This window comes from Actinoplanes sp. ATCC 53533, assembly GCF_003947245.1.
This window is the reverse complement of the sequence record NZ_QHHV01000139.1, coordinates 1-57,671: the sequence shown is the minus strand read 5'-3', so window position 1 is coordinate 57,671 and position 57,671 is coordinate 1. Positions and strand designations below refer to the sequence as shown.

Sequence of the window (57,671 nt, the reverse complement as noted above, 5' to 3'; positions counted from 1 at the left end):
CCTCGACGGTGCCGTTGAGCGGTGCGCCGACGGCCGTGCGGCCCACGGCACCGGCCACGTCCTCGGCCGCCATGGGCTGGATACGGGCATCCGACAGCCGTACGGTGTTGCCGTCGGTGGCCGCGTGGGCGATGCTCCCGACGAACTCGAAGAACTGGGTCGCGTGCACGATCGAGTACGGCCGGCCCGAGTCCTTGATGAGCCGCTCCTGCGCGATCTTCGCGCGGAAGTACCCGCTCGCGGCGAGCCGCTCGGTGCCGACCACCGACAACGCCACGTGGTGACCCACGCCTGCCTTCTCCTCGGCGCCGAGGAGGTTCTCGGTGGAGGTGCGGAAGAAGTTCAGCACGGCGTCGTCCGCGAACGACGGTGAGTTCGACACGTCGACCACGACCTGAGCGCCCTCCAGCACCTCGGCCAGGCCCTCGCCGGTCAGCGTGTCGACCCCCGAATCGGGTGACGCGGCAACCGCTTCGTGGCCGTGTTCGCGCAGTTTGCCGACGAGTTTCGAGCCGATCAGACCGGTACCGCCGATGACGACGATCTTCATGATGGTGCCCTCCGTCTGTGTCCCGGCCGCTCCGGGAACGTCCGTCGACAGCTAGGACAGGACAGCCCCTCGGTTTGTGACGGACCCGGTCCTGGCACGTGGGTTCGGCGGCGGGTGGGACCAGCCACGCTCTGCTTGACGCGTACCTCTGCAAGGTCGTCTGAAACCCGGTGTTCCCGCTCTTATCTCGCGACTCGGCCGGACCTGGCGGACGTGCCGGACCGCCACCAGCAAGGACCGGATCACGACCGCGGTTGTGACCGGGCACCGTGCGATCGGTGTCACGAGCCGGTGCGACGCCTGGTCCTTGCTGCCGAGTGAGCACAGTGCGCACCTGACCGTGCACCTGACCGGGAGGCCATCATGGGTGACAGACAAGGTCGGTCGAAATGAGCACCACGGTGGTGCGCGGAGCGCCGCCGCGGCGGGACGAGCACGGGGCACCTGGCCGGCCCGGGGAACGGCGTTTCGGCCTGCCGACCGCCACCGCGCTGGTGGTCGGGTCGGTCATCGGCACCGGCGTGTTCGCGCTGCCATCGGCGCTGGCCGGCTTCGGTCCGATCTCGCTGGTCGCGTTCGTCCTGGTGACGGTCGGAGCGATCGCGCTGGCCCTGACCTTCGGCGCGCTGAACCGGCGGATCCCGGGGTCCGGCGGCCCCTACGTGTTCGCCCGGGAGGCATTCGGCGACTTCGCCGGCTTCGTCAACGCGTGGAGCTACTGGATCACCGCGTGGGCCGGCAACGCCGCCATCGTGGTGGCCTGGGTCGGCTACGTCGAGGTCTTCTGGAACACCTCGCACGCCGAGGGCTGGTCGATTCTGATCGCGCTCGTCGGGTTGTGGCTGCCGGCTCTGGTCAACCTGGCCGGCCTGCGCAGCCTGTCGGTGGTGCAGGTGGTCAGCACAGTGCTGAAGTTCGGGCCGCTGCTGTTCATGGCGACGGTCGGGTTGCTGTTCATCAGGTCCGCCAACTTCGGCGAGTTCAACGCCAGCGGTGGCTCCGCGCTCGGCGCGATCAGCGCCGCCGCGGCGATCGCCCTGTTCGCGTACATCGGCATCGAGACCGCCTCGGTCGCCGCCGGCCGGGTCGTGGACGCGCGGCGCAACGTCGGCCGCGCGACCGTTCTCGGCACCCTCGCCTGCGCCGCGGTGTACATCCTCGGCACAGTCGCCGTGTTCGGCACCGTCAGCCATGACGCCCTGGTCGCCTCGACGGCGCCGTTCGCCGACTCGGCCAACGCCATCTTCGGCGGCGAGTGGGCCGGCGACGCGGTCGCGGTCACGGCAATCGTCTCCGGGTTCGGCGCGCTGGTCGGCTGGACCCTCATCGTCGGGGAGATGCCGCAGGCCGCCGCCCGGCACGGGCTGTTCCCGGGCCCGTTCGCGCGCGACAGCCGGCGCGGCGTGCCGGCGTACGGCATCGTCGCCGGGACCGCCCTGGCCTCGGCGCTGACCGTGGTGAGCTACACCAGCTTCGCCGAGGTGTTCACCACCGTGGTGCTGCTGTCGGTGCTGACCGCCGTCATCCCGTACCTGTTCTCGGCCGCCGCCCAGGTGTACTGGCTGCTGACCGACGGCCGCCGGGTCCGCTCCGGCCACCTGCTCCGCGATCTCGTCGTCGCGGTCACCGCGCTGCTGTTCGGCTTCTGGGCCCTGGCCGGCAGCGGATACCAGGCCGCCTACTACGGGCTGTTCTGCCTGCTGCTCGGCGTGCCCGTCTACATCTGGCTCAAGGCCGAGGGAGGATCGCGATGACTGTCATCGGTACCGACACCACGCTGGGCGTGGACTCCGAGATCGGCGCGCTGTGCGAGGTGATCGTGCACCGCCCCGGCCTCGAACTGGACCGGCTCACCCCCGGCAACATCGCCGGTCTGCTCTTCGACGACGTGCTGTGGGCCAGCCGCGCCCGCGGCGAGCATGACGCGTTCGTCGAGGCGCTGCGCGAACACGACGTGACCGTCCACCTCTTCGGCGACCTGCTCACCGAGGCACTGTCCACCCCGGACGGCCGGGCGTTCGCCCTCGACCGCACGCTCACCCCTGAGCGCCTCGGCGCCGGCCTCGCCCGCGAGACCCGCGCCCTGTTCGACGACGCCGACCCGGCCACGCTCGCCGAATATCTCATCGGCGGGGTCACCAAGGCCGACCTGTCCCCGCTGACCCGGCCCGGCCTGACCTGGCAGGCCCTCGACGTCGACGACTTCGTGCTCGCCCCGTTGCCCAACACCCTCTTCCAGCGCGACAACGTCGCCTGGATCGGCGCCGGCGTCACCATCAACCCGATGGCCAGGGCAGCCCGCCGCCGCGAGTCCGTCAACACCCGCACCGTGTACCGCTACCACCCGCTCTTCCGCGACGCCGGCTTCCCCGTCTACTACGGCGACGACGACGCCGACCACACGCCGGCGACCCTGGAGGGCGGCGACATCCACGTCATCGCCCCGGGCGTCGTCCTCATCGGCATGGGTGAACGCAGCACTCCGATGGGCGTCGAGACGCTCGCCCGCCGGCTGTTCACCACCGGGCAGGCCCACCTCGTGCTGGTGGTGGAGCTGCCCAAGGCACGCTCCGCGATGCACCTGGACACCCTGCTCACGATGGTCGACTTCGGCACCTTCGTCGCGTACCCGTACCTGGACTGGCACCAGGTCCGGTGCTGGCGCCTGACCCCTGGCGCCGGCCCGGCCGACCTCGACGTGCGGGAGAGCCGAGGCGTGCCGGACGCGCTCGCGCAAGCCCTCGACGCCGGCCCGGTCAAGGTGCTGACCGCCGAGGCGGACCGCAGCAGCGCGCAGCGGGAGCAATGGGACGACGCGGACAACTATCTGGCCGTCGCGCCCGGCGTGGTCATGGGCTACGACCGCAACGTCGTCACCAACACCATGCTGCGCCGGCACGGCATCGACGTCATCACGCTCGCCGGCAGCGAACTCGGCCGCGGCCGCGGCGGCGCCCGCTGCATGAGCTGTCCGGTACGCCGCCACCCCCTCTGAGCGAAGGAGACCCCCATGACCGGCTCGCTGCTGCGCGACCTGGACCTCGACAAGCGGCAGATCCTCGACCTGCTGGCCCTGGCCGCCCAGCTCAAACGCGACAAGCTGCACGGCGACGAGATCCCCCGGCTGCGCGGGAAGAACATCGTGCTGGTGTTCGAGAAGAACTCCACCCGTACCCGCTGCTCGTTCGAGGTCGCCGCCCACGACCAGGACGGAAGGGTCAGCTACCTCGGGCCCGAGGGCTCACACCTCGGCCGCGAGGAATCCGTCGCCGACACCGCCCGGGTGCTGGGCCGCATGTTCGACGGCATCGCGTTTCGCGGCTATGCCCAGGACGCCGTCGAACAGTTCGCCGCGCACGCCGGCATTCCGGTCTGGAACGCCCTCACCGACGCCTGGCACCCGACCCAGAGCCTCGCCGACATCCTGACCATGACCGAGCATCACGGGGGCGGCGTCGAGGACATCGCCTTCTGCTTCACCGGCGACGGCCGCAGCAACATCGCCCGATCGTTGCTCGTCACCGGCGCCCTGCTCGGCATGGACGTCCGCATCGCGGCGCCCGCGGGCCTGCGGCCGCCGCCGGACGTCGTCGCCGCGGCCGGCGACGCGGCCCGGGCCAGCGGTGCGCGCCTGCTGGTCACCGACGATCTCCCCACGGCGGTACGCGGCGCCGACTTCGTCTACACCGACGTGTGGGTCAGCATGGGCGAGCCCGACGACGCGTGGGCGGCCAGGGTGCCGTCGCTGCTGCCGTACCGGGTCACCGACGACGTGCTGGACGCCAGCAACCGGTCCGGGGTGCGGTTCATGCACTGCCTGCCGGCGATCCACAACCGCGGCACCACCATCGGCGCCCGCCTCTACCGGCAGTTCGGCCTCGACGGCGCCGAGGTGACCGAGGAAGTGTTCGAGTCCAAGCGGTCGATCGTGTTCGACCAGGCCGAGAACCGGATGCACACCATCAAGGCCCTGCTCGTCCGGGCGCTGGCGGGCTGAGCCGTGCGCATCGTCATCGCCCTCGGCGGCAACGCCCTGCTGGAACGCGGCGAGAAGCCCGACGCGGCCATCCAGCGCCGGCACGTGGGCCGCGCCGCGCGGTCCCTCGCGCTGCTGGCGACCGACCACCAACTGATCGTCTGCCACGGCAACGGACCACAGGTCGGCCTGCTCGCCCACCAGAGCGAGACCGACCCGCAGCTGAGCCTGCCCTATCCGCTGGACGTGCTCGGTGCCCAGACCCAGGGCATGATCGGCTACTGGCTGGTCCAGGAACTGGCCAACGCCGGCGTCCCGAGACCGGTGGTGGCACTGGTGAACCAGACGGTCGTCGACGCCGACGATCCGGCCTTCGCCGCGCCCACCAAGTTCATCGGCGCGGGCTACTCCCAGGAGCAGGCCGAGGAGGCCGCCACCCGGTACGGCTGGACCATGGCCGTCGACGGTGACCGCTGGCGGCAGGTCGTGCCGTCACCCGAACCGCTTCGGGTGGTCGAGGAGGAGACGATCCGCACCCTGGTCGACCGCGACGTGGTCGTCGTGTGCGGCGGCGGAGGCGGGGCACCGGTGACGGAGGACCGGATAGGCCGGCTGACCGGGGTGGCGGCCGTGGTGGACAAGGACATGACCGCCGCGCAGCTCGCCCTGGCGCTGGGGGCGGACCGGCTGCTCGTGCTGACCGACGTTCCGGCGATCATGCGCGGCTACGGCACGCCACGGGCCGAGCCGATCCGGGCCATCGACGCCGGCCGCCTCGCGGAGATGCCGTTCCCGGACGGGTCGATGGGGCCGAAGGTCGACGCCTGCGTGTGGTTCGCCCAGACGTCCGGGCATCCGGCGGCCGTCGGTGCGCTCGCCGACGCCGTCGAGGTGCTCGCCGGCCACGCCGGTACGACCATCACGCCCGGCCTCCCCACGCTCGTAACCCATCGACAACGGCAGGAGTGACCATGCACGACACAACCAGCTCGCGAGTGATCGTCGGCATCGACGGGTCCGAACAGGCCCTCGTCGCGGTTCGCGCCGCCGCGAGGGAGGCGCACCACCGCGCCAAGCCGCTCCACATCGTCCATGCCTTCATCTGGCCGTCCCTGCACGTCAACGTCGGGCCCGTGGCCGGCGACCTGCCCGAGACCGGCCTGCGACACCATGCCGAAGACCTCCTCGAGGAGGCAGCGGCCGAAGCCCGGAAGGCAGCGCCACAGGTGCCGGTCACCACCGCTTTGATCGACGGCGCCGCGACGCCCGTGCTGCTGGCGGAATCCCACCTGGCCGCGCTGCTGGTGCTCGGCGATCGGGGCCTGGGCGGCGTCAGCGGCCTGATCATCGGCTCGGTCGCCGTGCACGCGGCCGCCCACGCCGGCTGTCCCGTCCTGGTCATCCGCGGCACCGAGCCGAGCGCCGGACCGGTCGTGGTGGGTGTCGACGGCTCCGAGGCATCCGAGCTCGCCGTCGGCTTCGCGTTCGAGGAGTGCGCCAACCGTGGCGCCGAACTGGTCGCTGTGCTCGCCTGGCACGATGCGGGATCCCCGACCGCCACCGCCGAGCAGGCGGCCCGGCGGGTGCTCAGCGAATCCCTTGCGGGCTGGCGGGAGCGCTACCCCGACGTCGTGGTCCGACCCGCACCGGTACGCGGGCACCCGCGGCACATCCTCGTCGAACATTCGAAGACGGCACAGCTGGTGGTGCTGGGCGCCCGTGGCCGGGACACCTTCAAAGGCCTGCTGCTCGGCTCCGTCAGCCAGGCACTCCTGCACCACTCCGCCTGCCCGGTCGCGGTCGTCCGCGCGACCTTGTCTCCGCGTCATCCGAGCGAAGCTGACCCTGGGATCCCGACGATTTCCACCGGCCGGCCTTTGGACAACGTCGATCGGTTCATCGCCCGTCCGGTAGACGCCGTATCGGGTCTGGTTCCCAGCCGGCAGCTCCTGGACGAAGTGCTCGATGCCCTGCGCGCGGCGGGCACCGACGTCTCCGACGTCGTGGTGCTGCACGGCCCCGAGGGTGTGCGGATCCTGGATACGGACGGGACCAGGCACGGTGGGCGTGCGAGGTTCGTCCGATTCTTCCAGAACTGGGGCTACGACGACGCCGTCCTGAACCTGTATGACGAGGGTCTGCGCAAAGGCGAGTCAGCGGTGATGATCCCCGCCACGCTGGAGAACAAGGTCGCGATCGCCCGCCTCCTGCAGCACCATCGGGGACACGCGATCCACTACTTCGGGGTGCGCAGCGCGGAGTCACTCAGCGGGCCGTGAGCGACCCGTGGTGGCGCTGTGCCGGGCGCGGATGAGCGCGATCACGGTGTCGGTGGTGCGGTCGAGGTGACTGCGGCCGTCGGGTAGCCGGGCGTCCGGGCTGATATAGCTGCGCGGGCCGATGTGGGTGGCCGGGTCGAGCGGGTGCACGGTGATCTTTCCGGCCCGGTCGGCCCGGTTCCATCCGCTTCGGCGGAGGAGCCGCCACCGCTGCGGGAAGATCCAGGTGCCGACCCGCTCGATCCAGTCGCCGGCACTGGTGAGCCGGTAGAGGTGCTGGGCGTGGGTGATGTCGTTGGCGCCGTTGTGGAATCCGCCGAGAGTGATCAGCCAGAGCGGGGAGCGCAGCCGGGACCACAGTTCGTCCACCGCGCCGGTGGCGACCTGGGCGCCGCCGCTGTAGCTGAGCAACACCACCGGGATGCCGCTGTCCGGCCGGTAGCCGGCGAGCCGGAGTTGAGCGGCGATCTGCGTGCCGACCGCGCGGTTGTACAGGGGGCGGTACCGGTGGTCGGCGGCGATGAAGATCTGCATGACGTTGTGCAGGAACAGCAGCAGCCCGAGGTGGCGGCGCAGCCAGGTCCACAGCGGCCGATCGGCCAGCGGGTCGGCCAGCGGGGAGTACGGCAGCACCTGGCCCAGCACCCGGAGTTCCGGCGCACCGGCGATCAGCGCCTTGACCAGTTGGCCGCCGTCGCGGGTGTCGCGGAAGCGGCGTTTCCCGATGCCGTCCAGATAGACCAGGTAGGCGTCCGGAGGGCGGTCCGGGTCCGCGCCCCGGGCGTAGGGCACGTCCGCGGGCAGTGTGCTGGCGGGAGTCCGCCAGCCCGCGGCGTAGGCCAGCACCTCGTAGCGGGCGAGCAGAGCCTCGGCCAGCAGGACCGGTCCGAGCCCGCCGAGCAGCAGCAGGAACGCCAACTCGATCATGTCAGTGGCTCCGGTGCTCTTGTCGTGTGGAGTCCGGCGACCAACCGGCGGACGGCCTCGACGGCGACCGCGAGGCCGATCCCCGCGCCGGCTACGCAGCCGGCGGCGACCCACCACCCGAGCCCGGTCACCGTGGCGAGCGCCGTGGCGAGGCCGGTGCCCACGCCGACCAGGAGCAGCAGGTGCAGCAGCGGTCCGAGCAGCGGGAACGCGAGGACCGCGGCGAGCAGCAGCGGGGCGACCAGGGCCGGCGTCCAAACCAGCACGGTCTCGCCGGACGGTGCGGCGGGCAGCAGGAGTTCGGCGAGGGTCCACGCGGACAGCGGCCAGAGCGCGAACACCGCGCCTTCGACCACGGCGCCGGCCAGCATCAAGCTGACCGCCCTGGTACGCGACACCCCGGACCGGCGTGCCACCACGGGCAGGACGCGCCCGGCGGCCTCGGACAGCCCGGCGAGCAGCAGCAGGATGACGACGACAGCGGACATCGGTCAGCCCTGCGGTGGCAGGTCGGCAGCGACCGGCCGGATGACCGGACCGGTGTCCCGCAGGTAGCGCTCGAGCTCGTCGGCGGCGCGCCGATAGCCGCCGGCCCGCCGCTGGGCGACCCGCAGGGTGTCCGCGGCGGCCCGGAACCGGGGCTCGTCGAGCAGGCGCCGGGCGAGGGCGCGAACGGCCGCCACGCTGACGTCCGCGGTGCGGATCGAGAGGCCGGCACCGAGCTCGACGACGCGGGCTGCCACCAGCGGCTGGTCGGCGCCCTGCGGGACGACCAGCATCGGGACACCCGCGTACAGGGCCTCGTTGGCGCTGTTCATCCCGCCGTGGGTGATGAACAGCGCCGCGCGTGCCAGCACCTCCGGCTGCGGTACGGAGCGCCGGGCCAGCACGTTGGCCGGCAGCGGACCGAGCGCGGCGGGATCGGTCTGTCCGGTCGCGACGATCACGGTGCCGCCCAGCGGGGCGAGCGCGGTGGCGAAGCCGCGCAGCAACCGGGGATCGGCGTTGAACACCGTACCCAGCGAGGCGTACAGCACCGGGTCCCGCAGCCGGTCGGCCGGGAACGACGGGTCGACCGGGCGGGCGCCGACGCTGGGACCGACGAACCGGTAGGACTCGTCGAAGCCCTCGGCGCCGAGCTGGAAGGCCCGCGAGGTGTAGACCAGGTTGAGCGGCTGGCGGATGTTTCCCAGGTCGACCAGCGGCAGCCCACGTGTGGTGAAGCGGCGGCGCAGCTCCCGGCGCGACCGCAGGTAGCCCCGGAGGGTGCCGGGCCGGGCCGTCGCCGCGGCCAGCAGGTCCCACGAGCCGCGGGTGGGACTGGGCACCTGCCGATTGAACGCGAAGGTGGTGAACGACGACGCCGCCGGCACCCCGAGTTCCCGGGCTGCGACCGCACCCCACAGGCAGGCGGCGTCGTGGACTATCAGGTCGGGCCGGACCCCGCGCAGGTCGGTGAGCACCGTGGGCAGCACGCTGACGGTGGTGCTCGCGAGCCCCGCCAGCAGCGTGACCGGAATCGGCGGATCGGGCAGCGGCTGGTCGCCCCCGGGATACAGGTGCACGGCCGCGCCGGTGGCCGCGATCTCCGCGCGGAACGCGGGCGAGGTGTGGTAGCTCACGGAGTGCCCGCGACGAACAAGCTCAGCCACGACGGGCAGCGTCGGGTTGACGCGTCCGTGCATCGCGATGTTAAGGAACGCGACGGTGCTCATCGCCCGGCCCTCGATACGGCGGGGGCCGGTTGGTCCTCGGCCCGGTACAGGCCGGCCCTCGATACGGCGGGGGCCGGTTGGTCCTCGGCCCGGTACAGGCCGGTCCCCGATACGGCGGAGGCCGGTTGGTCGTCGGCCCGGTACAGGCCGGGGCCCGCTATGCGCAGCCGGTCGAGAAAGCGCCCCGCCGTGACGGAAGCGGTGCTGATCAGCCGCTGCGAATGGCCGAAGTCCCACGGGGTCGGCCACGCCTGAATGCCGGTCGGCACCACGACGGTCGGGATGTGCTGGGATACCTCGTGCAGGTCGCGCTCGATCTGGTGGTGGAACAGCAGCGTCCCGGCCCGGGCAGCGATCGCACCGGCCCGCCGCCGGGGAAGGATGGGACGCAACGGCCAGCTTTCCGGTCCGATCGACAGCACCACCACGCTGGCCGCCCCGGCCTGCTGGGCGGCCCGCACGGGGACGTAGGCGATGACGCCTCCGTCCACGAGCGTTCGGCCGTCCCGAGCCACCGGGGGCAGGATCCCGGGAATGGCCGCGCTGGCCAGCAGTGCGGACTCGAGGTCTCCGTGGTCGAGCAGCACCTGAGCGCCGGTGACCAGGTCCATGGCCACCGCGGTGAAGGGGATCGCCAGCTGTTCGATCCGCGCCGGCAGCGCGGCCCTCGCGATCAGCCGGCGCAGGCCGCGATCGGCGAAAATGCTGGCCGGCGACGACAGGCTGCCGAGCGGAAACACCTCATGGCGACGCAACCGGCTCCACACGTGGTCCAGCCACGGCGCGGCGCTGCCGGGGTGGGCGGCCGCGATCGCCCCGGTCAGGGCGCCCACCGAGGTGCCGACGATCAGATCCGGGACGAATCCGCGCTGCTCCAGCGCGTATCCGACGCCGACGTGGGCCGCTCCGAGCACGCCCCCGCCGCTCACCACCACGGCCACCGGGCGGGGAAGAGCACCCAAGCCCGCCGAGTCGCCCCCGCCGACGGCGAAGGGTGCCCCTGCGGCTGGTCTTCCGCGACGAGTCTCGCTCATGATCCACCTCTCCCGAATCGGATCGCTTTCCACTGGGACCGGACAGCGATCCGATCCGTGACATCCGATACCTCACCGAGCCACCGGCCCGAGCCGATCGTCAAATCGCCGGCTCACCGGGACGATCGGAATGTGGCACGGTGCCCGCGCTGCCGCGTACCCTTCGGCCCACGTCGGCGCGGAGCCGGACGAAGTCCGGGTGCTCGCGGGTCGCGATCTGGTCGCCGCGCACCGGCAGCCGCACCGGCAGGTCGGCCAGCACGCCGGCCGGCGACCCGCCGAGGACGATCACCCGGTCGCCGAGGTAGACGCTCTCGTCGATGTCGTGCGTGACGAACAGGATGGTCATGCCGCTGCCGCGCACGGCCAGCAGCAGATCCTCCAGGTCCTCGCGGGTCTGCGCGTCCACCGAGCCGAACGGCTCATCCATGAGCGGCAGCGTGGCCGGTAGGCGAGCACGATGTGCACCGCTACGGCGTCCACCAGGGGCAGCGCGGCCACCGGGATGGTGTCCTTCTCCAGCGCGCCGCCGCCGGCGGGTTTCTCGTCGCCGCAGCCGGCCAACAGCCCGGCGGACAACAGAACGGCGGACAGCGGAACGGCGAATGCGCGGCGGACGGCGACCACGTCCCACCCCCTGTTCGCATCGCGAACACGAGTCTTCCCTAGCACATGAGCGCAGGAAGTCTATAGTCGGCGGTCAATGGATCGCGCCGGGAAGGCATTCCGCGTCTCCGGCACCTTGCCGGCGCGGCGGGCGGCGCGCAGCACCTTCGCGACCATGGCCGGCCGCAGCAGCGCGGACCCCGGCTCGAGCAGGTGCTGCACCCGGACCATGGTGGTGACGACCTCGGGCGAGACATGGCAGGCCCGGAAGACCTGCCGCTGGTACCAGTGGGTCAGGGCCAGGCCGCGCGGCCTGGGGCCCTCCGTGCCGGGGTAGGCGAAATCGGTCGAGGCGGCCATCTGCCAGACCACGGAGATCAGCTTCCCGGTACGGCGGTAGAAGTCACGCGCCATCGGTACGGCGGTGCTGTGGTGCCGATCGAGACACTCCGCCAAGGTGAGCGCCTCCTGGGCGGCGACCGTCATCCCGTGCCCGTACACGGGATTGAAGCTGCACAGCGCGTCGCCCATGGCCACGTACCCCGCCGGTATCCGGCGTAGCCGTTCGAAGTGGCGGCGCCGGCTGGTCGGATAGGTGTAGGCGACGGGATCGGTCAACGGCTCGGCGTGGCGCAACAGCTCCGCGATCGGGGTGTCCGGCAGGCTGTCGGCGAATTCCTGATAGCCCGCCGGGTCGGTCGGTGCCTGCGCGCCGTGGAAGCCGCCGAGGGTCACCAGCCACCGGTCGCCCTCGACCGAGAAGGCGGCACCGTACCGCCGGTGCTCCGGCGGGCTCTCGGCGACGATGATCATGCCAGGCCCCGGCAGACACTCCGGCCGGCCGCGCACCAGCCGCGTCGTGTAGTGCACCCGCACGGTGATCACGGATTCCGGCGGGCTGGGAAACTCCAGGTCACGCAGCCAGCGGTCGGAGCGGCTGCCGCGCCCGCTGGCATCGACGACCAGGTCCGCCGCGAGCGTGCGGCCATCCGCCAGGTCCACCCCGGACACCCGCTCGCCGGGCCGGCCGGCCAGTCCCGCCACCGCGGTCTCGTCGAGGATGGTCACCTGCGGCAGACTCCGCAGCCGCCGGCGCACGCAGCTCTCCAGCAGCGGCCGGGTCATGAAGAGCAGGGTGACGCCGCTGTCGACCCGGGTCCGATAGCCGTCGAGCTGCCAGACGACCGCGTCACGGACCACGTCGGCCCACACCGCCCCGCGCTCGACCAGGTCGTCGGTCAGCCCGGGAAAGAGCTTCTCCAGCGCCTCCCGCCCCACGGCGAGCAGGGCGTGCGGGTGGGCGCTCTGCGGCACGCCACGGCGGCTCTCCGGCCCGGACGGCAGGCGGTCGCGATCGACGACCGTCACCCTGGCGAACCGGTCGGCCAGCACCCGTGCGGCGGCCAGGCCCGCGATTCCAGCGCCGATGACAACAGCTGCGGCTTCCTTCTGCACCACTCGATCGTGTCATCACCGGGCTCCCGCGCGTGTCCGAGATCTGTCACATGACGGTCGAAGCCCGCGGAGGTCCTGAATGCCCGGGACTTTGGTCCTGACCTGTCCCGCGGATGGCCGGCAGAGCTCAACCGGCCCGTAGAAAGGACGACGTACAGCAGGACAGGCGCCGCATCGGATCGGCGCCGGGCGAAGGGGAGCGGGCACGATGAAGGTCATTCTGGGACGTTGTGCCGCACCGGCCGTCGGGGTCGCCGCAGCCTTGCTGGCCGCGCCCTCCCCCGCGTCGGCGCATGAGAAATGGTTCGTCGACGAGCCGGGCTCATACCCCACCGACTGGGCCTTCGCACTGCGGCCGGTCACCCTCGGCCTGATCATCGTCGTCGTCCTGGTCGCGGTGCTCTGGCGGCAGGTCGCGGTGCGCTATCTGCCGGCTCCGGAGCTGCGGTGGCTGGGCTTCGTCGGCCGGATCATCCCGTACGTGCCCAGGCTGCTCGCCATTCACCTCGGCGTCTCGCTGCTGGCCGCCGCGGTGACCGGCCACTTCCTCACCCACGATCTCGAGGTCGAGCACCTCACCGGCGGCGCGGCGCTGCTGCTCGCCGAGGGCGCGCTGGGCATCTGGTTCCTCACCGGCATCCGGCTGCGCCCGGCGGCGCTGGCCCTCGCCGTGATCGGGCCGCTGGCCCTGCTGCTCACCGGGCCGGTCGGGCTGCTCTCGGCCATGGACCTGCTCGGCGTCGCGGTGTTCCTGGCCTTCGTGCCGCCCTCGGACGCCACCTTCGGCCGGGTGGAACCGGACGCCGCCACCCTGCGCCGGGCCCTGTTCGGCCTCCGGCTGGGAGCCGGCGGCGCCCTCATCACGCTCGCATTCGCGGAGAAGCTCGCCAACCCGGCCCTGGCGCGCGAGACCGTGCACCTCTACCCGCAGCTCGACGTCTTCGCCCTGGTCGGCATCCACCTGCCGGTGGACACCTTCGTCGCCGTCGCCGGCGCCACCGAGTTGCTGTTCGGCCTGTTGGTGATCTCCGGCGCGCTGCCCCAGGTCGCGGTGCTGGTCGCGGGCATCCCGTTCAACGCGACCCTGCTGCTGTTCGGCGGCACCGAGTTGCTCGGGCACCTTCCCGTCTACGGCGTCTTCCTCGCGCTGCTGGCCTACGGGTCCCACCCGGCGACCGCGGCGCTGGTGCGCTGGCTGCCGCCGGTGCGGACCCGTCCGCTGCGCCGCCCCGCACTCACGAACTGAACCGCGGGACCCCGGTGTGCTCTCGGTCATGTCCGGCCCGGGACCGGAATCCGCCACGGCTGGGAGGAGTTCGCGATGACATGACGACAATCGGACTCATCGGCAGCGGAAACATCGGCAGCACCGTGGCTCGGCTGGCGGTCGCCGCCGGTCACAGTGTCGTGCTGAGCAACTCCCGCGGTCCGGAGACGCTGCGCAGCCTGGTCACCGAGCTCGGCCCCAACGCCCGGGCGGGCACCCCCGCCGAGGCCGCCGCGGCCGGAGACATCGTGATCGTCACCGTGCCGCTGAAGGCCTACCGCGACGTCCCCGCCGCGCCCCTGGCCGGCAAGGTGGTCATCGACACCAACAACTACTACCCGGACCGCGACGGCCGCTTCCCGGAGCTGGAAGACGGCTCCACCACCACCGGGGAGCTCCTGCAGCAGCACCTCGCCACCGCCCAGGTGGTCAAGGCCTTCAACAACATCTGGTTCGAGCACCTGGCCTCGCTGGCCCGGCCGGCGGGCGCGCCGGACCGCACCGCCCTGCCGATCGCGGGCGACGACCCGGCCGTGAAGCGGACCGTCACCGAGTTCCTCGACAGCATCGGCTACGACGCCGTCGACGTCGGAGCCCTCGCCGAGAACTGGCGCACCCAGCGCGACGCCCCCGTCTACGTCACCCCGTACGGCGCCTTCGGCGACCCCACGGGCACGCCGGCCGACGCACGGACCGTACGGGAAGCGGTCGCCGCGGCCCGCCAGGCCGCCGCGGCCTGACCCACACCGCGGCCCAGCCCACGCCGCGGCCCAGCCCACACCGGCGGGTCTCCTCCCCCGGCCCGCCGGTGCGGGCACCACCTCGCCGCCGAAAAGGGCGCCCACCTGAACCACAGGGCGAGGGCGCAGGCCGCTATCGTGATCACGATGTCCTCCTCCGCAGCAGACGCCGCCCCTCTCTCCTCGATCAGCCGGGAGGATTGGGGCACGACGCCCGAGGGTCCCGTCGACCGATACCTGCTCAGCAACGGCTGCGGCATGCGCGTCGCGCTCCTCACGCACGGCGGCATCGTGCAGAGCCTCGAGGTCCCCGACCGGCACGGCGACCCGGCGAACGTCGTTCTCGGCTTCGACCGGCTGCGGGGCTACCTCGACAATCCCGGCCCCTACTTCGGTGCGCTCATCGGCCGGTACGGCAACCGCATCGCCGGGGGCCGGTTCGCCCTCGACCAGGCCACCCACCGGCTGCCGGTCAACAACGGCCCGAACAGCCTGCACGGCGGCACCGCCGGCTTCGACAAGCGCCGCTGGTCGGCCACCCCGCTGGATCAGGACGGCACGGTGGGCCTCGACCTGCGATACCTCAGCCCCGACGGCGATCAGGGCTACCCCGGCGCCCTCACCGTCGACGTGCGCTACACCCTCACCCCGGATCACGAACTCCGCATCGACTACCGGGCCACCACCGACGCGCCCACCGTGGTCAACCTGACCAACCACAGCTACTTCAACCTCGCCGGCGAGGGCAGCGGCGACATCTACGGCCACGAGCTGCGGATCAACGCGTCCCACTACACCCCGGTCGACGCGGGGCTCATCCCCACCGGCCGGATCGCCCCGGTGTCCGGCACCCCGCTCGATTTCCGGCAGCCCACCCCCGTCGGGTCACGCCTGCGCACCGACGACACCCAGCTGCGGCACGCCGGCGGCTATGACCACAACTGGGTGCTCGACCGGCAGGGCGACGGCCTGGCAGAGGCCGCGCAGCTCACCGAGCCCGTCTCGGGGCGGACGCTGAGCGTGCGCACCACCGAGCCGGGCCTGCAGTTCTACTCCGGCAACTTCCTCGACGGCACCATCGCCGGCACCAGCGGCCGCCTGTACCGGCAGGGGGACGGCCTGGCCCTGGAGACCCAGCACTTCCCCGACTCCCCCAACCAGCCGGACTTCCCCTCCACCGTGCTCCGCCCCGGGCAGACCTACCGGTCCACCACCGTCCTGCGATTCGGCGTCGAAACGCGATAACGGAACGGGGCCGTCAAGAGCCCCGGGCCTTCCTCGCCAACGGCACGAACCTCTCCGGCACCGTGCCGGCGGAGAACGAGTCCGCGAGCCCGACGTCATCGATCCGGAGCAGGCTCGCAAGTGGATCCGGGCGCCGGATCGGCGGGCGATATTGAGCGGCGGCCGATGGTGCCGACTCTCTAGGCTGCCGGAAATGCCGACCCCTGTGCACTACCGCTCCGCCGACGAGGACAGCGCCCGATGGCTCGACTTCGCGTTCCGGCCGGGCGACATCGTCATCAGCACCCGTTCCAAGAACGGCACCACCTGGATGCAGATGATCTGCGCGCTGCTGGTCCTCCGGACCGCCGACCTGCCGGCGCCGCTGTCGCAGCTGTCGCCCTGGCTGGACTGGCTGGTCGTCCCGCGCCAGGAGGTCTACGACAGCCTCGCGGCCCAGCGGCATCGACGCTTCATCAAGACCCACACCCCGCTCGACGGCGTGCCGCTCGACGCCTCGGTGGCCTACATCGTGGTGGCCCGCCATCCGCTGGACATGGCCGTGTCGCTGTACCACCACATCGACAACATCGACCGTGACCGCCTGCACCAGCTCACCGGCGCACCGCCGCCCAGCGAGCCCGCACCGCCGCCCAGCGAGCCCGCACCCCCACGCAGCAAGCCCGCACCCCCACCCACTGAGCCGGCACCCCCGCGGCGGCCACTGCATCCGTGGCTGCGGGAGTGGATCGCGGGCGACCCCGATCCACGAGAGGCGCTCGACTCGTTGCCCGGCGTGATGTGGCACCTGCGGGACGCCTGGCAACGCCGTCACGAGCCGAATGTGCTCCTGGTGCACTATGACGACCTGCGCAGCGGCCTGGACGCCGAGATGCGGCGCATCGCGACCTGGCTGGGCATCGAGGTGCCCGCCGACCGCTGGCCGGAGCTGGTGCGGGCCGCCACCTTCGACCGGATGCGGCAGCGGGCCGGCGATCTGGCACCGGACGGCGGTGGCGTACTGAAGGACAGCCGCGCCTTCTTCCGCGCGGGCCGCTCAGGTGCCGGCCGCGAGGCGCTCAGCGCCGAGGAGCTCGACAGCTACCACGAGCGCACCGCGCAGTTGGCCCCGCCTGACCTCCTGGCCTGGCTGCACCGACAGGCCTGATCCTCCAGCAGCTGGACCAGCTGCGCGGCGGGACGGACGCGAAGGTCGGCGACCCCGGTGCGGCAAGAGAAATCCGCAGGCCCGATCCCTCAGCGATCGAGCAGCTGGGCCAGGTGCACGGCGGGGCGGTCACGAAGGTCGGCGACCTGGGTGCGGCAGGAGAATCCGTCGGCCAGCACGACGGCGCCGGGGGCGGCGTCGAGGGCGGGCAGCAGGTTCTGCCCGGCGACGGCCACGGAGACCTCGTAGTGGCCGATCTCGACGCCGAAGTTTCCGGCCAGCCCGCAGCACCCGGCCAGCCGCCGCACCCGGGCCCCGGTGGACGCGAGCAGGTCCGCGTCGGCCTTCCAACCCAGGACGGCGTGGTGGTGGCAGTGCGGCTGGGCGATGACGTCGACGCCGGACAGGTCGGGCGGGGTCCAGCCCGGGGTCTGCGCGAGCAGCTCGGCGAGGGTTCGCACCGAGCCGGCCACCGCCTTGGCGTCGGCGTCACCGGGGAGCAACTCGTGGACGTCGGAGCGCAGCACAGCCGTGCAGGAGGGCTCGATGCCGACGATCGGGATGCCGTCGTGGGCGTCGGCGGCGAGCGCTGCGACCGTACGAGAAAGGATCTTCTTCGCCGCGTCGAGCTGACCGGTGGTGATCCAGGTCAGGCCGCAGCACACCGACCCGGAGGGCAGTCGCGGCTCGTACCCGGCGGCGCGCAGCACCCGTACCGTTGCCTCGGCGACCTCGGGTGAGAAGGCGTCGGAGAAGGAGTCGGCGAAGAGCACGACGGGTTTGCGGCCCTCGGCCGCGTTTTTCACGAAGGTGCGCCGGAACGGGCGCCGGGCGAAGGCCGGCACCGAACGCCGCTTGTCCACACCCGCCAGCCACAGGAAGAACCCGCCGAGCACGGGCAGCCGGACGGCGAGGTTCGCCAGCCGCGGCGTCCAGCCGGCCAGGCGGGCCCAGAGCGGCAGCTTGCCCAGCGTGTAGTGCGAGCGGGGCCGCAGCTTGCGGCGGTAGGTCTGGTGCAGCACCTCGGACTTGTAGGTGGCCATGTCGATGCCGGTCGGGCAGTCGGAGGCACAGCCCTTGCAGGACAGGCACAGGTCCATCGCGTCGTGCACCGACGGGTCCGACCACGCGAGCTCGCCACGCACGACTTCCTGCAGCACCCGGGCGCGCCCGCGGGTGGAATCCTTCTCCTCGCGGGTGGCCAGGTAGGAGGGGCACATGACGCCGCCGGCGGCGGAGTTGTCGGCGCGGCACTTGCCGACGCCGGTGCAGCGGTGCACGGCCTGCCCGAGCTCGCCGTCGTCGTGCGGGTATGCCATGGCCAGCTGCTTCAGCGGGAAGTGTCCCGCGGGCCGGACGTCGGCGTCGATCGGATCCGGATCGACCAGCACGCCGGGGTTGAGCAGGTTGCCCGGGTCGAAGGCGTGTTTGATCCCGGCGAACAGGGCGATCGCGTCCGGGGAATACATGTGCGGCAGCAGCTCCGATCGGGCGCGGCCGTCGCCGTGCTCGCCCGACAGCGAACCGCCGAACTCACCCACGAGCCGGGCCGCGTCGGTGAGGAACTCCCGCATGATCTTCGTCCCGCCGGGCTGGTCCAGCGGAAGGTCGAGCCGGACGTGCATGCACCCGTCGCCGAAGTGGCCGAACGGGGCGGACGTCATGTCGTACGAGGCGACGAGCTCGTCGAAACGGGCGAGGTAGGCGCCGAGGCGCTGCGGCGGGACGGCGGCGTCCTCCCAGCCGGGCCAGGCGGGCTTGCCGGACGGTGCCCGCCCGGCCAGGCCCGCGCCGTCCTCCCGGATGCGCCACAGCCGGGCCTGGGTGGCGGGATCGATCACCACCAGGGCGTCGCCGGCGATGCCGTCGGCCGCGAGCCGACGCGCCCGCGCCGCCACCTCGCCGGCCTCGTCGCCGGCCAGCTCGACGAAGAGCCAGGCACCGCCGCGCGGCAGCGGCGGGACGGCGTCCGGGCCGCGCCGGGCCCGCAGCACGTCGAGCAGCCGCGAATCGAGCCCTTCGCAGGACGTCGGGCCGTGCGCCACCACGGCCGGAGCCGCCTCCCCGGCCGCGACGATGTCCGGGAAGCCGAGCACGACCACCACCCGCACCGGGGCGTCCACGACCAGCTTGACGGTCGCCCGGGTGATGACCGTGAGCGTCCCCTCCGAGCCGACGAGCGCCCGGGTCAGGTCGAAGCGCTCGGGCAGCAGGTGCTGCACGGCATAGCCGGAAACCTGCCGGCCGAATCGATCGAATTCGGTCCGGGCCGTGGCCAGCCGGGCGCCGACAACTTCCCGTACGGCGGAGATCGTCGATTCGGCGCCGAGGACGCCCGCCGGTCCGGTGGTGAACTTCTCGCCCGCGGCGGTCAGCAGCTCCAGCCCCGCCACGTTGTCCGAGGTGCGGCCGTAGGCCAGCGACCGCGAGCCGCAGGCGTTGTTACCGATCATCCCGCCGATCGTGCAGCGCGGATGGGTCGACGGGTCCGGCCCGAAGCGGACACCGTGCGGCATCACAGCCTTCTGCAGGACGGCGTGCACGGTGCCGGGCTCCACCACCGCCGTCCGGGCCTCCGGGTCGACCTCGAGCACGCGGTTCAGGTGCCGGGAGAAGTCCAGCACGATGCCGCGCCCGACGGCGTTGCCCGCCACCGAGGTGCCCGCGCCCCGGGACGTCAGCGGCACCCCGGTCTCCCGGGCGACGGCCAGCGCCGCGGCCACCTCGTCGACGTGCCGGGGCCGCACCACGGCCAGCGGGGGAATCCGGTACAGCGAGGCGTCGGAGGCGTACATGCCGCGGGTGCCGGCGTCGGACCGCACCTCGAGGCCGGCCTGCCGGAGGGCCGCCGCCACGCTGCTGCTGGACTGGTCGCTCATGGGTAACATGTTACTCATGCCTGAGCTTGCCCTCCCGCCCGAGGCGACCTCCCTCGCCGGCGCCGTCGCCCAATCGGTGCGCGACGGGGTCGCCGCCGGCGAGCTCGTGCCCGAGCAGACCTACTCCGTCTACCAGCTGGCGGGCCTGCTCGGGGTGTCCCGCAGCCCGGTCCGCGAGGGGCTGCTCCGGCTCGCGGAGGCGGGGCTGGTCGAGATCATCCGCAATCGCGGCTTCCGGGTGCTGCCGCCACGGGCGCACGACGTCGAGGAGATCATCGGCATCCGCCTCGCCCTCGAACCGCCCGCCGCCCGCCTGGCGGCCGAGCAGGCCACCGACGAGCAGCACGCCACCATCCGCTCCGCCCTGGCCACCATGGCGGCCGCGGCCGGCCGGGGCGACGACGCCGCCTTCTGGCCAGCCGACCGGGCCCTGCACGACCTGCTGCTCCGAGCCTCGGGAAAGCCGCGCACCGCGGCCATCGTCGAGCAGCTGCGCACCACGACCGCCCTGCTCGGCCCGCCGACCACGGCCAGCGGACGCAGCCTGGCCGAGATCCACGCCGAGCACGAGCCGGTGGTCACCGCCGTCCTGGCCCGCGACGGCGCCGCCGCGGAGGACGCCATGCGCGCCCACCTCGAGGCCACCCGCGAGCTGCTGATGGCGAACGCGCGCTAGCCGGGCGTGGAGCTCGCGGCGGCGCGGATCGTGGCCTCGATCCGGGGCCACGGCAGGCCGGGCGGCAGCCCGACCATGGTGACGTCGACCGCCGCGTCCCACCGCTCAAGTTGCTCCCGGACCATCGCCTCGGTGCCGTAGGCGGTGAACTCGTCGAGCAGGATCTGCGCCTCGCCCGGGATCGTCCTGGTGGACCGGACGAGCTCGACCTCGGCCGCGAGACCCTGACCCGCGAGCACGCGGGGATAGATGTCGCCCATCGCCGCCAGGTACGCCGTGGTGCTCGCCGCCGCGACCGCCCGCGCCGCCGTGAGGTCCGGGTCGACGACCGTGAACGGCCCGGCCGCGACGGTGATCGGGCGCGCCGCCGCGCGCCGCGCGTTCATGCTGGCGCCGAGCTCGCGCACCCGGTCGCGGCGCAGATACAGCGGATACCAGCCGTCGGCCAGGTCGGCGGCGACCCCGAGGGTCCGCTCACCGGTCGCGGCGAGCCAGATCGGCAGCTCGGGCACGGGCGGCTGGCCCAGCCGCAGCGCCCTGGCCGCCGGCACGGCCGACGGCGCCAGCCGCTCACCGTCCAGGAGCGCGCGAACCCGACCGGTGACGGCTCGCAGGCGGGCCGCCGGGCGGTCGTACCCGATGTCGTGCCAGCCCTCCACGAGCTGGCGGGTGCTCGCGCCCAGCCCGAGCACGAACCGGCCACCGGAGAGCCGGTGCAGGGTCGCGGCGGTCATCGCGATCGTCGCGGGCGAGCGGCTCCAGACCGACAGAACGCCGGCCGCGAGCGTGATCCGCCGGGTCGCGGCGGCGAGCTCGGCCAGCAGGATGGTCGAATCCAGACCCCAGCCCTCGGCGACGGAGAAGAACTCGTAGCCAAGCTCGTCAGCGAGCACGGCCGCGCGCACGATGACATCGCGGCGGATCTCCAACGGGGTGACCGCGACGCCCCGCCTCATGACCGCGTCCCGGGCTCCGCGACCGTGATCCAGGTCTGCCGCGAGAAGCCCTGCAGAACCCCGTCCCGGGAGTAGAGAGCCGACCCCGCCGTCAGCTTGCGGCCGGAAACGCCCGCCAGCCAGCCGACCACGATGTGCGCGCTCTGCGCCGCGATCGGCTCCAGCAGCCGCGCCGCCATCCGGCCGAGCACGGCGGGCCGGTCGACCCGCCCGAAGCGAACCGCCGCCCAGCCACCCGGGCAGTCCAGCGCCGCCCACGCGAACTCCGGCCGGATCAGGCCGCCGGCGGTGGCGTCACGGCCCGGATACCAGACCGCGGCGACGAGATCCCGCCCGCCGAGCGGGCCCGGAAAGAGCCGGAGCGCCACGGCGTCCGTGCGGCCGGTGCCACACCCCAAACACCGAGGGTACGGGTGGGAGCGCAGCCCCGCGAAGGACGCGGTGGCCGCCAGCGCCTCGGCGAAAGCAGGCGGTTCCGGCGCACCGTCCGCCAACCGCGTCGACGAACCCTCGGCGACTACTGCCGGCCCGTCGTGCAACGCCAGACCGCCGTCGTAAGGCGCGAGCTTCAGCGCGGTCCCGAGCGGCACCGGCGCGCGCAACGTGATCTCGGCGTCGGCCGACAGATACGGCGCGAGCGTCCCGCAGGTGTAGCCACCGTGCGCGGACCCGGCCGGCCCCTCGAAGGCCGGGTCGATAACGATCTCTCCGTTCGACATGACCCGACGCTATCGGCGCGGGCCGGGCGGCCGAATCGGTTGCCTTACGGAGCTGATGGGCGGCTTTCCGCGCGGAGATCCCGCGAAAATACCTACTACGGCAGCAGCCTTTGTGATCATGCCTGGGGTTCCGGCGGCGATCACCGGGATAAGTTGTCGGGGTGAGTGACTGGAATACGACGATCATCGAGCAGTTCCGCGCCCGAGGCGGCAAGGGGGTCGCCCAGTTCGGGGACGCGCTGCTGCTGTTGCACCACACCGGCGCCCGGACCGGCACCGTCCGGGTCAACCCGCTGGCCTACTACGACGACGGCGACCGTCTGGTCATCGCGGCCTCCAAGGCCGGCGCCCCGCAGCATCCGGACTGGTTCTTCAACCTGCGGGCCAACCCCGACACGACGATCGAGCTCGGCTCGGAGACCCTCAAGGTCCGCGCGGCCGAGATCACCGGCGACGACTACGAGCAGACCTGGGCCCGGGTGATCGCGGCAATGCCCGGCTTCGCCGGCTACCAGGCCAAGACGACCCGCCGGATCCCGCTGATCGCGCTGGACCGCAAGGACGGGTAAGGGCAGCGCACAAAGCAGGTAGTGCGGCAGCGCAGATGCCGATAGGGCGGTGACCGGTGCAGGAGCCGACGGTGATCACATCCGCGCGAGACGGCGATCTGCTTGTGTTGGGCCGGGTGCTCGACGAGGATCCGGCAGCGGTGAACGCCCGGGGGTGGATGGGCGAGACACCGCTGCACGCGGCCGCCGCCGCGGGATCGGCCGGCGCGGTCCGGATGCTGCTCGAGGCGGGAGCTGATGCCCGAGTCCGGCGCGACAACGGGGACACGCCGCTGCACCGCGCGGCGACCGGAGAGATCGCCGAGTTGTTGTTCCGGGCCGGTCGCGACGTCACTGCCGATCAGCACAACGAGTTCCGGCAAACGCCGCTGCACTGCGCCCAGGACCGCGAGGTAACCGCAGTCCTACTGCGATGCGGTGCCTCGCTCAGCGCGCGGGATCATCGAGGGGGTACGCCGCTGCACCATGCCGGCGCAGCCAAGGCGCGAGTGCTGCTGGACGCCGGCGCGGACATCGAGGCCCGAGACGACCAGGGCCAGACGCCGCTGCATCGTGCGGTCTGGGACGGCGACACCGAGTTGGTCGCGCTCCTGCTGGCAGAGAGCGCTGACCCGGTCGTGCGCGATCACGGTGGCAGCAGCCCGATCCACCTCGCTCGCAGCCGCGGACCGCAGGAGATACGCACCCTCCTGGCGGCAGCGGGCGGATCGCTCGCCGAGCCCACCAGTCCCACGATCATCGCCGGCAGCGCACAAAGCGCATTACACATGGGCAGAGACGGACGCGTCGCCTACAGCGTCGCCGGACACGCGACCCTGGTCCGCTGGCGGCTCGACCGGCCGTCACGGCCCGAGGTGATCGTCCCGACCGAGCACGCCGCGATCCACGACCTCGCCGTCCATCCGCGACGCCGGCTGATCGCGGTCGCACCCGTCGACGCCCTCGCCGAACTTCGCGACGACGACCTCACCGACCCGGAGCCGCTCCGTGGGCTTGAGGACGTCACCGCCCTGGCTTTCTCCCCGGACGGCCGGTGGCTGGCCGCGGCCGGCCACCCCGAACGGGTCGTGCTCTTCGACCCGGACACCCGGCAGATCACCGCCGACGCCGAGGCCGGCGAGCGGACCAACTGCGTGAACTTCTCTCCCGACGGCTCGCTTCTCGCGACGACCTGCTCGTTCCAGGGCGGCGCCCACGTACGCATCGACCGCGTCACGGCCCACGGAGGGCTCGAGCTTGTCACCGAGATCGAGCGGCCGGCCCGCGACACGATCCCGGCCGCCGTGTTCACCCCGGACAGCCGCTACCTGGTGATCTGGGAAACCTCGGCCATCGACAACGAGCGACGTGCTCCCGGCTGGCGCGGCGACGTGCTGCTGACCGACACCGACGGCAACGTGATCTGGCAGCGTGCGATCGACGCCGAGACGACTGGCATGCGCGCGCCGCTGGCGGCGGTCGGAGCGCCGATGGGCTGGTTCACGAAGCCGTGCATCACCCCGGACGGCGAGATGATCGCACTCGGCTTCGACGGCACGGTCGTGCTGCTCAGCACCAACGACGGCAATCCTCTCGCCGTGCTGCCGGTCGACGGCACGGCGAACGCGGCGGCCGCCGACCCCGTCACCGGCGCCCTGGTCGTCGCCACCGACCAGGGCTTACGAGAGATCGAGGTGAAGACGAATCTCAGCCGACGGCCCTGAGGTCCGGCCCGGCTGCGGCTGCGGCCGTTCTCGAAGGGAAGCCTCGCAGTGCACCATCGCGTAGTCATACCGTCTCATGTCGACCAGCACGGACGGTTTTGTCGGGAGGCACAGCGTTGCCCGCCGTGCGTTCGATGCGCTCAGTGGTCGCAGGATCGTGCGCCGGTTGCCGATCCTTCGGCAGCCGGCGCACGGGCATGGAGTCCGTTGGCGCGCGACGATCAGCCGGTGCAGGTGGGAGCCGCCGGAGCGCTGCCGACGCAGTTGTCCGGCGTGTTGGCGCTGATCGGTGAGCCGGTGGTGGTCATGGTGCCGTTCCGGCGGTAGACGCCGCCGGCGTTCTGGCCCGCGCTGTTGGACGTCACAGCGGTTTGGGTGAGTGTGGTCGCGGTGGAGTCGACCGCGGCGACGCCGCCGCCGGTGAGGGCAGCGCTGTTGTCGTTGATGAACAACGGGCGAGGCCGGCCGGCGGCGACCCGTCAGTCAGCAGACGGATCTCCTTGCCCCCACCTCGCGGCCAGGACCTCGTCCCGGGCCCGCCACACCACCCCCATGCCACCGTGACCGAGCCGTTCGATCAACCGGTATCGAGCAGCGATCACCTGGCTGGCTCCTTCGGTCATGCCAGAAATGTGCGGGTCCACGAACGACATCGTGATCGTCTCCGTCGGGGACGATCAAGCGGCGTCTCACCCACCGCCGGTGTCGTCGACGAGGTCGGCAACATCGACGACGTCACGATCAACCTGATCGATACGGTGCGCGCTGCACTCGCCGTCATACTTCAGAGATTGCGGCACCTCGGCCAGGGATGGGAACGCCCACCACGTCAGTTGGGGCGTTGTCAGCAGATCTGCGCCTCCGTTCGTTGGTGGGCGCTCGGCTGCGAACGCGGATCGGCGGATGTCAGTCAGAAGACGCCTGTCGCAGCCATTGCTCAAGGTCTTGGCCCGCGACGAATCCCAGGTAATCGCTGGCCGGCGCCACTCCAGCCAGGCGCCGAAGGTCGGGAGTCAGACCCCGTAGCTGGTCGATGCCGGTGGCCAGGATGTGGTTGTCGGCGGGACGGAGCCAGGGCAGGACGTGCTCGCAGATCAGGGCTCGGCGTGTGGTCTCGGCGCTGTTGTGCCCGGCAGCGTGCCACAGGCGGCCGCTGTAGACCAGCGCACTGCCGGCGGGCATGATCGCCGGAACAAGCTCCTGCGGCTGCGGACGGCGTCCGGCGGTCCAGAGGTGGCTGCCCGGAGCGATCAAGGTGGCACCGTTGCTGGGGGTGAAGTCATCGAGTGCCCAGATGACGTTGATCTCTGCTTCCACCTCCCGGGGAAGCGGGTAGACCCCCGCGTCGAAATGCGGCTGCTGGGCACCCTGGCCCGGATCCACGGCAGACAGGAACAGCATGCCGAACTGGTAGACCTCACCCAGGCCCGCTGTGACGAGGTGATGCACTTCGGGGTGGAGCAGCAGCGGTTCGAGGGAACCGGCGCGGCTCAGCAGGGAGTAGACACGCCTGGTGCGCCGGCCGTCGAAATCGTTGTCGCTCCAGCCGGCCCCGCTCAGAAGGTCATCCGCGTGATCGCGGGCTGCGGCGAGCTCGGCATCGGACAGCAACGCGCGCAGCACAACGAAGCCGTTGTCTTGCAGCGCGGCAAGAGCGAAACTCCGGTCGACGCCATCGATCTCAGCCACAGCAGGCGATCCTAACCGGGCGCTGTCACAGCCGGGCCGGCCCGAGCCATAGTCGCGAACCCGCCGGACAAGGTCCACTGGCAGAGCCTCCGGTCGCACGTCCTTCAGTTCCGGGCCCACCTCGCAGGCGCTCGCGGCACCCGGGGACGAGTCGCGATCAGGAAAGCGGCGCTGGCCGTTCTGCTGGTGGCGCTGGGGCGACAGTCGCCCTTGGCAGCCCGCCAGCCGTTGTGCACCGACCGCCCTTCGGCTAACGGCCGGCCCGTCGAGGTGGGTGGGCGGCTTCTCGAGGTGCCAGAACCAGCGCGTCAGCGCCGCGTACACACCCCGCCGGTCATGATAAGAGCCAGGCCCGTCCAGCCCGTACGCTCGCGACCCGACCACCCCACCGCCAGGATCGTGTGCTCCTGCACCAACTCGATCATGAGCGGCAACGCTACCGAACCCGCACCGGCCACACCCGACGATTTCCCGCCACCGCCCACCGGCGAGAACGAGCAGGCCAGCCCAACCGAAGAGAGCCACGCTCCGCAGCGAGCACATCGCGGCAGAAGAGGATGGACGACCGGGTCGTCCGGGTCGGCTTGCGGTGATCGGCAAAGATCATTCGCATGGGTAATCTTGTCCCTGCCCCCTCCTGGACCGTCACGCTTATCTGTGGCGCGTCTGGCATCGGTAAGTCGCACATCGCGATCGCGTTGGCCCGCCGGTATAGCGTGCCGCTCGCTGAAGTCGACGACATGGTGACCGCTGTCAAGGCGCTGACCACGCCCGAGCAGTCGCCGACGCTGCATCTGTGGGACACGAACATCGCAGCGCGGCAGTGGACGCCGGCGCGGATCGTCGAGCACACGATCGCTGTGGCGGAGGCGATGCGGTCTGGGATCGAAGCCGTCATCACCGATCACATCGAGTCCGCGGCGCCGGTTGTCATGGAGGGCGACTACCTGCTGCCAGACTTCGCGGCCGGCTTCGATGACAGGGTCAGGACGGTGGTGATCTCTGAGCCGGACGAGGATCAGATCGTCGCGAACTACCTGGCCCGCGAGTCAGGTGCAGCAGAGCAACGGCTCCGCGCCGTCGTGAGCGCGCGTTTCGATGCTGAGCTGTCAGTCCGGGCCACACGGATCGGTGTCCCCGTCGTTCCCGCGCGGCCCTGGTCGGACAACGTCGACCGAGTTGATGCGGCCCTGCGACGCTGACCCACCAGCGGTGCGGACAACACAGCCCGAGTCCACAACCCTGCCTCGCCAATCGCTGCAACATCCAAGCCATCACATCCGCAATTCGGCACGACGGCATTGCCTCATTCCAGTCATCCTCAAATTTCGAAATCCGGGAAACGAGCCATCGATATACTGAAGAAATGCTGCTTCCTGGACGCGTGGAGGCTTACCGGTCTGCTCGATATGGTCTCGGTTCGCCGCTGTCGTTTCCTGCGGTCGGCGTAATAGGTAGGGCACGCCCAAGGCAAGAACCGCAGCGACGGCTCCAAGACGACTTGCGATCTTGTCCGCACGGTCCAAGCCGGCCTCGGTCAGGTAGATCATGAGCCCGACCGTCAGCGCGAAGAAGGCAATCCGACCGCCCCAAATCCAGCGTGGGCCTCGACGAGGCATGGCGCGCCCCTTCGCAGATGAGCTCAGAACCTACTACCGTCAAGCTTACGAAGGCCGGCCAAATTTGCACGATCAACAAGTCGGCGCTTTAGCGGTGTTTCAAAAGGGATCAGCGGTACATACACCATCAGCGCTCGGGTCGTTACGACTCCCGCGAGAGTGAATCTACATGATTTCCTGGATTGGTGGCATTCCAAATAACTGCGACGTTAAGGCAGGGTGCCCACCCCTCGGCATGATCAGGTGCGCTCATCTCGGCTATGAGTACGTTTCTTGGTTGTCCGGTTGCCTCAACGGCGTGATCAGTCACGTTGCCTTGATCATCAGGTCCGGAGCGACGGGGATGTGCGGGCGCAGATTGTGGTTCCAGCGACGTTCCCGCGTCAGCGCGTCGACCGCGGGCCGGTTCAGGCGCGGGCTTCGGACACCAGGTCTAACACCCGACCAACTTGGCACAGACGTACGGCAGGACGAAGGCGCCCTGTGGATAACCCCATGCCCGACACAAGACTGCATCGCCGACGACACCCCGGCCGGGCACGACGTAACCGCCGCATACCGGGCAAAGGCGGGATGCCGCAGCAGGCAGCGAAAGGCCAGACCAGTCCCAGCCGGCACCAAAAGGCCAGCGCCCAACCCCGAACCCGATCTCGAACGGCCGCTGCCGTGCCGGAAGCTGAACCTACCGGGAAGGAGTCAGCCGGGCCCAGACCGCGATCTGGGTGCGGGCCCGGACGCCGAGCTTGGTGCGGACGTGGTCGACGTGTGTGTCCACCGTCCGGACCGACACGAAGAGGGCCCGGGCGATCTCGGCGTTCGTGAAGCCGTCGGCGATCAGGTCGGTGACCTGGAGCTCCCGGGCGGTCAGCGGGGCGCCGCCGACCCTCGGGCCTCTCGTGCCGCCCTGATCTCGCAGGAACGACAGCAGGGTCGACGCCGCGGCGTCGGCGCCCTCGGCGTAGATCGGCTGCATCCGGCCTTCCAGCGCGACCAGTTGCGCGCCCGGGATCAGCGCGGCCAACTCCCGGCCGAGTTCGAAGCGGACCGCCCGGCTGCCCCTCCGGTGGGCCACGAGTGTCGGCACCCGGACCTTCGGCAGCAGGTCGGCGACGTCGAACCGGTAGAACATGTCCAGCAGTTCGGCGGCCATGTCGGCGGTCGCCGCGGCCCGTTGCACCTCGGCGAACGTCGCGGTCTGCTCGGCGGGGGCGCCCGGGAGCCAGATGTCGGCGAGCACCCGTGAGCCCAGTCCCCAGTGCGCCCGGACCAGGGACAACACCGACCGCCTGACCTCGTCCTGGGCCAGGTCGGCGCCGCGGGCGCAGCTGCCGTACATGATCAGCGCCGACAGGAGCTCCGGGTGCCGCACCGCGTACGCCGCCGCGACCTGCCCGCCTTCGCAGGAGCCGAACAGCGCGAACCGCTTGAGTCCCAGGTGCTCGACCAGCGCTTCCAGCGTCGCCAGTTCGGACTCCATAGTGAATTCGGTCCGGGACCGGTCGGACAGGCCACAGCCGATCTTGTCGTACCGGATGACGGTGTGCTCCCGGGCGAGCGCCTCGACGAACCGCCGGTGCTCCGGGTCCTCCCCCATCGCGCCGAGGTGCGACACCCAGCCGAGCGCGTATATGAGCGGCGGCCCGCTTCCCGTCATCGAGTATGCGACGCCGCCCGCGGGTGTGGCGGCGAACCGCACCGGCTGCTTCATTCGCGTCAGCATGCCATCGCCCGGACCGGCTGTCATCGCTGTTGTCGGGATCGGTGCAGCGGGGCGGCCGGGCTGCCCGGGAGCGAATGCGATCTAGGACCGGCCGGTGTAGACCGAGAGAGCCTGTCGTCAAGGAGGTCGATGTGACACCGATCCTGCCGGCCATGCCCCTGCTGCTGGTGGCCACGCTCGGACTCACGCCCGCCGCCCCGGCGAGCGGCACCGCCCTAGCGAGCGGCGCCACCCCAGCGAACGGCGCCACCCCGGCGAGCGGCACCGCCCCGGGCGCTCCCGGCGTTGATCAGCAGTATCTGCCCGCCGGCAAGTCGGGGCTGCTCACCTCGCGGACGCGGGAGAGCCGGGTCTGGGCGACCGTGCAGCGCGAGGGCGGGCTGGGCGAGATCTTCTATCCGACGATCGGCGGCCCGAGCGCCCGGTCCCTCACCTTCGTCGTGACCTTCCGGGGCGGCGTCGCCAAGGCCGACGTCCGCACCGAGCAACTCGACGGCCTGCGCTTCCGGCAGACCTTCGCCGGGGCCCGGTGGCGGCTCACCGCCGACTACACCACCGACCCGGCCCGGTCGACGGTCCTGGTCGACCTCTCCTTCGCGGCGCCCGGGGGCTACGACCTGTTCGCGATCTACGATCCGACCCTGGGCAACTCCCGGGGTGGCGACTCGGGGCGCACCTCCGGCGGGGCTCTCGTAGCCACGGACGGCGCGGTGTCCAGCGCGCTGGCCGGCTCCTTCTCCGCTACGTCCAGCGGGTTCGCCGGGGTCAGCGACGGGCTCACCGACCTGCGTGACGGGCGGATGGACTGGCGCTACTCCTCGGCCGCGGCCGGCAATCTGGTGCAGACGGCGGCGTTGCGCGGGCGGCACACCACCCTGGCGCTGGGATTCGCCGGCTCCGCCGCCGACGCGCTGACCACCGCCCGCCGGTCGCTCCGGGAGGGCTTCCGGAGCGTCGCCCGCTCCTACGCGTACGGCTGGAAGCGCTATCTGGCCGGCCTGAGCGATCCACCGCGGGTGTTGCGCGGCGCCGCGCAGCGGCAGCTCTACCGCACCTCGGCGCTGATCCTCGCGGCCTCGGAAGACAAGATCAACCCCGGGGCGTACGTCGCGGCGCCGGCCTCGCCGTGGGCGTTCGGCACCGATGATCCGTCCGGGCCCTACCACCTGGTGTGGTCCCGGGATCTCTACCAGGTCGCCACCGGTCTGATCGCCGCCGGTGACCGGGCCGGCGCCGGTCGCGCCCTCGACTTCCTGTTCGGCGTGCAGCAGCGGCCGGACGGCTCGTTCCCCCAGAATTCCCAGGTCGATGGCACACCCGTGTGGGGCGGCCTGCAACTCGACGAGGTGGCGCTGCCCATCGTGCTGGCCTACCAGCTGGGTCGCGCGGACACCTGGCCTGGGGTCCGGCGGGCGGCCGACTTCCTGGCCGGCTATCCCGGTGCGCCTTTCACGCCGCAGGAGCGCTGGGAGAACCAGTCGGGCTACTCCCCCAACACCATCGCCACGGCGATCGCCGGCCTGGTGTGCGCCGCCTCGATCGCGCGCTCCCACGGCGAGCTGCCCTCGGCCCGGCGGTATCTCGCGACGGCCGACTCGTGGCGGGCCCGCCTCAAGTCCTGGACGGTGACGGCCAACGGCCCGTACTCGGCCAGGCCCTACTTCCTGCGCCTGACCAAGGACGGCAACCCGAACGCCGGCACGACCTACGCCATCGGCGACAGCGGCCCGGTCGACGTGGACCAGCGCCGAGTGGTCGATCCCAGCTTCCTCGATCTGGTACGCCTCGGCGTCCTGCCGCCCTCCGACGCCGACGTGGTCAACACCCTGGCCGTGGTCGACGCGCAGCTCGGCGTGGTCACCCAGCGCGGCTTCTTCTGGCACCGGGCCTCGTTCGACGGCTTCGGCGAGCAACTCGACGGCAGCCAGTGGGAATTCAACGAGCCCGACGGCTCGCTCGTCTCCCGCGGCCGGGCGTGGCCGCTACTCAGCGGCGAACGCGGCGAGTACGAGATCGCCGCCGGTGACCTGGGCGCGGCCTCCTCACGGCTGGCCGCGATGGCCCGCGCCACCGGCCCGGGCGGCATGCTCCCCGAGCAGGTCTGGGACCGTACGTCCCCGGCCGGGCGGCCAGGCTTCGAGCCCGGCACACCCACCTTCTCCGCGACGCCGCTGGCCTGGACGCACGCGCAGTATCTGCGGCTGGCCCGCGACCTGGCGGAGGGCCGGATCACCGAACAGCCCGCCGCGGTCGCCGACCGCTACCTCGGCCGCGCCCGCGAATGAGCCAACCCGCCGAGTGGGCCCTTCACCAGAGCACGGCGACCTGGGCCACCCCGGCGACCGCGAGCAGCCCGCCGGAGACCATGGCGAATGCCCGCGCGAAGCGGTACAGGCCCGCCGCCTCGCGGTCGGCGTCCGCGAGCAGGGTCGCCAGATCCTGGGTCGAGCTGCCGCCGCCGCGCAGGGCGGTCAGCCGCCAGCCGGGCCCGTGCCGGACCGGGGCGCCGAGCACGGTGACCCTCCGGTATTCGTCGACCCGCATCTCATGGAACGTGAAGCTCGCCGGCGGGTCGTCGGCGTAGTCGCAGATGCCCAGCTCGCTCAGGCGGGCGAGCAGTTTCCGGCGACCGCCGCGTTCGCCCTTCACGATGTCGTGCGTCGCCAGCTGGAACCCGGTCGGGTTGTCGATGTCGTACACCGCGAGGAACCGGTCGAACACCTGGCCGTCGAGCAGAACCGAGCCGGTGTCGTCGGACAGTTCCACAATGGCCTGGGCGCGGTGGGTCACCGCGCTGGTGGTGTATGTGCGGAGTTCCTGCTCGTAGGTGTGCGTCTCGTCCACCCGCCACCACAGGCACGGTCTTTGGGTGACGGGCGCGGTCAGCTGCCCGGTCGGGCCGGGCTGGACCCGTCCGGTCACGACGACCAGCTTCGGTGCCTGGTCCGCGGCCGCCAGCTCCCGGCAGGTCATGGGTACGGCCCGCCGCAACCGCCGGCCCAGCCCTCGCCGATGCGCGGCGGTCGCGCCGAAGATGCCCGCGATGGCACCGGGCGCCGCGGCGATGGCGAGCATGGTTACGACGGCGTCTTCCATGGCCGCCCTTCGGTCCCTGGGCGGCCGTGGTGGCCGCATCGTGGCGCCGATCGTAGCGAGTGTCCGCTGTAGAGCGGGTCAGCCCGCGACGTTCCGGCGCTCGGGGCCCGCGGCGAGCGGATCGGCGCCGTCGACCGCGGGGGCGAGCGCCCGGTGCACCTCGGTGAGCAGCCGGTCCGCGGTGAAGGGCTTCTCGATGAAGGTGACTTCCTCGCCGCCCGGGTGCGCCGTGCCGAGTTGCCCGTCCGGGTAGCCCGACATGAACAGCACGGGCAGGTCGGGCTCCCGCTGGTGCAGGAGGTCGGCGAGCCGCCGGCCGGACGTGTCGGGCATGACGATGTCGGTGAGGAGCAGGTCGCAACCGTGCTCGGCGTGCAGGTCCAGCGCCACGGCGGCCCCGTCGGCGGACAGGACCCGGTAGCCGTTGCCTTCGAGCATGCGGGCGACGCCGTACCCGAGCACGGGTTCGTCCTCCACGACCAGGATGGTCTGACCCCGCCCCGGTGGCACCCGGGCCGGGCCCGGCGGGACGCCGGGTGTCAACGGCTCCGGCGCGTCGACGAGGGGGACGTACACGACGAAGGTCGTACCGACGCCGGGCTCGGACGAGACCTGGATGCTGCCGCCGGCCTCGGTGACGATGCCGTAGACGGTGGCGAGGCCGAGCCCGGTGCCCTGCCCGCGCGGTTTGGTGGTGTAGAACGGCTCGAAGATGCGGTCGGCGACCTCCGTGCTCATCCCCGTACCCGTGTCACTGACGAGCAGCCGGACGTGCCGCCCGCCGGTCGGTGCGGGCCGCAGCGGCGGCTGCCGCTCGCCGGGATCGGCGGCCGCGGCCTCGATCACGAGGGTGCCGCCCTCGGGCATCGCGTCGCGGGCGTTCACCGCCAGGTTGACCAGGATCTGCTGAACCCGTCCGGCGTCGGCGTAGATCATCAGCGGCACCGGGGACGGGACCGCGATGAGTTCGATGTGCGCGCCGATGGTGCGTGCCAGCAGGTCTCTGGCCTCGGTGATCGCCGCGTTGACGTCGAGGACCTCCGGCCGGACGGTGTCCTCGCGGGTGAACGTGAGCAGCTGGCGGGTGAGCCCCACGGCTCGTTCGGCGGCGACCCGCACCCGGCCCAGGTCGGAACCGATCGCGTCGTCGGCGATGTCGTCGGCCCGGTCGGCCGCGAACGCGGTGTAGTTGAGAATGATCCCCAGCAGGTTGTTGAAGTCGTGCGCCACCCCGGCGGCGAGCTGACCCAGGCTGGCCATGCGCTGCGCCTGCTGGGAACGTTCCTCGGCGGCCCGCTGCGCCTGCTCGGCCTGCTTCGTCGCGCTGATGTCGCGGCAGATCGAGGAGATCCCGACGACGGCCGCGTCGTCGTCCAGGATCGGGGACACCGTCATCGACACGTCCATGACCCGGCCGTCCCGGTGCCGCCGCCGGGTGTCGTAGCGGATGTGCCGCTCGCCGGCGAGGATCCGCGCCCAGATGTCGCGCGCGTCCGACGCGTCCACGCCCTCGGGCCGAACCCGGCTCTGGAAGGCTTGGCTGGAGGCTCCGATCATCTCGGCGGCGCTGTATCCGTAGATCTGCTCCGCGCCGGAATTCCACCCGGTGATCGTTCCGTCGAGATCGACGGCGATGATCGCGTCCTCGGAGTGCTCGACGATCGCCGCGAACGCCCGCCGGTGCCCCTGCGCGCGGCTCTCCGCCCGTTGCAGGCTCCGGACCCGATCCGCCACGACGATGCTCACCACGGTGACTGCGGTTGTCGCCGCCAGGTACAGCAGGTGGTGCTGCGTTCCCCAGATCCGGTTGGGCCACCAGGCGAGCAGGCTGATCAGCACCAGCACGTACGCCCCGGTCGCCGCGACGATGCGCGGCCGTCCCGACACCGCGGCGAGGCACGGGCCGACCGCCAGCAGCCCGGCGAGCACCATCCGGTCCCCCGTCGCGGCGTCCACGACCGCCAGCCCGCTCGTCGTCGCCACGGCGACCGCGACCTCCGGCGGACCGGTCCCGCGGCGCACCCGGCCGACCAGCCTGCGCCGGGCCCCGGCAAGCACAGAATGACGCACGTCGACCCGCTTTCCCGGCGGACCGGTCGGCCGAACAACGAGGGCCCTCAGGCTATCTCGCGCCTTCCGCCGATGCCGGCGGTTCGCGGACTGTCAGCGGGAGAACGGCTCGCGACCGGTGAGCGCCCGCGCCGTCGTGGAGCTAGATATGGAGCTATACGGACGAGCCACTAAGGTGGCTCCATGACACGGGAATCCGGCGAGCGGCGACAGACCCGCGGCGAGATCGAGGAGCTGCCGAGCGGATCGCTGCGGGTGCGGGTGTACGCCGGCATCGATCCGGCCACCCGGAAGCGGCGCTATCTCCAGGAGACGGTTCCGGCCGGCCCGGACGCCGCGCGAGACGCCGAGGCCGTCCGCATCCGCCTGCTCGCGGACGTCCGGGCCACCCGCGAACTGCGGGCCCGGACCGGCTCGGCTCGGGGACGGCGCCCGGCCCAGGACGCCGCAGACGCCGGCCCTCGCCGCGGACCGGCAACGGGAGCCCTCGCGAGCCCGGGGCAGCAGCGCGGGCTGACCGTCGCCGGGATCGCGCGCCTCGCCGGGGTGTCGGCGCCGACCGTGTCGAAGGTGCTCAACGGGCGCCCGGGGGTGGCGCCGGAGACCCGGCGGCGGGTCGAGGAGCTGCTGCGCGCGCAGAGCTACCGCCGGCCGGAGAAGGTCACCCGGGCGGCCTGTGTCGAGGTGGTCTTCTACGGCACGCTGAGCCATCTCGCGGTGGAGATCATGCGCGGGGTGAAGCAGGTCGCCGTGCACCACGGCCTGGCGGCGGGCTTCACGGACGTGCTGCGGGAGGCGTCGACGGGCCGGGACTGGTCGCAGGATCTGCTGGCCCGCCGCCCGGCCTGCGTGGTCGCGGTGCATCCGGGCGCCGCGCCGGAGCAGCTCGGTCTGCTCAGCGCCAGCGGCATCCCGCTCGCCATCGTGGATCCCACGAGCGAGCCGCTGGAGCGGATTCCATGGGTGAGCGCGGCGAACCGGCAGGGCGGGATCGCCGCCGCGCGGCATCTGCTCGATCTCGGCCACCGGCGAATCGCGGTGATCTCCGGACCGCCCGAGCGGCTGAGCGCACGCAGCCGGCTCGACGGCGTACGGGCGGCACTCGACGCCGCCCGGCTTCCGCTGGAGAAGGCCCTGACCCGTACCGGGATCTGGTTCTCGTTCGAGGACGGCCTCAACCACGGGCGTGAGCTGCTCCGCCTGTCGGCACCGCCGACCGCCGTGCTGTGCGGCAACGATCTGCAGGCGTTCGGCGTCTACGAGGCGGCCCGGCAGGCCGGGGCACGCGTTCCGGACCAGCTGAGCGTGGTGGGTTTCGACGACATCTCGTACGCGCGCTGGTGCGGTCCGCCGCTGACCACGGTGCAGCAGCCGTTCGCCGAGATGGGCACCACCGCCGCCGAGCTGGTCCTGGCGCTGGCCGCCGGCGAGACCGTCGCACACGCCCACGTCGAGCTGGCCACCACGCTGGTCGTCCGGGACAGCACGGCGCCGCCGCCCGGATAGCCGAAACCAGAAACAGTCCTTGTGTTTCACGACTGTTTCTGCAATCGTTCGTCATCAATGGGAGCGCTCCCAGCAGTGATCAACGATTGCCGGCTGCCACCGCGCGGGCCGGCGGTTCGCGAGGAGGCCCAGCATGACGAAAAGGTGGATCACCGCCGCCGGTGCCGCGCTCCTGACATCGACCGCGGTCGTCGTGGCACTGCCGGCCGACGCGGCAGCCGCGGGCTGCTCGGTTAACTACGCGGTGTCGTCGCAATGGCAGGGCGGCTTCGGCGCCGACGTCACCATCACCAATCTCGGCGATCCGCTCACCGGCTGGACCCTGACCTGGTCCTACAGCGCCGGCCAGACCGTCACGCAGGCCTGGAACACGACGCTGACCCAGAGCGGTGCCGCGGTCACCGCCAAGAATGTCAGCTACAACGGCGCCGTCGCCACCAACGGCACCGTGGCGTTCGGCTTCAACGGGTCGTGGACCGGCAGCAACCCCGCTCCCACCAGCTTCGCGGTGAACGGCGTGACCTGCACCGGCAACACGGCGCCGACCACCCCACCCACCGTCTCGCCCACCACGACCCCGACCACCGCACCCGCGGCGCCGGACATCACGGTGAACAGCGCCACCAGATACCAGACGATCGACGGGTTCGGCGCCGCGGTATCGATCTGGGGCAGCGCCTGGTCGACAGCCGAGACCCAGACGCTGGTCGGGCTGGGCGCCAACCAGTTCGGGCTCTCGATCGTGCGCACCGGCATCTCACCGGTTTCCGGTGAGTGGCCGACCCAGGTGAACGCCCTCAAGACGGCGAAGTCGTACGGGTCGGGTGTGAAGATCCTCGCGTCGCCGTGGACGGCGCCGGCGGAGTGGAAGACCAACAACAGCCGGATCAACGGCGGCAAGCTGAAGACCGACTACTACGACGACTACGCCAACCACCTGAACAGCTACGTCCAGTACATGCGCGACCAGGGTGTGCCGATCGACGTCACCTCGGTGCAGAACGAGCCGGACTGGCACCCGGCCTACGACTCGATGGACTGGAGCGGCACCGAGCTGCGGAACTTCGTCCGCGACCAGGGCGCGAAGGTGACCAACACCAAGCTGATGGTCGCCGAGGCGGTGAACCTGAACTACGGCTACACCGATCCGACCCTGAACGACACGACCGCCCGCACCAACACCGGCTACATCGGCGGCCACCTCTACGGCACCGAAAGCGCGGGCCGGCTGGCGCCGTACGCCCTGGCCGCCCAGCACAACAAGCCGGTCTGGATGACCGAATGGAACCTGCACGAGGCCGACGGCAGCGGCTCCGCCATCTGGGGCAACCCCAGCAACCAAGCGGTCTGGGACGAAACCCTCGACGACATCACGCGCACGGTGCACAGATCGATGGAAGCCAACTGGAACGCCTACATCTGGTGGTACGGCAAGAGGTTCTACTCCTTCATCGGCGACGGCGAGGCGGCCTACGGCACCACCGCCGGGGCACCACTGAAGCGCGGGTACGCGTTCTCGCAGTACGCCAAGTACGTCCGCCCCGGCTACCAGCGGGTCGCCCTGACCAAGAGTGCCAAGGCCTCGCCGCTGGAGGTGACCGCCTACCAGGGCGGCGGGAAGATCACCCTGGTCATCCTCAACCGGTCGGCCGGCGCGGTCACCAATGCCGTGCTCCAGGCGCCGCAGAACGTCACGAAGGCGGAGTACTACCTCACGTCACAGAACGCCAACGCGGCCAGCCAGCCGACCAGTGTCAACGGTGGGCAGGTCACCGTCAGCGTGCCCGCGCGCAGCATCTCCACCCTCGTGTTCACCCTCTGACCGCAGATGTAGTGCCCTCGGCGCCCTGCCCGGGTAGCGCCGGGGGGCACCGCATTGCTCACTCCGGCGGCGTCTGGGCCGCAGCCTCGCTGCGGCGTCTTCGCCATACGAGGGCAACGACGAGGACCGCCAGCACCCCGCAGACGGCAGCGACAACCGCGCTGTCGGTGCCTCGCACGCCCCGGGCGACAGCCACGGCGAAGAGGATGGGCAGCGCCGTGGCGACGGCGGCTCCCGCCAGCACCGACACGAGGAACATCCGGTAGGGCACGCCTGCCGCGCCAGCTGCGGCGGGCACGACGTTGCGCACGAACGGGATCACGCGGCCGACGAACACTGCCCGCGAGCCGTGCCTTCGCAGCAGGTCCGTGGCCTTGTCCCAGCGCTCCGTGCCGCGTTTCCGGATGAGCCTGGTGTCGCGCAATGCAGGCCCGGCCCGGCGGCCGACCTCGAAACCGATGACGTTGCCCACTACGGAGAACGTCGCCGCCACGGCCCACAGGACCAGAAAGTCGTTCACGGAGCGGACGGCGGCCGACGCGATGAGCAGAGCGGCCTCACCCGGGATGACGAACCCGAGCCCGACGATCCCTTCTCCCATGACGAGTACGGCAGTGCCGGCGAGCAGCGCGGGCTCCGGCAACGTCTGCAACCAATCCAGCACATTGGACAAAGCCATAGCGGCATTCCCTTCGTGGACCCTTCAGACAGAAGTGTCAGTATCATGCCAGATATGCCGCCATGCATCGGCGTTCTTCACTGACTTCACGTCCACCGATATTCCGGGCCGGCCAGATCGACTGCCGGGCGGGACCACGTCACCGCGCCGCGTGTGGCTGTGCGGCGAAGTCAGAGAACCCAGTTGCCCGGTCGCACCGACTTGAGCAGAGGAACGGCTGGAGGCAGCACGCTCGCCCCGTGGGGCGACAGACCATCGAGGAGGAGCGCGAGGTAGCGTCGCCAGCCGTCACTGTCGGGTGCCATGTTCCAGAGCACGCTGGCGAGCATCGCCATGATCCGGTGCAGGTCGGCCGGAACGATGTCGGCGCGCAGCAGGCCCGCCCGCTGGGCCCGCTCAGCGAGCAGGGTGAGCGCCTCGTAGAACGCGGTGGACACGTCGGCCGTGAGGGAACCGGCATTCTTGGCGGCGGCCAGCGTGTTCTGCTCGCGCGACGCCAGGGCCATCGAGGCCTCCATCAGCGCACGGAAGCCGCGCAGCGGATCTTCGTCGGCGAGGGCGCGTTCGATCGCGGGCGCGAGGTCCTCGGCGATGCTCTGGTCGAGGGCCGCGCGGACGAGGTCGCCCTTGTGCGGGAAGTGCCGGTAGAGCGTCCTGATGCCCACCGCCGCACGGCGCGCGATCTCGTCGAGCGACACGTCCGGCCCGTCCTCGGCAAAGGCTGCGCGCGCGGTTCGCACGATGCGTTCGGCGTTGCGCGCGGCATCTGCCCGCATCTGTCGCTCGACGGGGGTGATCACCCCCGAAGCATAGCAACCGGCAGTGTCCTGCCAATTGTGCTACTTTGGCCTTCCACACGAATTGGCAGTCGACTGCCATTTGATGGTTCGGGAGGGCTCATGAAGGTGACCGTTGCCACCGACAAGTGCGTAGCCGCCGGTCAGTGCGTGTTGCTCGCGCCGCAGGTGTTCGACCAGCGCGAGGAGGACGGCGTCGTGGTGCTGCTCGACGAGACGCCGCGGCCGGAGCTACACGACGCGGTCCGCGAGTCGGCCATGGTCTGCCCGGCGGCGGCCATCCACGTGGCCGAGTAGTGCACCGGATCCTGGTCGTCGGGGCGGCGGCCGGTGGGTTGTCCGTGGTGGAGGCGCTGCGCCGGGCGGGACACGAGGGCACGATCATGCTCGTCGGCGACGAGCCGCGGATGCCCTACGATCGTCCGCCGCTATCCAAGCAACTGCTGTCCGGTCAGTGGACGTCGAGCCGGCTTGCCCTCCGCTCGGAGGCCGACATCCGCGCGCTGGGGCTGGATCTGAGCCTCGGCGTACCGGCGAGCGCGCTGGACCTGGCGCGGCAGGTTGTGACGCTGGCCGACGACACGCGCGTGCCGTACGACGCCCTGGTCGTCGCGACCGGCGTCCGCGCCCGGCGCCTGCCCGGCACCGACGGCGTCACCGGGGTGCACACGCTGCGCAGCCTGCCGGACTCCCTGGCCCTGAAGGACCGGCTGCGGCCGGGGCGGCACCTGGTGATCGTCGGTGCGGGCTTCGTCGGCGCCGAGGTGGCCGCCACCGCCCGCGGCCTCGGGGTGCGGGTGACGTTACTGGAGTCAGGTCCGATGCCGTTGGCCCTGGCCGTCGGCGAGGCGGCGGGCAGGTTCCTGACCAGCCTCCACCAGCAGCACGGCGTCCACATCCACACCCACGCGGCGGTCACCGAGATCGTCCATGCCGGGGGGACGGTGGCCGGGGTACGGCTCGCGGACGGACCCCTCGTGCCGGCCGATGACGTGCTGGTGGCGATCGGCTCCAAGCCCAACACCGAGTGGCTCGCCGGAAGCGGCCTCGCCGACCACGACGGCGTCGGGTGCGACGAATACTGCGCCGCCGCCGACGGCGTGTACGGAGTCGGCGACGTGGCCCGCTGGTACAACCCGCTGTTCGGCACCGCGATGCGGGTCGAGCACCGCACCAACGCCACCGAGCAGGGTCTGGCCGTCGCCCGCAACCTGCTCAATCCGCAGGCGCGGAAACCGTTCGCCCCGGTGCCGTACTTCTGGTCCGACCAGTACGACACCAGGTTCCAGGCGTATGGCTGCCTCCGCGACCACGACGAGGCACTCGTCCTCGACGCCGACCCGGCCGACCGTCGGCTGCTCGTCGCGTACCGGAAGAACGACCGCTTGGTCGGCGTGCTCGCCGCCGGCACGTCGCCCAAGATCCTGCGCGCCTGGCGCGCCCTTATCGCGACCCGCACCCCGTGGACCACCGCGGTCAACGACTCGACGGCCGCCTAACCCCAGGAGGTTTCCCATGAGCGTCACCCCCGACCTGCCGGTTCTTCCCGGCGAACGCGATGCCCGCTGCCCCTTCAATCCACCCGCCGAATACACGCGCTGGCGCGAGGATGACGGCCTGCGCCAGGTGAACTGGCAAGGCCACACGGTCTGGGCGGTGAACCGGTACGAGGACATCAAGACCGCCATGACGCACCCGCGAATCAGCGCGCGGACCCTCGGCGTGTTGCAGGGCAACGGAAACCACGAGGGTCCCAACGCTCCCGAGGTCTTTCCGCGCATGGACGACCCGGAGCACGCCCGACTGCGCCGCATGCTCACCAAGGACTTCACTGTCAGGCGCATCAACGCCATGCGCCCCCAGATCGAGGACATGGCCAACGACTTCATCGACACGATGGTCGCCAAAGGACAGCCGGCGGACCTCGTCCAGGACTACGCGCTGCCGATCCCGTCGCTCGTGATCTCCCTGCTGCTCGGGGTGCCCTACACCGACCATGGCATCTTCCAGGCCATCACCAGCACCATGATGAACATGTCCGCCACCCAGCAGGAGAAGGCGAAGGCCTCCGGGCAGTTCTTCGGCTACATGATGGAGCTGGTGGCACGCAAGGAACGCGAACCGGGCGACGACCTGATCAGCCGGCTGATCCGCGAGCACGTCCAGACCGGCGAGCTGCGCCGTGAGACGGCGGCCATGAACGGGATCATCCTGCTCAACGCCGGCCACGAGACCACCGCCAACATGATCGCCCTCGGCACGGTGGCGCTGCTGGAGAATCCCGAGGCCCTGGCCCGCATCCGGGACACCGACGACCCGGACGTGATCGCGAACGCGGTCGAGGAACTGCTGCGGTACCTGACGATCGTGCACAGCCTGGTCGCCCGCGTCGCCACCGAGGACGTCGAGATCGGTGGGCAACTCGTCAAGGCCGGCGAAGGCCTGATCATGAATCTGCCGGCCGGCAACTGGGACCCCGGCTTCGCCGAGCGGCCGGAGATCCTCGATCTCGACCGCTCGGTGCGCGGCCATATCGCTTTCGGTTATGGCGTACACCAGTGCATCGGCCAGACGCTGGCCCGCGCCGAGCTTCAGATCGCCCTGCCCACGCTGTTGCGCCGGCTACCCGGACTGCGGTTGGCGGTGCCGGTGGAAGAACTGCGCTTCCGCGGCGACATGAGCATCTACGGCGTCCACGCGCTGCCGGTCGGCTGGTGAGTATCGTGACCGACCTGAGATTCGACGGCAAGGTCGCTATCGTCACCGGCGCGGGCAACGGGCTCGGTAGGCAGCACGCGTTGCTGCTCGCCGCCCGAGGCGCGAGCGTGGTGGTCAATGACATCGGCGGCTCGACATCCGGCAGCGGGTGGGACAGCGGTCCTGCCGAAACCGTCGTCCGGGAGATCCGCGACCGCGGTGGCGAAGCGGTCGCGGACACCAACACCGTCGCCACCCCGGCCGGCGGTGCGGCGATCGTCCGCACCGCGCTCGACGCCTACGGCCGAGTCGACGTCCTGGTCAACAACGCGGGCATCCTGCGCGACGCACCGTTCGAGGACATCACCCCCGACCTGCTCGACCCGGTCATCGACGTGCACCTCAAGGCGATGTTCCACGTGACCGGGCCAGCCTGGCGGGTCATGCGGGATCAGGGTTACGGCCGCGTGGTCAACACGACCTCGGCGGCCGGGTTGCTCGGCACCCCCCGCAAAAGCAATTACGGTGCGGCCAAGGCGGGCGTGGTCGGTTTCACGCGCGCTCTCGCCCTGGAGGGCGCCGAGCACAACATCAGGGTCAACGCCATCGCCCCGATCGCTGCCACGCGCATGCTCACCGAGTCCCTGGCGGACGTGGACGGTGCCGCCGCGGCTCTGATGAATGCCGTCGTCGACAGGCTCGATCCCGCTCTGGTCTCGCCCGTCGTGGCCTTTCTCGGCCATGAGGAGTGCCCGGTCACCGGCGAGATCTATACCACCGGGGCAGGCCAGGTCGCCCGCTTCTTCATTGGGCGGACCGCAGGCTACTTCCACCCGGCATTGTCCATCGAGGACGTCCGGGAACACCTGGCCGAGATCCGCGACGAGGCCGGCTACACCATCCCCGCGAATCCCCGCGAGGAGATCGCCGCGCTGATGCGGGTCGTCGCCGCCAAGCCGAAATCTCCCACGACGTAGCTCGTTGCGCGCACCCATTCCCTCGGGCCCATTGCCGGGTAGCCACACCCGCAGGTCCCCCGAACAAAGGCTGTGTCGATGTTCGATGTCGTAGCCATACTCCACTGGTTCGGACCGTTCGTACTGGTCGGAGTGTTTCTGATCATCTTCGCCGAGTGTGGGCTGCTGATCGGTGTCGTGTTGCCCGGCGACCCCACGCTGTTCACCGCGGGCCTGCTCGCCGCCACCGGCGCCATCAACACCGAACTGTGGCTCGTCTGCGTGGCCGTGACCGCGGCCGCGGTCCTCGGCAACATCTGCGGCTACTGGATCGGTGCGAAGATCGGGCCGCCGCTGTTCAACCGACCGAACGGCAGGTTGCTGCACCAGGGCCAGGTCGACAAGACGCGGCGGTTCTTCGACAATCACGGTCCTCGCGCGATCATCCTGGCCCGGTTCATCCCGCTGGGCCGCACGCTGATCACGATGGTTGCCGGCGTCGGGGGCATGGACCGTCGGAAGTTCTTCCACTACTCGATGATCGGCGCCGTGTTGTGGGCCACCGGCGTGACCCTGCTGGGCGGGCTCCTCGGCCAGATCCCGTGGGTAGCCGCCAACGTTGACACCGTGCTGCTGCTGATGCTGTTCGCTATCGCGCTGGTCTCGATCGTCCCGCTGGTCGGCGAGGCCGTGCGGAAGCGCCGTAAGAGGAAGTTGGCGTGATCAGATGCTAGCGGAGTCCGCGGCCGCCACGAAGGCGATGACTCGACCGCCGCGGCAGGTGCTCGCCGCGCTCAGCGGCCTGCTGCTGGCGCTGTTCGTCGCCACGCTGAGCGGCACGGTAATCTCGACCGCGTTGCCCGAGATGCTCGGCCGGCTGCACGGTTCGCCGGCCCAGTACACCTGGGTGGTCACCGCCGCCCTGCTGACCGCGACCGCCTCGACACCGATCTGGGGCAAGCTCGCCGACCTGTACAGCAAGAAGCGCCTGATCCAGGTCGCCATCGTCGTGTTCGTCGCGGGATCGCTCGCCGCGGGCCTGAGTCAGTCCGCCGGCCAGCTGATCGCCGCACGGGCGTTCCAGGGCATCGGCGTCGGCGGCCTGCAGGCCCTGGCACAGATCGCGATCGCGACGATGATCGCGCCACGGGAACGCGGCCGATACAGCGGCTACCTCAGCAGCACCACGGCGCTGTCGACGATCGGCGGCCCGCTGCTGGGCGGGATCATCGTGGACACCTCGTGGCTGGGCTGGCGATGGTGTTTCTTCATCGGCATCCCGGTCGCCGGCTTGGCGCTCATCGTCCTGCAGGCGACGCTGCGCCTGCCGGTGGTGCCCCGGGAAGGGGTGAAAATCGACTACCTGGGAGCGACCGGTATCACCGCCGGCGCCGGGCTGCTGCTGATCTGGATCTCGTTCGCCGGCGACGCGTTCGCCTGGACATCCTGGCAGAGCGCGGCCATGCTCGGCGGAGCGGCGGCCCTGCTCGCCCTGACCGGATGGGTCGAGACACGAGCCGCGGAGCCCGTCATACCGCTCGGCATCGTGCGGCAGCGCACCACAGCTCTGGCCATTGTCGGCAGCCTCGCCGCCGGGACGGCGATGTACGGCGCCGCGGTCTTCCTGGCCCAGTATTTCCAGCTCGGCCGGGGCTACTCCCCCACCGTCGCCGGCCTGCTGACCATTCCGATGATGGCGGGCATCCTGGTCGCCTCGATCGTCGCGGGCCGGCTGATCACCCGCACCGGACGCGTCAAACGGTTCCTCGTCACCGGCGCGGTGCTGCTCGCCACGGGGCTCGCAGGCCTCGGCCTGACCGACCATCGCACGCCGCTGGCGCTGCTGGGTGTAGCCATGCTGTGCGTCGGCGCCGGCGTGGGCATGACCATGCAGAACTTCGTTCTCGTGGTGCAGAACGCGGTGCCGCTCAAGGACGTCGGCGCCGCCAGCTCCACAGTCGCCTTCTTCCGCTCGCTCGGTGGCACGATCGGCGTATCGGTGCTGGGCGCGATCCTCGCTCGCCAGGTCAGCGAGCGCCTGCACACCGACCTCGCCGCTGCGGGCCACCCGATCCCGGACGGTCAGTCGCTCGACGCGGACACGCTTCCCCCTTCCGTCCAAGCGATCGTGCATGCCGCGTACGGTGACGCGACCGGTACCGTCTTCCTGATCTCCGCCGCTGTCGCCGTCGTCGGCGTCATCGCCGCAATCGCCCTCCGGCCGGTCAGGCTGCGCAGCAGCCTCGATCTGGCCGGCCCGGACCGCCCGGCTGACAAACCGGGCGGCCGCGAGTCGTGATCACGGGCTAGCCCCAGAAGGCGAGGGCCTGCCTGCCGAGTGATGCCTGGCCAGCGGTGTTGGCGTGGCAACCGTCAGCGACCTCGCCGGTGCGGAGCCGGAACTGGCCGGGGTAAGTCACGTTCTGCGTCGCGTCGGATCCCGCCTGCTGGGCGAGGGTGTCGGTCAGTTGCGGGCCGTTGGCACCGGCCAGGGAGCAGGTTTGGCCGGCGTCGTAGAGCGGCTGACCGGAGATGTAGATCGTGGCGCCGGCAGCCGCGTGCTGGCGGGCGTTGGCGATGAGCCGCTTGACCTCGTCGTAGGTCGCCCCGTTCGCGGCGAAGATGCAGATCTGCACCCAGACGGCCGTCGGCCGACCGAACCTGCCCACCTGCTGGTCGAACTTCTGCCAGGCGTTGGAGTTGGGGTCGGTCCAGGACTGCACGACCAGGCCGCCGGTCCCGTACGGGCCCCACATGCGTTTGCCCCCGTCGGCCACGTAACCCTGGGCGACGTTCTCGGCCATCGAGCAGCCGATGAAGCCCATCGAGTTCGCCGGCTGTGGACCGGCGGTGGGTCCGGTGGTGGGTGTCGGGGTCGGCGGGGTGGTGCTCCCGGTGCAGGTGACGCCGTTGAGGGCGAAGACCGTCGGCGTCGGGTTGCTGCCGGTCCAGGAGCCATTGAAGCCGAAGCTCGTGCTGGCGTTGGTGGCGAGGTTGCCGTTCCAGGAGGCGTTGCGTGCGGTGACCTGTGTTCCGTTCTGGGTGACGGCGGCGTTCCAGGCCTGGGTGACCTGCTGGCCGGCGCTGTAGGACCAGGTGAGCGTCCAACCGGTGAGCGGGTCACCCAGGTTGGTCAGGCTCACCGTGGCGCCGAAGCCGCTGGACCATTGAGAACTGACCGCGTAGGTGACCTGGCAACCGGAGGCTGCGGCATGTGCGGTCACCGCGACCATGCCCATCGCGGCAGCCGCCGTCGCGGACACGGCGGCGGCAGTGAGCAGACGGAATCGGGACAGGCGCATACGACCCTCCTCGAGGGTGCACTTCGGGACGGGGCGACTCGATTTCCCGGGCTGTGGCGGGCAGCCCGGGGATATATCGATGGTCGTCGTTTCGTCGCCACTGTATGACAACTTTGTGACGACGGTCAATGGCACCGTCAACTGTGAGCGCGGCGTCCTTCGAGCTCAGGATCGGCCGGACAGGTTCCTGGCGATGCAAGCGCGATCCCGCCGGCTATGCAGGCTCGGCGCGGGGCCTCGCCTGCGCAACGGTGGGGTCGACCGTCAGCGGTAGTCGACGTCGCCGCACGGTCGTCAAATCGATCGATTCTCCCGGTCGGCGCATACAACGGCTTTCATGTGTTCGACGATCGAGATTGATTTGCACCTCGACCAGGTTGGCAGCTCAACCGTGGAGCCGCCGACCCCTGCCGCCGCGTCTCGTGGACCTCGCGCGAGGCGCCAACCCAGTCCCCTCGACGCGGCTCACCGGTTCGCGACACTTCCGGCCGACATGCCCACCGCGACCATCGGTGTTTCCCACTGCTGCCTCACTGGCCGAAGGTGAGGGTCGGCAGGCGGCGAGCGCTGGCATCTCCGGCACCGAATCGATCTTCCGGCTCGGCGTGATCTGGTATGCCGCCCATCCGGTGGTTCAGCTGTCGTTGCTGGGGACGACGGCAGTGGTACACCAGCGCCGGAGGCAGATTCGCCCACACGGTCCGCCCGAGGACGACTTCCTCGAACCGATCCACCAATGACCGGCGGAGCCGGCGAGCCGGGATGAACCCGCGGGCATGGACGTAGGCGAAGGTTGTGAAGGCGCCCTGTGGCGACAAGGCGTCCACGACGGCGTCGAGCAGTTCCCGCTGTCGTTCCTCCCGGAACACCGCCCACGGCAGGCCGCTGACGATGGCATCAGCCTGACCGAGGCCGCGCTCGGCGAGGATGGCGGAGACGTCACGGGCATCCGCCGTGACCGCGTCGATGCCGGCGAAGCGTTCGGTCAACAGGGCGGTGAAACGCTCATTGATGTCGAGAGCGACATGCCGCCCCCGCCCGTCGAGTCGCTCTTGAATTGTCCGGCTGAACGCACCGGTACCAGGGCCGAGTTCCACGACTACCGGTTGGCCCCTTGACGGAACCGGTGATGTCATCTGCCGGGCGAGGGCTTTGCCGCTCGGTATCACCGATGCGACAACGGTTGGCGCCTTGGCGAATTCACGGATGAAGGGAATGAGAGTGTTGTTCACGCGCTTTCTTTCTCACCCGGCGAGGCGGGCGGATTCGATGTGTCGGGTCATCGGTCATTGCGTGGCGCGCCGGGCATCGTGCCGCTCTGCGTCGCGCGTGGCGGTCCGATCCAGGTTGGCGAGGGTTCCTCGCGTGCGCAGTCGCCCTCCCCGGGAGCCCGGAGATTTCGAGCACGCCGAGAGTTCGACTATTCGGGGAAAAGAGACGGCGGAGGGCGATCAGCGAGTTTGAGTGGGCGTTGTGCGACCTTGGGCTGTCGATCAAGGTGCCGGCGTTGTGGTCGAACAGCTGACTCTCGATGATCTCGCTGTCTTTGATGGTGGATTGTTCGATGAAGTGGGCGAACTTCCCGGTCGTGGCGTCCAGGTCGCGATGTACGCAGCGGCGCGGTCGCCCGTCGGCGTTGGTGTGCGCCGTCATCGAGGAGAGGTGGGTCTGGCGGGCGTCGATGCCCGGCCCTGAACGCGGACCGGACATGCGACGGGTGGGCGATGATGGCGTCTGGCGCGACGTAGGCGCCCCACTGGAAAACCCCTCGACTGGGCCGCGGCGTCGCCGAACGCGGCCTTGGCCCTGTCGGCGCTGCCGCGCTCGCCTAACCGGACACCTGGTCCTGCTGGGCGGTTGCGGAAGCGTTGGGGACGATCAGCGAGTTGAGCGCGTGCTACACGACTTTGGGCTGGTCGATCAAGGTTCCGGCGTCGTGGTAGAACACCCGATTCTCGACGATCTTTCCATTCTTGATGGTGAATTGTTCGATGAAGCGGGTCAGCTCTCCGGTCGCGACGTCCGCGATGCCGACGCACGCCGCGACCCGGTCGCCGTCGGCGATGGTGTAATGCACCGTGATCGAGGAAACGTCCATGTAGTTGCGCAAGACCGGGGCGAGGGCGAAGAATTCGTCCTTGCCGTGGTAGGTCTTCCCAAAAGGCATGAACGGCGGTTCGATGATCGTGATGTCGTCGGACAGGAACGAGAAGACTCCATCGATGTCACCGTTGTTCGCCGCTGCGAACATGCCTAGGACGATCGCGCGGTTTTGCTCGGTCAATGACGTAGATGTGGACATGATGTTTCTCCTTTGAGGCTGGGGATCTCGTGTCTGGGCTTATTGCGGCACGCATCGTCGATGCGGGGCCGATGTATCGGTTCACCACAACCGGCGCGCTGGTGTCACGTCAGGGGCGGGTCGCGTGAGCGGCCTTGAGGATCAGCTCGGTGGTGGCCTGCGGCTGTGATTGCATGGGCACGTGGGACGCGCGTACCCGGGTGATGTGGGCATTGGCACGGGTGGCCATGAACTCCTGCGCCTTCGGAGGGATGGCGTTGTCCTGGGTCGCGAGGAGATACCAGGACGGCACGGACCGCCAGGCCGGCTCGCCGGAACCTTCGGTGAATGCTGCGACGGAGAACGGGCGCTGGGTGACCTGCATGAGATCGGTCGTCGCGCGCGGCAGGTCGCCGGCGAAGGCCTTACGGAAGATGCTCGCCTTGAGGTACAGGTCGGTGCCGCCTCCGTCCAGCGGGTACGGCCTCTCGACCAGGGCATCCGGCGTGATCTCGGTGCCCGGGTACCTGGTCACCAGTTGGGCCAGCGACTCGCCCTGATCGGGGGCGAAGGCTGCGACGTAGACCAGCGCCTTTACGTTGGGCACGCCGACCGCGGCGTTACTGATGACGGCGCCACCGTACGAGTGTCCGACCAGGACGATCGGCCCCTCGATGGTCTGCAGAACGCTGCGGATGTAGGTAGCATCCGTGGACAGACCGCGTAGCGGGTTGGCCGGCGCGATCACCGGGTAGCCGCGTTCGGTCAGCGATCTGATCTCGGCGTTCCATCCCGACGAGTCCGCCCATCCGCCGTGAACCATCACCACGGTGGGCTTGACGGCGGGGCGGTCGGTGGCCTGCGAGGTAGCGGCGAGCGTTGTGGCGCCGAGGATCGAGCCGACCACGACGGTCAGCACGGCCAGTGGACGTCGAAACAGGCGAGACATGACGGTCACTCCTTATCAATCGGTGGGAGCGGTGCGATTGCCCTGGCGGGCCGGAAAGCCCTGGTGGGGCTGCGTCGGATGCCCGGCCTCGAGCGCGGACCGGGGTTTGCGACGGGTGGTTCGCTTAACTGACCGACTGGGCGGCCTTCTTGATCAGATCGGCGACGGCGGCCGGCTGCGAGACGTACACCGCGTGGCTGCCAGAGGACTCGACCGTGGTCGCGGCGGCCCGTTCGGCCATTGCCCGCTGGGCAGGTGGGGGGATCATGCGGTCGTCGGCAGCGACCAGGTACCAGCTCGGCTTGGTCCGCCACGCGGGCGCGGAGACGGTGCCGGCGAGCGCGTCGGCACCCCAAGGGAGCTGGGAATCTGCCATGAACGCCGCCTGGTTTGGGGGCAGGTCGCCGGCGAACGACGCGGCGAAGCGCTCACGGTCCAGCAGCAGGAAGCCGTCGACAGGCGGCAGGATCGGCGGCACCGGCGCGCCGGGCGGCGGTTCGGCGATAAGGGTGCTCACCGATTCGCCCTTGTCCGGGGCGAACGCGGCGATGTACACCACCGCCGCCACAGCGTCGTGGGTGCCGGCCTCGGAGACGACGACTCCGCCGTAGGAGTGCCCGACAAGCACAGCGGGACCGTTTTGGGTGTCGAGGACCCGGCGGGTCGCCGCGACGTCGCCGGCGAGCGAGGACGTGGCGTGCTGCACGATGCTGACCCGGAAGCCGTCGGCCGTCAGCAGGTCGTAGACGCCCTGCCAGCCAGATCCGTCGACGAACCCGCCGTGCACGAGCACGACGTTGGTCACGGGCTGACTCATAGGAACCTCCTGGAGGTCGGATGGTGTTCCAGACAGCCGCGAACTCTACGAGCGGGCCATGCACAGGAAATGTTCATCAAGTGACGGACCGCGGTTCTGCTCGGTCAGCCAGGTAGCTGCGGACATCGCGTTCTCCTCTGAACCGAAGGCTCGTGCGCCGAGAGACCCGGTACGGTCAGGTGTTGGGGCTGATCGGCCGTGGTGGCGCGGCGTGGGCGCCGGTGCCGTCGGCCGCGACGATCAGCAAGGCGCGGTCTCGACTGGGTGCCGAGCCGGTCACAGAGTTGTTCGCCACGGTGCGCCGACCGGTCGCTGCGCCCCGGTACCGGGGCGCGCGTTGTACCGCAGTTCGCGGCTGGTCGCGATCGACGGGACGCCTTCAAGTGCCGGACGCGGAAGCGAGCGCGGATGTTTCGGCCAGCCGCCCCGTTCGGGGCGGGGTGAACAGCAGGTGGGCCATCCGCAAATCCGTGCGGTCACCTTCGTGGGGTACGGCACGCATTCCCAGGTCGACGCCGCAATGGGCCCGCGACGCACCGGCGAGCAGGCACCCGTCCGGGTTGTCTTCGCCTCTTCGCGGCCGGGGATGCAGCTGTTGACGACCGTGATTCCTTCGGTGGCGCTGCTATGGCAGCAGACCGCAGCGACCGGGGCGAACCTGCTGCGGCGGGTCCGTAAGGACATCGCCTTCCGGTGATCGGGCAACTGTCGGACGGTTCCTACCTCACGAGACCTTCGGCCCACGCTCCATCCGCCACACCCGCCCCGGGGGTGAGGGTCCGGGCAGTCGAGTACACCCATGCCGGACCGGCTGGCGTCTACCGGCTGATCACCAAGATCCTTCACCCGGCCACCGAACCGGCCGCTATCTAGGCCGAACGGCCGGAATTCGAGTCCATCCTGTACGTCAAACCCACCTCGGCGGAGCGCATCTGGTCCTGCGCTTCGATCTCGGCCAGGCGCACTCACCTCCGCAGTGTCGCGGCCGTACTGATTCCGAGCTTCGCCGCAATCTGCGTGATCGCCGCCCGCTCCGACTCGTGCTGGCCCTCGACGCCTCGACCAGACGCACCTCCCGCTGCAGCCGCCCGCCGGGTACCGGCCCGACGATTCCCATGCCCGCGGCCTTCCCACGAAACAGATTCCTGGGACAAACCGGGGCGGTTCAGCCGGTGGGGAGGGAGGCCACTTTCGCGTGGATGAGGCGGGCAGTGTCGGCCGCGGTGCGGCCGGCTTCGTGCGCCAGGCTGTCGGCGATGCCGGTGGTCGCGGAGAGGCTGAGGTAACGCTGCCATGCCTGGCGGGCACGGGCCGGGTAGCCGGCGGCGAGCAGGGCGTCGCCGTACTCGGGAAGCAGCCGCAGTTCCTCCCCGACGTTGTTGACCTGGCGTAGGACCGGCAGTGCACGTTCGCCGTAGGTGATGGCGTTGGCCAGGTCACCGGCCGCGAGGTGGCACAGGGTCAATTCGGCCAGCAGCTGCGGTGTGAGGTTGTCGCCGCCGGGGTGCCGCTGTGCGAGGGCGAGGCCTTCAAGGATCACCGGGTAGGCGTCGCGGGCTCGTCCGGCAAGGCGCAGCATCTCGCCGTGTACGCACTGCGCGATGCTCAGTACCAGCGGGACGTCACCGCGCCGCGCGGTGTCCACGGCGCGTGCGGCCAGGGCGACCCGTTCGTTCGGGTCGGTGGCGAGTGTGACCGCCATGTTGCGCAGGGTGTTGGCCTGGCCGGCAAGGTCGCCGAGCCGTTCGAACCGCTGCAGCGCGGCGTCGTAGTGGAAGCGGGCGGCGTCCGTGTCGCCGATGCGGGCGAACTTCGCTGCCGCGTAACGATGGCACTCCGCGACGAGCACGAGCGGTACCTCATTGCCGTGGTCGGTCTCCAGCGAGGCCGCGGCGTGCAGGGCGAGGCGAATGTAGGGCAGCAGATCGCGCGCGGCGTCCACGTTGTCGCTCATCGGACGCCAGTCCAAGGTGATGAGCAGGACGCTCTGGTGGGCGCCCAGGTCGGCGGCCCGGCGGACCGTCGACCGTAGGACCGCGCGTTCCCGCTCGTACCAGCGGACCGCATCCGCGAGTCCGGGTGGGGACTCCGGCACGACCCCGGGTGCGGGTGCCGGCAGCTCGACCAGCGGCGGCCTGCCGTACCGCAGGTATGCCGCTCGCATCGAGTGCACGTAGTGCTCCAACAGCCGGTTGGCGATCCCGGGGACCTCGGCGTCCGCCTGTTCCAGCGCGTAGCGGCGGACCAGGTCATGCAAGGCGAAGCGGTCCGGCGCGATCTCGCGGAGCAGGCTGGCGGCAGTGAGTGCGGTCAGCGCTGCCCGGGCCCGGGCCACCGGCAGGTCGGCGAGGCTGACCACGGCGGCCAACGAGATCTCCGGACCGGGGTGCACCGCCAGCGCGTGTAGCGCGGTCGCCGCGTCCGGGGCGAGCGCGCGGTATGACCAGGTGAGCACCTCGCGCAGATCGACCCCCCGGTCGTCGTCGACGAGCAGGTCGAGCGGCGCCACCGAGTTGGTCATCTCGTTGGCCAGCAGCTCCAGGGGAAACATCGGGTTGAGCACGCCGCGGGCCGCGACGATGGCCAGGGCCAGCGGCAGCCCGCCACTGGCCTCGTGCAGCCGCCGCACCGCCGCCGGGGCGTCCCGGGTGCGGGCCGGTCCGAGGCGCTGGGTCAGAAACTGGGCCGCCTCGTCGTCAGTGAACGGCTCCAGATAGACGAGGCTGGCGCTGGCACGGGCGACGAGGGTGGCCAAGCGGTTGCGGCTGGTGACGATGACGACGCTGTCGGTGCGGCCGGGCAGCAGGGGCTCCACCTGCCGCGCGTCGCGCGCGTTGTCGAGCACGAGGACCAGCTGGCGGGTGGCCAGCAGCGTTCGCAGCAGAGCCCCCGACGACTCGATTTCGTCGGGCAGCGCGGCCGGGGCAACACCCAGCGAGCGCAGCAGGTCGCGCAGTGCGTCGGCCGGCTCGGTGACACGGCCGGTGGCGTCGAAGCCTCGCAGGTTGACGTAGAGCTGACCGTCCGGGAAATCCGCGGCGTGCGTATGCGCCCAGTGCAATGCCAGGGTGGTCTTGCCGACCCCGGCCATTCCACTGATCACTGTGACCGGGCCTCCCCCGGCGGAGACCGCGGCCAACGCCGCGCGGCGACCGGCGAACGACGCCGGCGGGGCGGGCAACTGTGCCGGCGACACCACCACACCCACGCCCGCGGGGGTGGCCGTGCCTTCGGGCGCCGAGGCCAGCGCGGCGTGGTGGGCCGCGGCGAGTTCCGGGCCCGGGTCGGCGCCAAGTTCATCGCGAAGACGATCACGGATCCGGGCATACACCACCAAGGACTCCGCAGGACGTCCGGCGGCGTGCAGGCAACGCACCAACGCGGCCTGCACCTGTTCGTCCAGCGGATGCTCGGCAGCCACACCACGCAAACCGACAAGAACATCGGCGGCCATACCCGAACCAATGCCGTGCTGGACGGCCAGAAGCGCCGCGCGAACCCGTTCGTCCTCTATCGCCACCATCAACGGCAGCTGGCGCATCGGCTCGTCGCCCGCCGGCGCCGCGGCGACTCGCAGTGCCTCGATCAGCAGCCGGGTGGCCTCGACCGGGGTGGCCTGGTGCGCGTCCGCGACCAACGACCGGAACCGCAGCAGGTCACTGGGCGCCGCCAACCGATACCCCGCTGCCCCCACTGGCAACAACCACCGACCGGCCGCCCGGCGCGCGGTCACCGGCTCGAAGGTCCGGCGAAGCGCGCCCACATACCGGTGGATCTGATTCAACGCACTCCCGGACGGCTCGTCCTGCCACAACGCCTCAACGAGCTGTCCTACCGTCACCGGTAGCCCGCCGGCCGCCAGAAGCATCCCCAACGTCGCTCGTTGCTTCGGCGGCCCGAGCGTCAACTCGACGCCACCACGCCACACCCGCACACCGCCGAACAGGGTGCACCACAGATCAGGTTGCCGGGCGTTCACCACACCATCACTTCCTCAGGTTCCTGCGCCTGGGGACTGCGCTCTCATCTCCTACCGCCACGCCGTCCGACTCGACCCGTTGACCAGTGATCGCCCACCGACACACGGATTCAAGCATCGGGGTCGCGGCCACTTGCTCCCGCGGTCCAGTGGTCATGCCGTTGGTTGTCGGCGTTCCAGCTGGCCAGCAGGCGGATCGCGTCGGCTTCGGGGCTGCCGGGTCGGGGGGTGTAGACGGTGAGTACCTGGCCGGCGGCGGCGTCGATGCGGAGCGTCTCGTACGGCAGCGTGACCTCGCCGATGAGCGGATGCCGGAAAGTCTTCGCGCCGGCTCGCTGGGCTCGTACGTCGTTGGTGGCCCAGCGTGTCCGAAATTGTATGCTGCGGGTGGCGAGTTGTCCGATCAGTTCGATCAGGTCGGGGTCGTCGGGGTGGCGGCCGGCCTCGATCCGCAACATCGCCACGACGTCTGCTGCCATCCGGTCCCACTCGGGGAACAGGTCCCGGGCTCTGGGCTCCTCGAGGAACAGGAAGCGGGCGCTGTTCGGCGGTCCGGGCAGGTCGTACATCGGTGCGAGGAGTGCGTACCCCAGTGTGTTGACCGCGAGGATGTCGAACCGGCCGTTGAAGACCATTGCGGGTAGGTGGTCCATCGAGTCCAGCAGCACCCTGATTCCGGGGGTGACCAGGTTCTTCGCCGCGCCCCGGTTCCGTCTGCGGGCCGCGGGGGTCAGGGCGGCGAGCAGCCGGTCGAGGTGAGCGCGTTCGTCCTCGTCCAGACGCAGAACGTCAGCGACGGCATCGACCACCCTGGCGGAGGGCCCGGTTGCCTGGCCGCGTTCGAGCCGCACGTAGTATTCCGGGCTCACCCCGGCGAGCAACGCGACCTCTTCCCTGCGTAGGCCCTTCACCCGACGGCGGGGGCCTTGGGAAGGAAGGCCGGCGTCGCTGGGGGTGACTCGGGCGCGGCGGGTGGTGAGGAACTCGCGGACCGCCGCCCGAGCAGCCTCCTTGTCGTCCATCAGACGAGGGTAGGCCGACCGACGTCCCGGAAGGGATCCCTGTGAATACCCCTCTTCGCTGTGCCTGTCTGGCGTAGTCGTACGTTCGGAACTGCAATGTGACGCGAGCCTGCGGCCCGACACGCCCCGTCATACTGCCCCTGCTTGCTGTTGACCGGTCAGCTGCGATAGGTCGACACGGCCGGCATCACGATCTCCAACGAAGGATTCTCCAGCGAGCCGCCCAGGCCGGCGCCACCGGCCTGGTGATCGTGGTGGACCTGCCTGCCGCGCACATCGCCGACGGCTACCTGCTCTACGACGGCGTGCACCGCGACATCCCGGCTGTCTTCGCCGGCTGAGAAACAGCCGCGCATCTACTTGACGCCGCAACCCGAAACCCGCCCGCCCGATCCTCGACGCTGTCGTGGACACGGTGAAAGCCTGCAACGTGCTCAGACAGATCCCCGGCGCGAGTGATGAACTCGTCGTCCTGCAATCACACCGACGGCCCCAACGGCGTGGAGGACAACGGCCCGGAGGTGGCCCTCGGATGGCTGCCTACCTTGCGACACTCCCCCGCCAGGAGCTGCCGCGCCGGTTGAGTCGGCCTGGAGCGCGGTTCCGGCGTTGCCGCCAGCCCGTTTCTCCAGGCCGCTCGCCGAACCCGACGTACCCGTTTCCGAGTATCGGGCTCTCCATGGTTCCTTCCTTCGGGCTGTTCTCAGGCTGTTGTCCATGGGCTGGGGATCGTGTCGCCCCGGTAGCGGTATCGCGTGATTGCGGGTGTCCGCGCCAGATTGATCAGTTCGGTCCCGTCCGCGGTTATCGGTAGCCAGGACCCGTGAGGGCCTCGGAACTTCGCGCGGACGTCCTTCCACGACCAGCGGTGCAGCGTCTTGAGCCACATGATCACGCGATGCCAGAGGAATATCCCGAGCATGCGGAACGTGTGCTTCGCGACGGCGTGCCGGAAGTAGTTGGCCCAGCCGTGCACGATCTGGTTGAGCCGGATCAGCACGTCCTGGAGGTTGACCTGTGATGTCCTGCGGGTCAGGGCACGAATCTTGTCTTTCACCGACCGGATGGGCCGGGCGGCGATGAACGTGTAGACGTACCACTTGTCGCTTCCGGGCTGGCGTTTCCACTGGATGCGGAAGCCCAGAAAGTCGAACCCGTCCCGCATGTGCACGATCCGGGTCTTGGCCGGTGACAGCCTCAACCCGAGTCGAGCGAGCACCCGGGTCACCTCGTCCTGCAGGGTGCGGGCGTCGTTGGCGTTGCCATGTACCACGATCGCGAAATCGTCCGCGTAGCGGATGATCCGCCAGTTGGGCTGGCCGTGCCGGCGACGTTTCTTGCGCTGATAGGGGCTATCCATCCGACCGCCGGGTTGCCAATCGCGGTGCAGATGCTCATCGAGCATCGACAACGCGATGTTAAAGATCAACGGTGAGAGGATGCCGCCCTGCGGGGTGCCGGTGTGGGTGTCTCGCTGCTGGCCGTCCTCGCCGAGGATGCCCGCTTTGAGGAACGCCTTGACCAGCGCCAGGACCCGCTTGTCCTTCACTCGGACCCGCACCGCGTCCATGACGGCGTTGTGCGAGACGTTGTCGAAGGCACCTTCGATGTCAGCGTCGAGCACCCAGAGATAACCCTTGGTGCCGAAGCGTTGAATCTCGGCGATCGCGTCCTGGGCCCGCCGTTTGGGCCGAAACCCGTAGGAGACCGGTAGGAAATCGGCCTCGAAGATGGGTTCCAGCACCAGTTTCAGCGCTGCCTGAACGACCCGGTCCGCGACAGAAGGAATTCCTAACGCGCGGACCTTTCCTGACCCTGTGGGTGCCGAAAACCTCATCCACGCTGGTCACAGTCATCTTGATCACCGAGGCCAGGAGGCAGGTGCCGACACGGATCCTCTCGGCTGAATCGCGACGGTGCTCTACGTCGAGCACTGCGCGACGATGACGAGTGTGCTGTTTCGACTGGCCTACCTCGGCGTGACCAACGCCCTCGCGCTGCTACGGCTGCTACCGATGAGCGACGGCGACAAGGACGCCGAGATCCTCGCGCTCCGGCACCAGATCATGGTCCTCGAGCGACAGCTGTACGGCGCCCGGCCCCGGTTCACCCCAGCCGATCGGGCCTGGCTGGCAGCCCTGCTGTACCCGCTACCACGAACCGTACTGGACCGTCTGCGGCTGCTGGTATGCCCGGAGACGGTCCTACGCTGGCACCGGGACCTGAT

50 protein-coding genes and 3 pseudogenes (1 of these 53 running past the window's edge) are annotated in these 57,671 nt (G+C 70.6%); 25 read left to right on the top strand and 28 right to left on the bottom strand.

Annotation, left to right across the window (positions count from 1 at the left end; translation table 11 throughout):
- Positions 1-550: the 5' portion of an SDR family oxidoreductase gene (locus tag DMB66_RS39060; protein ID WP_125809162.1), read on the bottom strand. 209 nt of this gene lie to the left of the window's left edge; only the first 550 of its 759 coding nucleotides appear in the window; its start codon is at positions 548-550; its stop codon lies beyond the left edge, outside the window.
- A gap of 389 nt (positions 551-939) precedes the next feature.
- Between DMB66_RS39060 and DMB66_RS39055 the strand changes: the two genes are divergently transcribed.
- From DMB66_RS39055 to DMB66_RS64430, 5 genes and pseudogenes are all read left to right on the top strand, one after another.
- Positions 940-2,304, top strand: a complete 1,365-nt coding sequence (locus tag DMB66_RS39055) for an amino acid permease (protein WP_125809161.1) — start codon at positions 940-942, stop codon at positions 2,302-2,304.
- Positions 2,301-3,545 (top strand): arginine deiminase, encoded by a 1,245-nt coding sequence (locus DMB66_RS39050; RefSeq protein ID WP_125809160.1) that lies wholly within the window; start codon positions 2,301-2,303, stop codon positions 3,543-3,545. The genes DMB66_RS39055 and DMB66_RS39050 overlap by 4 nt, the downstream gene beginning before the upstream one ends.
- A 15-nt stretch (positions 3,546-3,560) precedes the next feature.
- Positions 3,561-4,547, top strand: coding sequence for an ornithine carbamoyltransferase (argF, locus tag DMB66_RS39045; RefSeq protein WP_125809159.1), 987 nt, complete (start codon positions 3,561-3,563; stop codon positions 4,545-4,547).
- 3 nt (positions 4,548-4,550) lie between these two features.
- The gene (locus tag DMB66_RS39040; protein ID WP_125809158.1) at positions 4,551-5,495 is read left to right on the top strand and encodes a carbamate kinase; all 945 of its coding nucleotides are present in this window, start codon (positions 4,551-4,553) and stop codon (positions 5,493-5,495) included.
- A gap of 2 nt (positions 5,496-5,497) precedes the next feature.
- Positions 5,498-6,340 (top strand): annotated as a pseudogene (locus DMB66_RS64430) (universal stress protein); the annotation flags it as partial.
- A 447-nt stretch (positions 6,341-6,787) separates the two neighbouring features.
- On the opposite strand, the gene DMB66_RS39030 reads toward DMB66_RS64430, so the two are convergent.
- The 6 genes from DMB66_RS39030 to DMB66_RS39005 form a co-directional block, all read right to left on the bottom strand.
- The gene (locus tag DMB66_RS39030) at positions 6,788-7,732 is read right to left on the bottom strand and encodes a hypothetical protein (RefSeq protein ID WP_125809156.1); all 945 of its coding nucleotides are present in this window, start codon (positions 7,730-7,732) and stop codon (positions 6,788-6,790) included.
- Entirely contained in the window at positions 7,729-8,220 is a 492-nt protein-coding gene (locus DMB66_RS39025) for a hypothetical protein (RefSeq protein WP_125809155.1), read from the bottom strand. The genes DMB66_RS39030 and DMB66_RS39025 overlap by 4 nt, the downstream gene beginning before the upstream one ends.
- Before the next feature lie 3 nt (positions 8,221-8,223).
- On the bottom strand, positions 8,224-9,447 hold the full coding sequence (locus tag DMB66_RS39020) for a macrolide family glycosyltransferase (RefSeq protein ID WP_125809154.1): 1,224 nt from the start codon (positions 9,445-9,447) through the stop codon (positions 8,224-8,226).
- A complete protein-coding gene (locus DMB66_RS39015; RefSeq protein ID WP_125809153.1) occupies positions 9,444-10,481 on the bottom strand; it encodes a patatin-like phospholipase family protein in 1,038 nt (345 codons plus the stop codon). Before DMB66_RS39015 ends, DMB66_RS39020 begins: the two co-directional genes overlap by 4 nt.
- A gap of 100 nt (positions 10,482-10,581) precedes the next feature.
- Entirely contained in the window at positions 10,582-10,911 is a 330-nt protein-coding gene (locus tag DMB66_RS39010) for a hypothetical protein (RefSeq protein WP_199752884.1), read from the bottom strand.
- Between the two features lie 257 nt (positions 10,912-11,168).
- Positions 11,169-12,542 carry an NAD(P)/FAD-dependent oxidoreductase gene (locus DMB66_RS39005; RefSeq protein ID WP_158647517.1) on the bottom strand — a complete coding sequence of 458 codons (1,374 nt, stop codon included), beginning with the start codon at positions 12,540-12,542 and terminating at the stop codon, positions 11,169-11,171.
- A 208-nt stretch (positions 12,543-12,750) separates the two neighbouring features.
- On the opposite strand from DMB66_RS39005, the gene DMB66_RS39000 reads away from it, so the two are divergent.
- The 4 genes from DMB66_RS39000 (at position 12,751) to DMB66_RS38985 (ending at position 16,941) form a co-directional block, all read left to right on the top strand.
- Positions 12,751-13,788, top strand: a complete 1,038-nt coding sequence (locus tag DMB66_RS39000; RefSeq protein WP_125809151.1) for a hypothetical protein — start codon at positions 12,751-12,753, stop codon at positions 13,786-13,788.
- Positions 13,789-13,868: 80 nt separating this feature from the next.
- A complete protein-coding gene (locus DMB66_RS38995; RefSeq protein WP_125809150.1) occupies positions 13,869-14,549 on the top strand; it encodes an NADPH-dependent F420 reductase in 681 nt (226 codons plus the stop codon).
- 147 nt (positions 14,550-14,696) lie between these two features.
- Positions 14,697-15,794, top strand: a complete 1,098-nt coding sequence (locus tag DMB66_RS38990) for an aldose epimerase family protein (RefSeq protein ID WP_125809149.1) — start codon at positions 14,697-14,699, stop codon at positions 15,792-15,794.
- A gap of 193 nt (positions 15,795-15,987) precedes the next feature.
- Positions 15,988-16,941, top strand: a complete 954-nt coding sequence (locus tag DMB66_RS38985; RefSeq protein WP_125809148.1) for a sulfotransferase domain-containing protein — start codon at positions 15,988-15,990, stop codon at positions 16,939-16,941.
- Positions 16,942-17,030: 89 nt separating this feature from the next.
- On the opposite strand, the gene DMB66_RS38980 is transcribed toward DMB66_RS38985, so the two are convergent.
- On the bottom strand, positions 17,031-19,838 hold the full coding sequence (locus DMB66_RS38980) for an FAD-binding and (Fe-S)-binding domain-containing protein (RefSeq protein ID WP_199752883.1): 2,808 nt from the start codon (positions 19,836-19,838) through the stop codon (positions 17,031-17,033).
- Here DMB66_RS38980 and DMB66_RS38975 point away from each other — a divergent pair.
- Positions 19,837-20,496, top strand: a complete 660-nt coding sequence (locus DMB66_RS38975; RefSeq protein WP_125809147.1) for a GntR family transcriptional regulator — start codon at positions 19,837-19,839, stop codon at positions 20,494-20,496. The genes DMB66_RS38980 and DMB66_RS38975 overlap by 2 nt on opposite strands.
- Here DMB66_RS38975 and DMB66_RS38970 read toward each other — a convergent pair.
- Together DMB66_RS38970 and DMB66_RS38965 are read right to left on the bottom strand one after the other, a co-directional pair.
- Entirely contained in the window at positions 20,493-21,452 is a 960-nt protein-coding gene (locus DMB66_RS38970) for an LLM class flavin-dependent oxidoreductase (RefSeq protein ID WP_233625150.1), read from the bottom strand. The two genes, DMB66_RS38975 and DMB66_RS38970, sit on opposite strands and share 4 nt — an antisense overlap.
- Complete coding sequence (locus DMB66_RS38965; RefSeq protein ID WP_125809146.1) at positions 21,449-22,171, bottom strand: hypothetical protein; 723 nt, start codon at positions 22,169-22,171, stop codon at positions 21,449-21,451. Before DMB66_RS38965 ends, DMB66_RS38970 begins: the two co-directional genes overlap by 4 nt.
- Before the next feature lie 161 nt (positions 22,172-22,332).
- Here DMB66_RS38965 and DMB66_RS38960 point away from each other — a divergent pair, with 161 nt between their 5' ends.
- On the top strand, positions 22,333-22,740 hold the full coding sequence (locus tag DMB66_RS38960) for a nitroreductase/quinone reductase family protein (protein WP_125809145.1): 408 nt from the start codon (positions 22,333-22,335) through the stop codon (positions 22,738-22,740).
- Positions 22,741-22,811: 71 nt separating this feature from the next.
- Entirely contained in the window at positions 22,812-24,443 is a 1,632-nt protein-coding gene (locus DMB66_RS38955) for an ankyrin repeat domain-containing protein (RefSeq protein ID WP_125809144.1), read from the top strand.
- A 221-nt stretch (positions 24,444-24,664) separates the two neighbouring features.
- Here DMB66_RS38955 and DMB66_RS38950 read toward each other — a convergent pair whose 3' ends face one another.
- The 4 genes and pseudogenes from DMB66_RS38950 to DMB66_RS62985 form a co-directional block, all read right to left on the bottom strand.
- Entirely contained in the window at positions 24,665-24,895 is a 231-nt protein-coding gene (locus DMB66_RS38950; RefSeq protein ID WP_125809143.1) for a hypothetical protein, read from the bottom strand.
- 27 nt (positions 24,896-24,922) lie between these two features.
- Positions 24,923-25,066, bottom strand: coding sequence for a hypothetical protein (locus DMB66_RS61665; protein WP_158647516.1), 144 nt, complete (start codon positions 25,064-25,066; stop codon positions 24,923-24,925).
- Between the two features lie 283 nt (positions 25,067-25,349).
- Positions 25,350-26,132: a phytanoyl-CoA dioxygenase family protein gene (locus DMB66_RS38945; RefSeq protein ID WP_199752885.1), complete on the bottom strand. Its 783-nt coding sequence runs from the start codon at positions 26,130-26,132 to the stop codon at positions 25,350-25,352.
- A 246-nt stretch (positions 26,133-26,378) separates the two neighbouring features.
- Positions 26,379-26,557, bottom strand: a pseudogene (locus DMB66_RS62985) (DNA polymerase beta superfamily protein); the annotation flags it as partial.
- A gap of 186 nt (positions 26,558-26,743) precedes the next feature.
- Here DMB66_RS62985 and DMB66_RS38940 point away from each other — a divergent pair.
- Positions 26,744-27,334: an isopentenyl transferase family protein gene (locus tag DMB66_RS38940; protein ID WP_125809141.1), complete on the top strand. Its 591-nt coding sequence runs from the start codon at positions 26,744-26,746 to the stop codon at positions 27,332-27,334.
- 72 nt (positions 27,335-27,406) lie between these two features.
- Here DMB66_RS38940 and DMB66_RS38935 read toward each other — a convergent pair whose 3' ends face one another.
- Both DMB66_RS38935 and DMB66_RS65350 read right to left on the bottom strand, forming a co-directional pair.
- Complete coding sequence (locus DMB66_RS38935; protein ID WP_125809140.1) at positions 27,407-27,682, bottom strand: hypothetical protein; 276 nt, start codon at positions 27,680-27,682, stop codon at positions 27,407-27,409.
- A 751-nt stretch (positions 27,683-28,433) separates the two neighbouring features.
- Positions 28,434-29,459 carry an alpha/beta fold hydrolase gene (locus DMB66_RS65350; RefSeq protein ID WP_158647515.1) on the bottom strand — a complete coding sequence of 342 codons (1,026 nt, stop codon included), beginning with the start codon at positions 29,457-29,459 and terminating at the stop codon, positions 28,434-28,436.
- A gap of 143 nt (positions 29,460-29,602) precedes the next feature.
- Between DMB66_RS65350 and DMB66_RS38925 the strand changes: the two genes are divergently transcribed.
- Positions 29,603-31,756: a glycoside hydrolase family 15 protein gene (locus DMB66_RS38925; RefSeq protein WP_233625149.1), complete on the top strand. Its 2,154-nt coding sequence runs from the start codon at positions 29,603-29,605 to the stop codon at positions 31,754-31,756.
- A gap of 22 nt (positions 31,757-31,778) precedes the next feature.
- Here DMB66_RS38925 and DMB66_RS38920 read toward each other — a convergent pair whose 3' ends face one another.
- A complete protein-coding gene (locus tag DMB66_RS38920) occupies positions 31,779-32,567 on the bottom strand; it encodes a hypothetical protein (RefSeq protein ID WP_125809138.1) in 789 nt (262 codons plus the stop codon).
- Positions 32,568-32,645: 78 nt separating this feature from the next.
- A complete protein-coding gene (locus DMB66_RS38915) occupies positions 32,646-34,637 on the bottom strand; it encodes a PAS domain S-box protein (protein WP_125809137.1) in 1,992 nt (663 codons plus the stop codon).
- Between the two features lie 183 nt (positions 34,638-34,820).
- On the opposite strand from DMB66_RS38915, the gene DMB66_RS38910 reads away from it, so the two are divergent.
- Entirely contained in the window at positions 34,821-36,143 is a 1,323-nt protein-coding gene (locus DMB66_RS38910) for a LacI family DNA-binding transcriptional regulator (RefSeq protein WP_125809136.1), read from the top strand.
- A gap of 133 nt (positions 36,144-36,276) precedes the next feature.
- Positions 36,277-37,965 (top strand): cellulose binding domain-containing protein, encoded by a 1,689-nt coding sequence (locus DMB66_RS38905; protein ID WP_125809135.1) that lies wholly within the window; start codon positions 36,277-36,279, stop codon positions 37,963-37,965.
- A 58-nt stretch (positions 37,966-38,023) separates the two neighbouring features.
- On the opposite strand, the gene DMB66_RS38900 is transcribed toward DMB66_RS38905, so the two are convergent.
- Complete coding sequence (locus DMB66_RS38900; protein WP_125809134.1) at positions 38,024-38,644, bottom strand: DedA family protein; 621 nt, start codon at positions 38,642-38,644, stop codon at positions 38,024-38,026.
- Between the two features lie 170 nt (positions 38,645-38,814).
- A complete protein-coding gene (locus DMB66_RS38895; RefSeq protein WP_199752882.1) occupies positions 38,815-39,444 on the bottom strand; it encodes a TetR/AcrR family transcriptional regulator in 630 nt (209 codons plus the stop codon).
- A gap of 99 nt (positions 39,445-39,543) precedes the next feature.
- Here DMB66_RS38895 and DMB66_RS38890 point away from each other — a divergent pair, with 99 nt between their 5' ends.
- The 6 genes from DMB66_RS38890 (at position 39,544) to DMB66_RS38865 (ending at position 45,393) form a co-directional block, all read left to right on the top strand.
- Positions 39,544-39,738, top strand: coding sequence for a ferredoxin (locus tag DMB66_RS38890; RefSeq protein ID WP_125809133.1), 195 nt, complete (start codon positions 39,544-39,546; stop codon positions 39,736-39,738).
- The gene (locus tag DMB66_RS38885) at positions 39,738-40,940 is read left to right on the top strand and encodes an NAD(P)/FAD-dependent oxidoreductase (protein ID WP_199752881.1); all 1,203 of its coding nucleotides are present in this window, start codon (positions 39,738-39,740) and stop codon (positions 40,938-40,940) included. Before DMB66_RS38890 ends, DMB66_RS38885 begins: the two co-directional genes overlap by 1 nt.
- Before the next feature lie 16 nt (positions 40,941-40,956).
- On the top strand, positions 40,957-42,159 hold the full coding sequence (locus tag DMB66_RS38880; RefSeq protein WP_125809132.1) for a cytochrome P450: 1,203 nt from the start codon (positions 40,957-40,959) through the stop codon (positions 42,157-42,159).
- Between the two features lie 5 nt (positions 42,160-42,164).
- On the top strand, positions 42,165-43,115 hold the full coding sequence (locus tag DMB66_RS38875; protein ID WP_125809131.1) for an SDR family NAD(P)-dependent oxidoreductase: 951 nt from the start codon (positions 42,165-42,167) through the stop codon (positions 43,113-43,115).
- Positions 43,116-43,193: 78 nt separating this feature from the next.
- Positions 43,194-43,817 carry a DedA family protein gene (locus tag DMB66_RS38870; RefSeq protein WP_125809130.1) on the top strand — a complete coding sequence of 208 codons (624 nt, stop codon included), beginning with the start codon at positions 43,194-43,196 and terminating at the stop codon, positions 43,815-43,817.
- A 4-nt stretch (positions 43,818-43,821) separates the two neighbouring features.
- Positions 43,822-45,393 carry an MDR family MFS transporter gene (locus DMB66_RS38865; RefSeq protein WP_233625148.1) on the top strand — a complete coding sequence of 524 codons (1,572 nt, stop codon included), beginning with the start codon at positions 43,822-43,824 and terminating at the stop codon, positions 45,391-45,393.
- A gap of 7 nt (positions 45,394-45,400) precedes the next feature.
- Here the strand turns inward: DMB66_RS38865 and DMB66_RS66165 are convergent, their stop codons facing one another.
- Positions 45,401-46,396 carry a cellulose-binding domain-containing protein gene (locus DMB66_RS66165; RefSeq protein ID WP_199752880.1) on the bottom strand — a complete coding sequence of 332 codons (996 nt, stop codon included), beginning with the start codon at positions 46,394-46,396 and terminating at the stop codon, positions 45,401-45,403.
- Positions 46,397-46,926: 530 nt separating this feature from the next.
- Complete coding sequence (locus DMB66_RS38855; protein WP_233625147.1) at positions 46,927-47,628, bottom strand: class I SAM-dependent methyltransferase; 702 nt, start codon at positions 47,626-47,628, stop codon at positions 46,927-46,929.
- Between the two features lie 277 nt (positions 47,629-47,905).
- On the opposite strand from DMB66_RS38855, the gene DMB66_RS38850 reads away from it, so the two are divergent.
- The gene (locus DMB66_RS38850) at positions 47,906-48,091 is read left to right on the top strand and encodes a hypothetical protein (RefSeq protein WP_125809129.1); all 186 of its coding nucleotides are present in this window, start codon (positions 47,906-47,908) and stop codon (positions 48,089-48,091) included.
- Positions 48,092-48,293: 202 nt separating this feature from the next.
- Here the strand turns inward: DMB66_RS38850 and DMB66_RS38845 are convergent, their stop codons facing one another.
- The 3 genes from DMB66_RS38845 to DMB66_RS38835 form a co-directional block, all read right to left on the bottom strand.
- On the bottom strand, positions 48,294-48,698 hold the full coding sequence (locus DMB66_RS38845) for a nuclear transport factor 2 family protein (RefSeq protein ID WP_125809128.1): 405 nt from the start codon (positions 48,696-48,698) through the stop codon (positions 48,294-48,296).
- A gap of 109 nt (positions 48,699-48,807) precedes the next feature.
- The gene (locus tag DMB66_RS38840; RefSeq protein WP_125809127.1) at positions 48,808-49,626 is read right to left on the bottom strand and encodes an alpha/beta fold hydrolase; all 819 of its coding nucleotides are present in this window, start codon (positions 49,624-49,626) and stop codon (positions 48,808-48,810) included.
- A gap of 124 nt (positions 49,627-49,750) precedes the next feature.
- Positions 49,751-50,443, bottom strand: a complete 693-nt coding sequence (locus DMB66_RS38835; protein ID WP_125809126.1) for an alpha/beta fold hydrolase — start codon at positions 50,441-50,443, stop codon at positions 49,751-49,753.
- Between the two features lie 451 nt (positions 50,444-50,894).
- Here DMB66_RS38835 and DMB66_RS64410 point away from each other — a divergent pair, with 451 nt between their 5' ends.
- Positions 50,895-51,140, top strand: a complete 246-nt coding sequence (locus DMB66_RS64410) for a hypothetical protein (RefSeq protein WP_233625146.1) — start codon at positions 50,895-50,897, stop codon at positions 51,138-51,140.
- Positions 51,141-51,608: 468 nt separating this feature from the next.
- Here the strand turns inward: DMB66_RS64410 and DMB66_RS38825 are convergent, their stop codons facing one another.
- The 3 genes from DMB66_RS38825 to ltrA all read right to left on the bottom strand — a co-directional run bounded on the left by DMB66_RS38825 (position 51,609) and on the right by ltrA (position 57,281).
- Entirely contained in the window at positions 51,609-54,425 is a 2,817-nt protein-coding gene (locus tag DMB66_RS38825) for a BTAD domain-containing putative transcriptional regulator (RefSeq protein WP_125809125.1), read from the bottom strand.
- Between the two features lie 107 nt (positions 54,426-54,532).
- Positions 54,533-55,444: a helix-turn-helix domain-containing protein gene (locus DMB66_RS38820; protein WP_125809124.1), complete on the bottom strand. Its 912-nt coding sequence runs from the start codon at positions 55,442-55,444 to the stop codon at positions 54,533-54,535.
- Between the two features lie 703 nt (positions 55,445-56,147).
- Positions 56,148-57,281 carry a group II intron reverse transcriptase/maturase gene (gene ltrA, locus DMB66_RS38815; protein WP_125809123.1) on the bottom strand — a complete coding sequence of 378 codons (1,134 nt, stop codon included), beginning with the start codon at positions 57,279-57,281 and terminating at the stop codon, positions 56,148-56,150.
- Between the two features lie 115 nt (positions 57,282-57,396).
- On the opposite strand from ltrA, the pseudogene DMB66_RS38810 reads away from it, so the two are divergent.
- Positions 57,397-57,671, top strand: a pseudogene (locus DMB66_RS38810) (integrase); the annotation flags it as partial.

Coding starts and splice junctions, on each gene's coding strand:
- DMB66_RS65350 (WP_158647515.1), bottom strand. CDS start 29,459: ATGAAGCAGCCGGTGCGGTTCGCCGCCACACCCGCGGGCGGCGTCGCA.
- DMB66_RS39010 (WP_199752884.1), bottom strand. CDS start 10,911: ATGGATGAGCCGTTCGGCTCGGTGGACGCGCAGACCCGCGAGGACCTG.
- DMB66_RS39020 (WP_125809154.1), bottom strand. CDS start 9,447: ATGAGCACCGTCGCGTTCCTTAACATCGCGATGCACGGACGCGTCAAC.
- DMB66_RS38970 (WP_233625150.1), bottom strand. CDS start 21,452: ATGAGGCGGGGCGTCGCGGTCACCCCGTTGGAGATCCGCCGCGATGTC.
- DMB66_RS38985 (WP_125809148.1), top strand. CDS start 15,988: ATGCCGACCCCTGTGCACTACCGCTCCGCCGACGAGGACAGCGCCCGA.
- DMB66_RS38995 (WP_125809150.1), top strand. CDS start 13,869: ATGACGACAATCGGACTCATCGGCAGCGGAAACATCGGCAGCACCGTG.
- DMB66_RS39000 (WP_125809151.1), top strand. CDS start 12,751: ATGAAGGTCATTCTGGGACGTTGTGCCGCACCGGCCGTCGGGGTCGCC.
- DMB66_RS38835 (WP_125809126.1), bottom strand. CDS start 50,443: ATGAGTCAGCCCGTGACCAACGTCGTGCTCGTGCACGGCGGGTTCGTC.
- DMB66_RS39015 (WP_125809153.1), bottom strand. CDS start 10,481: ATGAGCGAGACTCGTCGCGGAAGACCAGCCGCAGGGGCACCCTTCGCC.
- DMB66_RS38820 (WP_125809124.1), bottom strand. CDS start 55,444: ATGGACGACAAGGAGGCTGCTCGGGCGGCGGTCCGCGAGTTCCTCACC.
- DMB66_RS39055 (WP_125809161.1), top strand. CDS start 940: ATGAGCACCACGGTGGTGCGCGGAGCGCCGCCGCGGCGGGACGAGCAC.
- DMB66_RS38905 (WP_125809135.1), top strand. CDS start 36,277: ATGACGAAAAGGTGGATCACCGCCGCCGGTGCCGCGCTCCTGACATCG.
- DMB66_RS38940 (WP_125809141.1), top strand. CDS start 26,744: ATGGGTAATCTTGTCCCTGCCCCCTCCTGGACCGTCACGCTTATCTGT.
- DMB66_RS39030 (WP_125809156.1), bottom strand. CDS start 7,732: ATGATCGAGTTGGCGTTCCTGCTGCTGCTCGGCGGGCTCGGACCGGTC.
- DMB66_RS38910 (WP_125809136.1), top strand. CDS start 34,821: ATGACACGGGAATCCGGCGAGCGGCGACAGACCCGCGGCGAGATCGAG.
- DMB66_RS38935 (WP_125809140.1), bottom strand. CDS start 27,682: ATGATCTACCTGACCGAGGCCGGCTTGGACCGTGCGGACAAGATCGCA.
- DMB66_RS38965 (WP_125809146.1), bottom strand. CDS start 22,171: ATGTCGAACGGAGAGATCGTTATCGACCCGGCCTTCGAGGGGCCGGCC.
- DMB66_RS38840 (WP_125809127.1), bottom strand. CDS start 49,626: ATGTCTCGCCTGTTTCGACGTCCACTGGCCGTGCTGACCGTCGTGGTC.
- ltrA (WP_125809123.1), bottom strand. CDS start 57,281: ATGAGGTTTTCGGCACCCACAGGGTCAGGAAAGGTCCGCGCGTTAGGA.
- DMB66_RS38865 (WP_233625148.1), top strand. CDS start 43,822: ATGCTAGCGGAGTCCGCGGCCGCCACGAAGGCGATGACTCGACCGCCG.
- DMB66_RS38975 (WP_125809147.1), top strand. CDS start 19,837: ATGCCTGAGCTTGCCCTCCCGCCCGAGGCGACCTCCCTCGCCGGCGCC.
- argF (WP_125809159.1), top strand. CDS start 3,561: ATGACCGGCTCGCTGCTGCGCGACCTGGACCTCGACAAGCGGCAGATC.
- DMB66_RS38880 (WP_125809132.1), top strand. CDS start 40,957: ATGAGCGTCACCCCCGACCTGCCGGTTCTTCCCGGCGAACGCGATGCC.
- DMB66_RS38980 (WP_199752883.1), bottom strand. CDS start 19,838: ATGAGTAACATGTTACCCATGAGCGACCAGTCCAGCAGCAGCGTGGCG.
- DMB66_RS39025 (WP_125809155.1), bottom strand. CDS start 8,220: ATGTCCGCTGTCGTCGTCATCCTGCTGCTGCTCGCCGGGCTGTCCGAG.
- DMB66_RS38990 (WP_125809149.1), top strand. CDS start 14,697: ATGTCCTCCTCCGCAGCAGACGCCGCCCCTCTCTCCTCGATCAGCCGG.
- DMB66_RS61665 (WP_158647516.1), bottom strand. CDS start 25,066: ATGACCGAAGGAGCCAGCCAGGTGATCGCTGCTCGATACCGGTTGATC.
- DMB66_RS39050 (WP_125809160.1), top strand. CDS start 2,301: ATGACTGTCATCGGTACCGACACCACGCTGGGCGTGGACTCCGAGATC.
- DMB66_RS38900 (WP_125809134.1), bottom strand. CDS start 38,644: ATGGCTTTGTCCAATGTGCTGGATTGGTTGCAGACGTTGCCGGAGCCC.
- DMB66_RS38920 (WP_125809138.1), bottom strand. CDS start 32,567: ATGGAAGACGCCGTCGTAACCATGCTCGCCATCGCCGCGGCGCCCGGT.
- DMB66_RS38870 (WP_125809130.1), top strand. CDS start 43,194: ATGTTCGATGTCGTAGCCATACTCCACTGGTTCGGACCGTTCGTACTG.
- DMB66_RS38845 (WP_125809128.1), bottom strand. CDS start 48,698: ATGTCCACATCTACGTCATTGACCGAGCAAAACCGCGCGATCGTCCTA.
- DMB66_RS38890 (WP_125809133.1), top strand. CDS start 39,544: ATGAAGGTGACCGTTGCCACCGACAAGTGCGTAGCCGCCGGTCAGTGC.
- DMB66_RS66165 (WP_199752880.1), bottom strand. CDS start 46,396: ATGCGCCTGTCCCGATTCCGTCTGCTCACTGCCGCCGCCGTGTCCGCG.